The organism is Streptomyces sp. NPDC002793, from assembly GCF_040295485.1.
In the GTDB taxonomy this organism is placed as follows: Bacteria; Actinomycetota; Actinomycetes; order Streptomycetales; family Streptomycetaceae; genus Streptomyces.
In genome coordinates, this window is record NZ_JBEOVL010000053.1 from 1 (window position 1) to 45,759 (window position 45,759).

The following is a 45,759-nucleotide window of genomic DNA, read 5'->3' on the forward strand; positions in this document are numbered from 1 at the left end:
CGCGGACCCTCCGCTTGGAGGGTCCGCGTCACCGGCCGGGGCACCGGCTCACCTGTTCGCGCGCCTCACCTGGCCGATCGCCGGGTGTCCGGCCGAGCGGCGATGTCGTCATCCACGGTGAGGTAGCGGCCGGACAGCGCATCCGCTTCACCTGCGGCCAGGCGGACGAGCATCTCCGCCGAGCGGCGGGGATCGACGAGCCGCCCGCCCTCGCGCTGTTCCAACAGCCACGACCTGACCTCGTCGCTCCACCGCTCCCCGGTCACCCCGCCCTCGATCTGTCGCTGGGTGATGCCGAGGTCGACGAGGCCGGGGTGGTAACTGAACACCGTCACTCCCGTCCCCTCCAGTTCGGGCGCCAGGTTCTCACCCAGCTTGATCAACGCGGCCTTCGACACGGAGTATCCGGAGACGAGGGGCCACCGGTGCTTCCCCGCCGAGCTGACGATGTTGATGACGCGCCCGCGGTGCCGCTCGATCATGCCCGGCAGCACGGCACGGCAAGCGCGCGTGCTCCCCCGGAGGTTGACCTCCATGGCGTGCCACCACGCGTCGTCGTCCGTCTCCCACAGCGGACCGGCCGGGCCGGTCACCCCCGCGTTGTTCACCAGGACGTCGACCGCGTCGAACCGCTCACCGACCGCCGCCAGCAGCCGAGGCATCGACGCGCGATCCCCCAGGTCCGTCGGCAGGGCGAGGACCTCGGCCTGCCGTTCCCGCAGCTCGTGTGCGAGGCGGTCGAGCGTCTCCGCATCGCGCCCGGTGACCACGAGGTTCGCCCCGGCCTCGGCCGTCGCCGTCGCGAACAGCTGCCCCAGCGCTCCGGTGGCCCCCGTCAGCAGGACGGTCAGTCCCCTCAGGGGGAGCACCGGCTCCGGCACCGCCGGGGCCTCGATCACTCGCTCGACGGCGCTCACCACGGGCCTCGCCACTTCGGCCGGAACCGCGATCTGCGTGTGGAGGTACCGTGCCAGCGTGTCCGCAGTGGGGTGGTCGAAGACCACCGTGGCCGCGAGCGAACGCCCCACCAGCTTCTCGATGCGGTTCCTGAGTTCGAGAGCGGTCAGCGAGTCGAATCCGATCTCGAAGAAGTTGCGGTCCGCCTCGACGTCCTCCGTGGTGGTGAACCCGAGGACCGCCGCGACTTCCTCCGCCACCACCGACTGCAGCAGTTTCGCCCGTTCGTCCGCCTCCAGGGCGGCCAGCCGCTCCCCGAGCACCCTCGCGGCTTCCGCCGGACCCGAAGGTTTCGTCGCCCCCGACGACGGACGCAGGTGGTCGCGCAGCAGGGGCGTGAGGGGCGACGCCTCGGTGTCGGACAGGTTCCGGGTGTCCAGCCGCAGCGGCAGGAGAACGGGATTGTCCGCCCCGAGCGCCGTGTCGAAGGCCGTCAGGGCGTCGGCCGTGTCGAGGGGGGCGATGCCGAGACGGGCGAGCCGCCGCAGGTCACCGCTGTCGAGATGACCGCTCAGCTCACTGCGCTCGGCCCACAGCCCCCAGGCCAGGGACACTCCCACGTGTCCCGCCGCACGGCGTCGCTGCACCATGGCGTCGACGCACGCGTTGCTCGCCGCGTAGTTCGCCTGCCCGGCGTTGCCCCACCAGCCGGCGGCCGACGAGCACACGACGAACCAGTCCAGGTGAAGGTGCCGGGTGAGCTCGTCGAGGTGGTGCACGGCGTCCACCTTCGACATCAGCACTCGCTCCAGGCCCTCCCACGCCAGGTCACGGAAGGTGCCGTCCCGGGTCGTGCCGGCCGCGTGGATGACACCGCGCAGCGGACGGTCCGCCGGTATGCGTGACAGGACGCTCACGAGGTGGTCGCGGTCGCTGACGTCACCTGCCTCGATCGTGGCCGTGGCGCCGTGAGCACGCAGCTCGTCCGCCAGCTCCACCATGCCGGGAGCCCGCTCGCCCCGTCGGCTGAGGAGAACCACGTGGCCCACACCGTGTGTCCGGACCGCGTGCCGTGCGAGCGCCGAGCCCACCACCCCTCCTGCTCCCGTCACCAACAGGGACGCCGTCGCCCAGGCGGTGCCTGAGCCCGCCGGAGGAGCACCGGCCGTCGTCCGTCCGGAAGTGCCCCCCGCTGCCGTGACCAGCCGGAGGGCGTGCGCCTTCCCGGCCCGGACGGCGATCTGCGGTTCGCCGTCCGCCGGCAGAGCCGCGAGGCCGTCGACCGACGCGGGGTCCGCATCGACGTCGACCAGCAGCAGGCGTCCGGGGTGCTCGGTCTGTGCCGTGCGCAGCATGCCCAGGACCGCCGCCTGCGCGGGGTCACCGCCCCCGGACTGCCCGTCCGTCATGACCGCGCCCTGAGTGACGACGACCAGACGCTCCTGCGGATCCCGGTCCTCGGCCAGCCACGCCTGTACCTCCGTCAGGACGGCGGAGAGCGCGGCCCGCACGCGTGCGGGGGCCGGTGCGTCCCCGTCGAGGCACCGCAGGGAACGCGCGTCCCTGCCGTCCTGCGCCATACGGGCGGCAACCGCGTCGGCCCCGGCGTCCCCGGTCAGCACGAGGTACCGGTGTGCCGGACCGCCGGCGGTCGGTGCGGCTGCCGGTACCGGCGCCCACCGCACCTCGTAGAGGCACTGCTGCGGCGTGCTGCGCAGAGCTCCGAGTTCGTCCGGTCCCATCGTCCGCAGGGTCAGACCGTCGGCCGTCAGCACCGGTTCGCCGTCCGGGTCCCACGCGGTGAGCGCCACCGTGTCGTCACCGGTCCGTACGAGCCGGACGCGCAGCCGTGCGGCACCCCGGCGGTGGATCTCCACCCCGGTCCAGGAGAACGGAAGCCGCAGACCCTCGGCGTCCGGCAGGACCCCGGGCGCCGTCAGCGGATGGAGTGCCGCGTCGAGCAGGGCCGGATGCAGCAGATACGCCGCCGCTTCCCCCTCCACGTGCTCCGGCAGTTCGATCTCCGCGAAGACCTCCCCCTCCCTGCTCAGGACGGTCCCTGCGCCCCGGAAGGCGGGTCCGTAGCGCAGGCCGTGCCACTCGAGGTCGACGAATGCCTCCTCCAGGTCGAGGCGCTCCGTCCCGCCCGGCGGCCAGGCCGGCATCGCGTCGGCCTCAGGATCCGTCCCGGCCACCTGCCGGGTGACCCGTGCCGTCGCGTTGTCGGTCCACGGGGCGTCGTCCCCGGCCCCGGCGGCCCTGGAGTGCACGCTCACGTCGCGCAGTCCCTGACCGTCGGGCGGCGACACGAACAACTGGACGTCCAGGTCGTCCTCCAGGGGGATCACCATCGGTGCGCGCAGGACGAGTTCGGCGACCCTCGCGGCACCGACCTGCTGTCCGGCCGTGGCCAGCATCTCCAGGATCGCGGTGCTCGGGGCGACGACGGCATCGCCCACCTGGTGGTCCGGCAGCCACTTCGCTCCCGCGGTGGACAGCCGGCCGGTCAGGGCCACCGCGCCACCCGCGAGACGAATCGCCGTGTTCAGCAGCGGATGTCCCAGCTGACCGGGCAGGTCCGCGGTGTGGCCGGCGGCGGGGGCGGGGGCCGGGTCGAGCCAGTACCGCTCCCGCTGGAAGGCGTAGGTGGGCAGTTGCAGCGGCAGCCGGCCCTCGCCCGCCCCGCCGAGCACAGCGCTCCACTGCACGGGGGTGCCCTGCACGAACAGACGGGCCAGCGCCTCGAGCACCGCCCTGTCCTCCGTTCGGTCCTTGCGCAGCAGGGGGACCAGCGTGGCTCCGGACGGGTCCTGCAGGCATCCCGCGGCCAGGGCGGACAGCGTTCCGTCCGGTCCCAGCTCCACGAGCGTCCGTACTCCCTCTGCTTCCAGCGCGCGCACGCCGTCGTAGAACCTGACGGGTTCGCGCACGTGCGTCACCCAGTAGTCGGCCGAGGTGAAATCGCCGACTCCGGCCTGCGCACCGGTGAGTGCGGAGACCAGCGGGATCTGCGGCGGGCGGAAGTCGATCCGCGACACGACGGCGCGGAAGCCTTCGAGCATGGGCTCCATGAGCGGCGAGTGGAACGCGTGGCTCACGCGCAGCGCACGGGTCCTGCGGCCGCGCCGCTCCAGTTGTTCGACGATGTCCGCGACCTGCGCGCTGTCGCCCGACACGACGGTGGCGGCGGGCCCGTTGACCGCCGCGACACCGACGGCGTCATGGCCCGCCAGCAGGGCCCTGACCTCGTCCTCCTGAGCCTGGACCGCGACCATGGTGCCGCCGTCGGGCAGTTCCTGCATGAGACGGCCTCGCGCCGTGACCAGTGCGGCGGCATCGGGCAGTGACAGGACGCCGGCCACGTGCGCCGCCGCGATCTCGCCCACGGAGTGGCCGGCCAGGTACGCCGGACACACCCCCCAGGAAGTCATCAGCCGGAAGAGGGCGACCTGCAGGGCGAACAGACAGGGCTGCGCGTATTCGGTACGGTTCAGCACCGCGGCCGCCTCGGTGTCGTCGGCGTCGGCGAACACGAGGTCCGCGGGCCGGCGGTCCAGATGGGCCTCCAGCGCCGCGCTCACCTCGTCGAACGCCTCGGCGTACACGGGGAACGCCCGGTACAGCCCGCGGCCCATCGCCGGCCGCTGACTGCCCTGCCCGGAGAACAGGAACGCGGTCTTCCCCGCCTCGCGGGCGTCGTCGGCGAGTACGGCATGAGGGTGCGGTTCCATCCGCGCGGCGGCGGACAGTCCGCCGACGAGCTCCTCGTGATCGGCGCCGAGCAGGACGGCGCGGTGCCTGAAGGTCGCGCGCCCCGAGGCCAGTGTCGCGGCGACCGCGTGGTCGTCCGCTTCGGGCCTCCCGTCGACGAAATCGAGCAGACGGGCCGCCTGGGCCACGAGGGCGTTGCGCGTCGTGCCGCTGAGCACCCAGGGGAGGACGTTCGTCGCGGGCCGCTCCGGGGCGGGGTCCACCGGGGCGGGGTCCGCCGGGTGCTCCAGGATCACGTGGGCGTTGGTGCCGCTGATGCCGAACGAGGAGACGGCCGCTCGCCGCGGGCCGTGCTCCGTCGGCCACGTCCGCTGCTCGGTCAGCAGCCGGACCGCCCCGGAACTCCAGTCGACGTGCGGCGTGGGCTCACCCACGTGCAGCGTCCGCGGCATGACACCGTGGCGCATCGCCATGACCGTCTTGATGACGCCGCCCACCCCGGCGGCCGCCTGGCTGTGCCCGATGTTGGACTTCAGCGTGCCCAGCCACAGGGGTCGTTCACGGTCCTGTCCGTACGTCGACAGGAGCGCCTGGGCCTCGATCGGGTCACCCAGGGCGGTGCCCGTGCCGTGCGCCTCGACCACGTCGACGTCCTCGGGGGACAGCGCCGCGTTGGCGAGGGCCTGCCGGATGACGCGCTGCTGGGCGAGACCGCTCGGGGCGGTCAGACCGTTGGAGGAACCGTCCTGGTTCACCGCGGAACCACGCACGACGGCCATGATCCGGTGGCCGTTGCGCCGGGCTTCCGACAGCCTCTCGACGACGAGCACACCCACACCCTCGGCCCATCCGGTGCCGTTCGCGTCGGCCGAGAAGGCCTTGCAGCGTCCGTCCGGCGCGAGCCCCCGCTGCCGGCTGAAGTCGATGAACGTACTGGGGATGGACATCACGGTCACCCCGCCCACGAGAGCCAGTGAGCACTCCTCCCGCTGCAGCGCCTGGCTCGCCAGGTGCAACGCGACCAGGGAGGACGAGCACGCGGTGTCCACCGACATGGCCGGACCCTCCAGCCCCATGACGTACGAGACCCGGCCCGACGCCACGCTGCCCAGGCTGCCGTTGATCAGATAGCCCTCCATGCCGTCCGGGGTCTCGTGGAGGCGGGAGCCGTAGTCGTGGTACATGACGCCGGCGAACACGCCGGTCGGTGAGCCCTTGAGCGTCTGCGGGTTGATGCCCGCGTGCTCCAGCGCCTCCCAGGACGTCTCCAGCAGAAGTCGCTGCTGCGGGTCGGTGGCGAGCGCCTCACGCGGGGAGATGCCGAAGAACTTGGCGTCGAACATCGCGGCGTCGTGCAGGAAGCCACCGGACCGTGTGTGGCTGGTGCCCGGCAGGTCCGGATCGTCGGCGAACAGTGTCCCGAAGTCCCAGCCACGGTCCGTGGGGAACGGCGTCACGCCCTCGGAACCGCTCGCCACCAGGTTCCAGAGGTCGTCGGGGGAATCGACGCCTCCGGGGTAGTGGCACGCCATGCCCACGATGACGATCGGGTCGTCCTCCACGGCCGTGGTGGCCGCGTTCTGCGGCACCTGGGCCGCCGCCGGTTCCTCCCCCGTGTCGAGGGCCTGCACGAGGTGATCAGCCAGCGACGCGAGGGTGGGCCGGTCGAACAGCAAGGTGGGCGGCAGCCGGAGCCCCGTGGCGGCGTTCAGGATTCCGCGCAGCTCGAGGGACATCAGCGAGTCCACTCCCAGCTCCGAGAACGACGCTTCCCACTGGTCCTCACGAAGGTCCTGCCGTCCGAGGACCGCGGCGGTGCTCGTGCGAACGAGGTCCGTCAGGGTCTGACGCCGCTGCTCACCCGTGGGCGGCAGGGCCATGGGGGAAGGGGCGGCCGGGACGGGGGCCGGGCTCGTCGGCTGCGGCTGTGCCGCGTGCGCACGGGCCGGGACGCGCGCACCGGAGGCGCGTGCCGTGAGGAAGGGCGGAAGGGATTCCGTGGCGGCACCCGGCAGCCCGACCGCGCTCAGCCGGACCGGTGCGAGGACCGGTTCCCGCCGCGCGAGCGCACTGTCGAACGCCCGCAGTGCGTCGGCCGTGGACAGCGGCTCGATCCCCACACGGGCCATCCTGCGGATGTCCACGTCGCTCAGGTGCCCGGAGAGCTCGCTCTTCTCCTCCCACAGCCCCCAGGCGAGCGACAGCGCGCGGTGACCCGCACGGTGCCGGTCCTCGATCAGCGCGTCCACACACGCGTTCGCCGCCGCGTAGTTCGCCTGTCCGGCGGTCCCCCACCAGCCGGCGACGGACGAGCACGCCACGAACCAGTCCAGCTCCATTTCCCGGGTAGCCGCGTCGAGCACGTGCACCGCGTCCACCTTGGCGCCGAGCACGGCGTTCAACCGGTCGGGAGTCAGAGCGTCGACGAGGTTGTCCGCCAGCGTCCCCGCGGCGTGGATGACGCCCCGCAGCGGGTGCGTGGCGGGGATGTCCGCCAGGACCGCGGAGACCTGCCCGCGGTCGGCCGCGTCGCAGGCGGCGACGGTGACCGTGGCCCCCAGCTCCCGGAGCTCGTCGGCGAGTTCGGTCACACCCGGTCCCGCCGCGCCACGCCGGCTCACGAGGACGACATGGCCGACCCCTTGAGCGGCTACGACATGACGGGTGAGCGCCGAACCCACCACGCCTCCCGCCCCGGTCACCAGCACCGAGGCGTTCGCCCACCCTGTTCCGGCGTCACCGCCCGGGTCGGCGGCCGCCGGCGACGGTGCGCCGGCCGATGCCCCGACGTGCTCCAGTCGCGGGACGAGGAGCTCACCACCCCGCACCGCGAGCTGCGGTGCCGCGGCGGTCACGGCCGAGGAGAGCCCTTCGGGGTCCGGCGTCCCGTCCGTGTCGATGAGCCGTACCAGCCCGGGGTGCTCGGTCTGCACCGTCCGGACCAGTCCCCAGACGGCCGCGTGCATCGGATCGACCGACGCGTCGGGACCGGTCGAACACGCCTGCCGGGTGATCACCACCAGACACTCGCCCTCATGCCGTGGCCCGGCGAGCCACGACTGGATCCGCTCCAGCAGCGCGGCCAGTCCGGCGCGCACCCGCTCGGGTGTCGCCCCCGCGGAACCGCTGACGCGGTCGACCGTCGCGGCGGCACCGGCCAAGTGGTCGAGGGCCGCCTCGACGACAGGACCGTCGCCGACCACCAGGCATCGCCGCGCCGACGGAGCCTGCCCACCGTTCGCGGTCGCGGCCCCGAGCGGTTCCCACACCATCCGGTAGAGCGGCTCCTCGCGTCCGGCGGACAGCGCCAGCCGGAGTTTCGCCGCCGACACCGGCCGCAGCACCACACCGGCATCGAGGACGGGGCCGCCGTGCGTGTCCCAGGCAGTCAGGCGGACCGTGTCGGGTCCTTCCCTCCGCATCCGCACGCGCAGAGCCGAGGCTCCGCGGGCGTGGTGGCGTACGGCGGACCAGGAGAACGGCAGCCGCGCGCCCTGCGCGTCGGGCAACAGCTCACCTGCGGCGAGTGGGTGCAGCACCGCGTCCAGCAACGCGGGGTGCAGCAGGTACGTGCCGCTTTGCGCCGCGTCGGCGTCCGGCAGCCGCACCTCGGCGAACAGTTCGTCGTCGTTGCGCCAGACCGACCGCACGCCGCGGAAGGCCGGACCGTACATGAGGCCGCGTGCCGCGAGTTCGTCGTAGTGGTGCTCGACGTCCAGCGCCACGGCGCCCGCCGGAGGCCACGCGGTCAAGGACTCCGCGCCCTCCGGTGCGGCTGCCGGCTCACCGCCCAGCGTCCCCGAGGCGTGCGAGGTCCACTCGTCGGCACCGGCACACCGGGCGAGCAGGCGGAGCGCGGAGACACCGGGGGTGCCCGTCGCCTCGATCCTCACCTGTACGTCGGTCGCCTCACCGTCGGCGATGACCAGCGGAGCGTGCAGCAGCAGTTCCGTGACCTCGCCGTGGCCGGTCTGCTCGGCGGCCCGCCCCGCCGTCTCCAGCAGCGCCGTACCCGGCACCACGAGGGAACCGGCCACCCGGTGGTCGACGAGCCAGGGGAGGCGCCGGGTGCTGAGCCGGCCGGTGAGCACCGCTCCGTCGTCCAGCTGCACGGCCGCCGCCAGCAGAGGGTGCCCCATCGGGATCAGGCCGGCGGACGCGAGGTCCGCCTCCACGGCGAGCGGTTCCAGCCAGTAACGCTCGTGCTGGAACGCGTACGTCGGCAGTTCCACCACCCGGGCGTCCGTGCCCGAGAAGCAGGCGGTCCGGTCCATCTCCGTGCCCGACGCGTACAGCTGGCCGACGGCGAGGGCCAGTGCCGTCCGTTCGGGCCTGTCCTCGCGCAGTACCGGCAGGATCAGCCGGCCGGTGTCGGCCGGGCAGTCCTGTGCCATCGCGCTCAGCACGCCGTCCGGGCCGAGTTCCAGGAAGCGGGTGACGCCCTGTTCCCTGAGGTGGCGGACGCCGTCGGCGAAGCGCACCGTGGCCCGTGCCTGCGTGACCCAGTGCTCGGCGTCACCGAGTTCCTGCGCGGACGCGCCGCGCCCGGTGAGGTTCGACACGAGGGGGATGTCCGGGTCGCCGTAGGTGAGACCTTCCGCAACACTGCGGAAACGTTCCAGCATGGGCTCCACCAGGGGCGAGTGGAAGGCGTGGCCGACCTCCAGCCTGCGCGTCGTACGGCCGCGTCGCGCCCACTCGTCGGCGAGCGCCAGTACGGCTTCCTCGTCACCGGACAGGACGACCGAATCGGGGCCGTTGACGGCCGCGACGCTCACCCGGTCGGTCAGGTGCGGCAGCACCTCGTCCTCGCTCGCCTGGACGGCGACCATGGCACCGTCCGCGGGCAGTTGCTGCATCAGCCGGCCGTGCTCCGCGACCAGCAGCGCCGCGTCCGGCAGGGACAGCACGCCGGACACGTGTGCGGCGGTCAGTTCTCCGATCGAGTGGCCGGTGACGTAGTCCGGCCGGATCCCCCAGTCCTCCAGCAGCCGGTACAGCGCCACCTCGACGGCGAACAACGCCGCCTGGGTGTAGACCGTGCGGTCCAGCAGTTCCCTGTCCGTACCCCAGACGACTTCGCGCAGCGGACGGTCCAGATGCCGGTCCAGCTCGTCCGCCACGGCGTCGAACGCGGCGGCGAACACCGGGTACTCGGCGTGCAGTTCCCGGCCCATGCCCAGACGCTGGGCACCCTGACCGGTGAACATGAAGGCAAGCCCGCCCTCCGGCACGACGTGTCCCTCGCCCACGCCCGGGGCGCTGCGGCCGCCCGCCAGGGCCTCCAGCCCTGACAGCAGCTCCTCGTGGTCGCGGCCGACGACGACGGCGCGGTGCGGGAAGGCGGTACGCGCCGTGGCCAGTGAGTACGCGATGTCCGACGGCCGCAGTTCGGGCTGCGCCGCGACGAAGGAGCGCAACCGCTCCGCCTGGGCCGCCACGGCGGCCGGGGACTTCCCACTGACCACCCACGGAAGGGCCGTCCGCTCCGTCGTGGGGGGCTGCTCCGGCCGGTCGTCGGCCGGCTCTCCCGGGGGCGCCTGCTCGATGATGACGTGGGCGTTGGTTCCGCTGATGCCGAAGGAGGAGACAGCCGCGCGCCGGGCCCGCTCGCCCTCGGGCCAGGGCTGCGCCCGGGTGAGCAGCGCGACGGAGCCCGCGGTCCAGTCGATCTTCCGTGAGGGTTCCTGCACGTGCAGCGTTCGGGGCAGTACGCCGTGTCGCAGGGCCATGACCATCTTGATCACGCCGGCGACACCTGCCGCGGCCTGGGTGTGCCCGATGTTCGACTTCAGGGAGCCGAGCCACAGGGGATGGTCGGCGTCGTGTTCCTGTCCGTAGGTCGCCAGAAGCGCCTGCGCCTCGATCGGGTCGCCCAGCGTGGTACCGGTGCCGTGTGCCTCCACCGCGTCGACCCCGGCCGCCGACACGCCGGCGCCGGCCAGCGCCTGCCGGATCACCCGCTGTTGCGAGGGCCCGTTCGGCGCGGTCAGGCCGTTGGACGCGCCGTCCTGGTTGACCGCGGACCCCCGCAGCACCGCGAGGACGCGGTGCCCGTTGCGCCGGGCGTCGGAGAGCCTCTCCACCACCAGGACACCGACGCCCTCCGCCCATCCGGTGCCGTCAGCCGTCTCCGAGAACGCCTTGCAGCGGCCGTCGGCGGCAAGTGCACGCTGACGTCCGAACTCGGTGAACATCCCGGGCGTGCTCATCACCGTGACGCCCGCGGCCAACGCGAGGGAGCACTCGCCCTGACGCAGCGAGTGGGCGGCGAGGTGGAGCGCCACGAGGGACGACGAGCACGCCGTGTCCACCGTGAGGGCGGGCCCTTCGAGCCCGAGGCTGTACGCCACCCGGCCCGACACCACGCTGCTCGCCTGACCGGTCAGGAGATGTCCGGCCACGTGGTCCGGGCTTTCGTGCAGACGTGTCCCGTAGTCCCCCACCATGGCCCCGGCGAAGACTCCCGTCCGGCTGCCCCGAAGGGTGTCCGGCACGATGCCGGCCGCCTCCAGCGCCTCCCACGACGCCTCCAGCAGCAGTCGCTGCTGGGGGTCCATCGCGAGTGCCTCGCGCGGTGCGATGCCGAAGAACTCGGCGTCGAACCCGGCCGCGTCGTACAGGAAACCGCCCTTACGGGGATGTCCCCCACCGGCCGCACCCCCGACGAGGGGATCCAGCACGTCCCAGTGGCGGTCGGTGGGACAGTCGCCCAGGGCCTCCTCCTCGTCACACACCAGTCGCCACAGATCCTGCGGGGACCGGACGCCCCCGGGGAACCGGCAGCTCATGCCGACGATGGCGATGGGATCGTCCTCGACCGGTACCGTCGAGGCCCGTACCGCCTCGGCCACCGCAGTAAAAGCACCACCCGTGCCGCGCAGGGCGTCCATCTCCCCGGCCAGTCGCTCAGGGGTGGGGTGGTCGAAGACGACGCCGGACGGCAGCGCGAGTTCGGTGGCGGCATTGAGCCGGTTGCGCAGCTCCACGGCCATGACCGAGTCGAAACCCTGGTCCTTGAACGACCGGTTGACCTGGACGTCCGCCGGATCGGTGCGCAGGACCAGGGCGGTCTGCGCACGGACGAGGTCGAGCGCGGAGACCAGCGCGTCGGTCTCCTGTCGCTTCGGCTCGGCGTCCGCCTCCCACGGCGTGGTGACGGCCGGCGCGGGGCCGTTCGGGCGTGAGGGCCCGGCGGCTATCCAGTGCCGCCGCCGCTGGAACGCGTACGTCGGAAGCTCGTGCGCCGGCAACGGCTCGACGCCGTCGGGAAGGAACTCGGTCCAGCGGACGCGAGCGCCTCGCACGTACGTTTCCGCGAGGCAGGTGAGGAACCGCTCCAGCCCTCCTTCGTTGCGCCGCAGCGAACCGGTCGTGAAGACGCCCGCCACGGCTGCTTCGTCGGCGATGTCGGCGACGGCCGCTGTCAGAACGGGGTGCGGACTGCACTCGACGAAATTCGTGTGACCCGTGGCCAGCAGCTCCTGGACCGCTGTGCTGAAGCGCACCGGCTCGCGCAGATTGCGCACCCAGTACTCGGCGTCCAGGGCATCGCCGTCCAGCCAGGCGCACTCCACCGTCGACATCAGGGGCACTCGCCCGGCGACCGGTGTGATGCCGGCCAGGTCGTCGAGGAGTTCATCCCGCAGGGAGTCCACCTGCGGGCTGTGCGAGGCGTAGTCCACGGCGATGCGCCAGACCCTGACGCCGGTCCGTTCCCATTCGGCCTCCAGACCCTCGAGAACCCCCGGATCGCCGGAGAGCACGGTCGACCTCGGGCTGTTGACCACGGCCACCGAGACGCCAGGGTGGGACTGGATCTGTGCACGCACCTCGTCGACCGGCAGGCCGACCGAGGTCATGGCGCCCTGGCCCGCCAGCCGGTCGGCGATCAGCCTGCTGCGCAGCACCACCACCTTCGCCGCGTCCTCCATGGACAGCGCGCCGGCGACGACGGCAGCCGCGATCTCCCCCTGGGAGTGGCCGACCACGGCATCGGGCGACACACCTGCCGCCTCCCACATGGCCGCGAGGGACACCATGACGGCCCACGAGACGGGCTGGACGATGTCGACCCGCTCCAGTCCTTCCCCGTTGGCCAGCACTTCGGTCAACGACCAGTCCACGTGGGCGCCGAGTGCCCGGTCGCAGCGCGCTATGCAGTCGGCGAACACGGCGGAGGAGGCGAGGAGTTCCTTGCCCATGCCGGCCCACTGGGCGCCCTGGCCGGGGAAGACGAAGACCTGGCGGGTGTCACCCGAGGAGTCCGCGTGTCCCACGACGGCGTCCTCACCGGGGACTCCCCGCGCGATCCGGTCGAGGCTCGCCCGCAGCGCGTCCCGGTCAGGAGCCAGGACGACGGCCCGGTGGTCGAAGAGCGTGCGGGACGTGAGCAGCGTGGAGGCGGCGCCGACGGGGTCGGCATCGGGCCGCCGCGCCAGGAACTCGTGCAGTCGCCTGGCCTGGCCGCGCACAGCAGCCGCGCTCCTGGCGCTGAGCACGTAGGGCACCGGCGTCCCACCGGCGGCCGCCGGGGTGAGTGGCGTCTCCGCCGGAGCGGCCGGCACCGCCCGGGGCGCACCGGCCAGGACGACGTGGCAGTTGGCCCCGCCCATCCCGAAGGAGCTCACGCCGGCCAGCCGCTCGTGGGCCGGGAGGTCCCAGTCGGAGAGTTCGGTCTGGACGCGCAGTCCGAGTTCCGCCAAGGGGATGAGGGGATTCGGCTTCTCGAAGTTCAGGCTCGGCGGAAGCCGGCCGTACCGGACCGCCAGGACCGCCTTGAGCAACCCGGTGATGCCCGCGGCGCCTTCCAGATGGCCGACGTTCGTCTTGGCCGACCCCACGGCGAGCGGGGCGCCGTCCGCCCGCCCGGGAGCGGTCACCGCGCCCAGCGCGGCGGCTTCGATCGGATCGCCGACCTTGGTGCCGGTGCCGTGCAGTTCGACGTACTGCACCCTGCTCGGGTCGACGCCCGCCCGCTCGTACGCCGTCCGCAGGACGGACTCCTGCGCCGAGGCGTCGGGAGTGGTGAGGCCGTCGCTCGCCCCGTCGTTGTTCACCGCGCTGCCACGGATCACGCAGTACACCGTGTCGCCGTCGTCCAGTGCCTTGTGCAGGGGCTTGAGGACGACGAGACCGCCGCCCTCACCCCTGACGTAGCCGTTGGCCCGCTCGTCGAACGTGTGACAGCGTCCGTCGGGCGACAGCCCGCCGAACTTCGAGGCGGCCACCGTGCTGTCGGGGGCGACGTTCAGGTGCACACCACCGGCCAGCGCCAGTTCGGACTCGCCCGACCGCAAGCTCTCGCAGGCCAGGTGCACGGCGACAAGTGAGGAGGACTGCGCGGAGTCCACGACGAAGCTGGGACCCCGCAGACCCAACGCGTACGACACGCGGTTCGCGATGAGGCCGCGGCTCAGACCGACCACGGTGTGGTGGTCGATGCTCTCCAGCCCCTGCTGCTGGCTGAGCGTGGCGTAGTCGGCGCCGATCGCGCCGGCGAAGACGCCGACGTGCGCTCCGCGCAGGGAGCCGGGCAGAACACCGGCGTTCTCCAGTGCTTCCCAGCTGAGTTCGAGCATGAGCCGCTGCTGCGGGTCCATGGCCGCAGCCTCACGAGGGGAGACTCCGAAGAATTCGGCGTCGAAGTGGCCGACGTCCTCCAGGAAACCGCCCCAGCGCGAGTTGGTCCTGCCCAGACGGGTGGTGTCGGAATCGTAGAGCGCCGACGCGTCCCACCGCCCGTCCCTGACCTCGGTGACAGCCGTCGCACCGGCGCTGAGCAGACGCCAGAAGGCGTCCGGATCAGCCGCACCTGGCAGGCGGCACGACAGCCCGACGACCGCGATGTCGTCGCTGGGGCCGGGGGTTTCCGGAGAGACACTCATTGCACTGTTCCCATCTTGCGGCAGGTGACGAATTCCAGCTGAGGCGCATTGACCACACGGCGCGTGAGGGTCGCAGCGCGAAGGGGGTGAAAACGGGCGCGGAGAAGTCAACTGGGGGCCTGTACGAGGCGACGGAGAAGGGGACAAGGCCACACGAAGCTGTTTGCCTCCGGCCATGTCACCCAGAACACGGACCCGTATGTGCACTCTCATCCACACAGCCCCATCGCCGTGTGCGAGGAGTTCGGAGCGGTCAACGGATTATGAGGTATTACCGGGAGAGGAGATTTTCCGCCCTCGGTGCGCCTTACCGGCCGAGCGGCTTTCCAGTCTCACCACCAACGATCGGCCGGTAACTGCAGTCCCTCGTACGAGCGATGTGTGATCACGTTAGGCATGCCGCCGACCCGCCGACAAGGGGCTATCCCTACACCGCCCGGTGGTGTCGCCCACCCCCGGACTCGTTGTCGGGTGAGCTCCGTGAACTACACGCAACGGCGGAGTGGCGTCATCTATTCGCGCGGTTCACCGATCTGCGGGTTTCCACACACGTGAAAGGAACAGGCCATGTGATTGCCGAGAGGTGACGAAGCACCTAACCCTCCGTTGCACACTTCTCACATCGTCCGCGGGGTGGCGCTCCGGCTTCCCCTGACCGCTGGACTTATCGGCGCGGACGAGGGAACAATGGCGCAGTCGGTGCCACACCGACACACGACTTCCGGACTCCGCAGGCGCATCCGCCGAAAAGCAGGAATGCCCTCGCGTGGGTGTTCCGCCGTCACGTGCCCACCGTCGAGGAGTAACCATGGTGAACCACGCCGTCCACGTCGCGGGTGGGGCGATACAGCGGTTCCATCCGTCCCCCGGCGCGGAAGCGGCCCTGGTGTGCTTTCCGCACGCCGGTGGTGCGGCCAACTACTACCGGCCGTTCTCCGCCGCGCTGCGTCCTGACATCGACGTTCTGGCGGTCCAGTACCCCGGGCGACAGAACCGCTGGGCCGAGCCACTCGCCGGCACCGTCGATCAGCTGGTCGACGACAGCGTGGAGGCACTGGGTCCGTGGGCGGGCCGGCCACTGGCCCTGTTCGGGCACAGCATGGGAGCAGTGGTCGCGTACGAGGTCGCCAGACGGCTGACCGCGTCAGGCAGTCAGCCCGTCACTCTCGTCGTCTCCGGCAGTCGGGGACGGGATGACGGGCGGACGCGTGAGGTGCACCTGCGGGACGATGACGGCCTGATGGCCGAGATCAGGTGGCTGGGTGGGACGGACATGCGCGTGCTCGAGGATCCCGAGATGCGTTCCCTGCTCCTGCCGACTCTCCGCGCCGACTACCGGGCTGTGGAGACCTACCGGCACGCCGACGGGCCGCGGCTCTCCTGCCCCGTGCTCGCCCTGGCCGGTGACAGCGATCCGGTGGCCTCCCCGGCCGAGATGCGCGACTGGGCCGACCGGACGTCGGCCCAGTTCGACCTCATCAGTTTCAGCGGCGGCCACTTCTATCTGACGGACCACTCCGCGGCCGTGGCGTCCGTCGTGAGCGACCACGTCCGGGCACTGACCCGCTGAAGGCGGGGACGCGGTGCCTGGCGGCCTCCGCGAGAGGTACCCGTCCGGGTACCAGCGGCGACGGCGAAGGTGCGGAAGCCCCGTCTGCCGCCTTGAGCGAGGCGGGTCCGCGGCGCACCGCACACCCGCCCGGCGTTCAGTCCTCGTGGCTCAGTCCTCGTGGCCCAGCTGGAGATCCCGTTCGGTCCTTCCCCCGCCGGGGAGTTGGAGCACGGTGGCGACCGGCGGGTAGCCGGCGGCGATGACGGTGTACTCACCGGTCGACAGGTCCACGAACCTGAACGCCCCGTCGGAGCCGGTGGTGAGGGTGTCGACCACGTTGCCCGCCGCGTCCAGCAGGGTGACCCTGGCGTCCTCGACGACCCGCCCGCCGGGGGCACGCACGATCCCGCGCAGTACGGCTCCGCCCGCCAGCTCGATGTCCTGCCTGGTCTCCCGGGCCGCCTGCACGCTGACCGGGAGGGCGGCGGGGCGGAAGGCCGGGGCGCTGGCCGCCAGGGTGTACTCCCCCGCCACCAACTCGCTGATGACGTAGGAGCCTTCGCGCCCCGTGCGGGTCGTCGCGACGACTTCGCCCCGTACGTCGGTGAGCGTGACCGCCGCGTCACGGACGGGGGCGCCGTCAGGTGTGACGACCGCGCCTGCGAGCCGTCCCGCGCCGCCCAGGACCACGTCGAGCTCCACCGGCCGGTCGCTGACGGTCACGCTGACGGCCTGCGGCTGGTGTCCGCCCGCGGCGGCGATCAGGACGTAGGCACCGGCCGCGGGCGCCCTCAGCGCGTACCGCCCGTCGTCTCCGCTCGCCCCCCGTCCGACCTGGCGCCCCTGGCCGTCGATGAGGGTGAGCGCGGCACGTCCCACCGCCGTGCCGTCGGGGTGCTGGACGCATCCGCACACCGGGACCCCCGGGAGGGGGCCGGGCTGCGGCGGGCCGGGGTCGGTGCGGGCCATGGGGATCGTGGAGTGCGCGACGGTCGGTTCGGGGGCCGTCTGAGGGGTGTGGTGGGACACCAGCGGTTTCTCCTTGAGGAAGAAGGCGAGGAACAGGCCGAGCAGGAGCACCGGCACCAGGTAGAGGAAGATCCGCGGCATCGCGTCGGCGTACGCCTGGATGTAGGCGTCCCGCAGCGCGGGTTCCATGGAGTGGACCAGCTGCGGGGTGATCGACTCCGCGTCGGGCAGATCCGCGCCGGAGGGGAGCCGCACCCCGAGCGCGTCCGCGAGCCGCCCCGCGAACAGGGTGCCGAAGATCGCGGCGCCGACACTGCCGCCGATCTGGCGGAAGTAGTTGTGGGCGCTGGTCGCCGTGCCGAGGTCGGCGGGGCGTACGGAGTTCTGCACCGCCAGCACCAGGATGGACATGACGAGACCGATCCCGATGCCGAGTACGGCCTGCCAGATCCCGTACTCCAGCGCCGAGGTGTCGGTGTCGAGCAGGGAGAGCAGCCACATGCCGACGGCCGACACGGCTCCGCCCACCAGCGGGTAGACGCGGTAGCGGCCGGTGCGCGAGACCAGCTGTCCGGAGACGACGGAGGCGATGACGATGCCACCCATCATGGGCAGCATCAGCAGTCCGGACTCGGTGGCGGACACACCTTCGACCATCTGGAGATAGGTCGGCAGATAGCTGGCCGCGCCGAAGAGCGCGACCCCGACGACCGCGCCCACCAGCGAGGTGACGTTGAAGACGGAGTCGCGGAACAGCCGCAGCGGGATGATGGGTTCGGCGGCCCGGTGCTCGACGACCAGGAAGAGCAGGGTCGTTCCGGCAGCCCCGGCGGCGAGTCCCAGAATGGTCCGGGAGCCCCAGGCGTACTCCGTGCCGCCCCAGCTGGTGAGCAGCACCAGGCAGGTCGACGCGACGGCCAGCAGCAGCGCCCCCAGGACGTCGAGGCGGGGGCGGACCGCCGGCTTGGGCAGCTTCAGCACGATCGCGATGACGGCGAGCGTGACGAGGCCGAACGGCACGTTGATGTAGAAGCACCAGCGCCAGGAGGCGTGGTCGGTGAAGAAGCCGCCGAGGAGCGGTCCGGCCACCGAGGCGAGGCCGAACACGGCCCCGATGAGGCCCATGTAGCGGCCCCGCTCCCGGGCGGGGACGATGTCGGCGATGATCGCCTGGACGCCGATCATGAGTCCGCCGCCGCCGATGCCCTGGACGGCCCGGAAGGCGATGAGTTCGTCCATGGTGCGCGACCAGCCGGCCAGGGCGGAGCCGATCACGAAGACGACGATCGCGAACTGGAAGACGCTCTTGCGGCCGAAGAGGTCGCCGAGCTTCCCGTAGAGCGGCAGCCCGATCGTGGAGGCGAGCAGATACGCGGTGACCGCCCAGGACATCTTGTCCAGGCCGTGCAGCTCGCCGACGATCTTCGGCAGCGCGGTGGCGACGATCATCTGGTCCAGCGCCGCGAGCAGCAGGGTGAGCATCAGCCCGAGGAAGACCAGCCGGATCCTGCGGGGGCTGATCTCCCCCGGTGCGGTCGTTCCGGCGGCGGACGTCGGCGGGGGCGGCCCGTACTCCGCCACGGTGACCGGGTCCGCACGGGACCCCGGCGGCCCGCACTCCGTGCCGCCCGGCTCGTCCTCCACCAGAGTGATCCCACCCACCACGTGACGCTCCCCTCATCGCACTGCGCCGCCCATTTGTCGCATCAGCCAGCAAGGCTGGGCAAACGCGACCGGGCGTGCGTACGGCGCGCGCAGAGGGCTTATGCGCCGGTGGGAGGCGTTGCGGCGCACAACCGGCCACCCCGGAGAACCACTCGTTCCGGTGAGGCCGGCCGTGACGTCAACAGCGCGGAGAGCAGGGTTACTTCTCGACCTCGGTGGCGAGGTTCTGCAGCAACTCGTCGTAGATCCGGGCGAGTCCCTTGGGCGCGAAGGTCCGCTCGAAGAACCCGCCGATGCCGCCGGCACCGTTCCACACGGTCGTGACGACGGCCTTGGACCGGCCCTCGCCGGCCGGAGTGACGGTCCAGGTGGTGACCATCGTGGAGTTGCGGTCCTTCTCGATCAGCTGCCCGTCCGTGGGCTCGGTGACCTCCAGCAGACAGTCGCGGACCCGCTTGCTCGTGGCCTGGAGCTTCCAGTGGACGAGGGTGCCTTCACCGTCTCCGCCTTCGCGCACCTCGTACTCGCTGAAGTGCCCGGTCAGCACCTTGCCCCGGACCTCCTTGTAGTCGGCCAGAGCGTCGAACACCGTCTCCGCGTCCGCCGCGATGATCCGCTCCGTCGTGGCCTCGACCTGCGCCATGCCTGTTCCTCCAGCACTCGGTTGTTCGGGGTCGTGCTGAGCCAACCACCCCGGGGGCGGCCCCTCAAAATCGGGGCCGGAACTCCGCCGCACACGATCAAGGGAACACATGTTCTATTCTCTGCGGAGTGCTACCAAGGAGGCGCTCATGCGCTGGGACAATCTTTCAGAAAACACCACAAAGGCAGGGAACAGTGCGCTCTTCGCCGCGGACGCGGTGACGACGCGCACCTTCGACACCCCGGAATTCAAGGGAATCACGTTCCACGAGATCCGGGCCCGCTCGATCGTGAACCGGGTGCCCGGGGCCTCCCGCATGCCGTTCGAATGGACGGTGAACCCGTACCGGGGCTGCACCCACGCCTGTGTGTACTGCTTCGCCCGCAGGACCCACAGCTACCTGGACCTGGACACCGGTCTCGGTTTCGACTCCCAGATCGTCGTCAAGGTCAACGCCGCCGAACTGCTGTCCCGCCATCTGGCCTCCCGCCAGTGGCACGGCCAGCACATCGCGATGGGCACGAACGTCGACTGCTACCAACGTGCCGAAGGCCGGTACCGGCTGATGCCCGGCATCATCGCGGCCCTGCGCGACCGTGCGAACCCCTTCTCCGTCCTCACGAAGGGCACGCTGATCCTGCGCGATCTCGACCTGCTGCGACAGGCCGCCGAGGTCACCGAGGTCGGCGTCTCCGTCTCCGTCGGCTTCACCGACCCCGAGCTGTGGCGCACGGTCGAGCCGGGCACCCCCTCCCCCGAGCGCCGTCTGGACGTCGTCCGCGCCATGGCGGACAACGGGATCGGCTGCGGCGTGCTGATGGCCCCCGTCATCCCCTTCCTCGGCGACCACCCCGACCAGCTGCGCGCCACGGTCCGCGCCGTCGCCGCCGCCGGTGCGACCTCGGTCACCCCGCTCGTGCTGCACCTGCGGCCCGGCGCCCGTGAATGGTTCATGCAGTGGCTCGCACGTCACCATCCGCACCTGGTGCGGCGCTACGAGCGGATGTACGCGGACGGGGCGTACGCACCGACCTGGTACCAGCGGGGTATCACCCGCCGGGTGCACGAGCTGGCGGCCGAGTTCGGCATCGGCCCGGCCGACCGGGGCGGCGCCCGCCGCATCGACCGCGCGACGCCGGCGGGCCGGGCGGAGGGACAGGCACCCGGCCCCACCCAGCTGACACTGCTCTGACCGCACCGGCCTCCCGGACCCGAACGGGTCAACTCTCGACGCCTTGCGTCCTTCCGCACCCCGGGCTGGGAAGCATGCGGCGGGGGCTGTGCCCCCACAACCCCATCGCCGCATCAAGGGAGGCCCTATGACGAAGCGCGCAGGAATGGTCGTCGCCGTCGGCGCCACGGTCGCGGGCCTGGTGGCCGCTGCGCCGTCCACCGCGTCCACGCCGTCCGCGTCCACGTCGTCCGCGTCCACGTCGTCCACCGCGTCCGCCGGAACGGCTCCTGCCGTCGCGCCGCTCAAGTGGACCGGCTGCGGGACGAAGTCGTATCCGGCCCTGCAGTGCTCGACCGTCCGCACCCCGCTCGACCATGACGACCCGTCGGGCCGGCAGATCACCCTCGCCCTCTCCCGGATCCCACACACCGCGAAGACCTCGCAGGGCCCTCTCCTGGTCAACCCCGGCGGCCCCGGCGGCAGCGGGCTCTCCATGGCGGGCTTCGTGGCGGGCTCGCTGCCCGCGAAGCTGGCCGCGCAGTACGACGTGATCGGGTTCGACCCTCGCGGCGTCGGGAAGAGCACCCCCGCCCTGGACTGCGTACCGAAGTACTTCGAGCCCGTACGCCCCGACAGCGTGCCGGACTCCTACGAGGCGGAGAGGACCGCGCGTGACCGGGCGGCGTCCTTCGCCGCAGCGTGCGGCGAGAAACACGGCGACCTGTTGCCGTACATGGACACCGTCAGCTCCGCGAAGGACCTCGACGTCATCCGCCGGGCCGTCGCCGCGCCGCGGATCAACTACCTCGGCTACTCCTACGGCACCTACCTGGGCGCGGTCTACGCCAAGCTGTACCCCGAGCGCGTACGCCGCCTGGTGCTGGACTCGGTGGTCGACCCGGACGGTGTCTGGTACGAGGACAACCTCGGCCAGGACCACGCGTTCGACGCCCGCCACAAGGCCTTCGCCGCATGGGTCGCGAAGCACGACGCCACGTACGGGCTCGGCAGCGACCCCGCGGCGGTCGAGGCCGCGTGGTACCGCATGCGGGACGCTGTGAAGGAGCGCCCGGCGGCCGGCAGGGTCGGCCCCGGCGAGCTCGAGGACACCTTCATGCCCGGCGGTTACTACAACGGCTACTGGCCGCATCTCGCCGGGGCGTTCGCCGCGTACGTGAACGACGGGGACGAGAAGGCGCTCGCCACCGCGTACGAGAACTTCGCGGCCGTGGGCACCAGCGGCGACAACGGGTACTCCGTCTACACGGCCGTCCAGTGCCGCGACGCCGGCTGGCCCCGGAACTGGAACACCTGGCGCAACGACACCTGGCGGACGCACCGCAAGGCGCCCTTCATGACATGGAACAACACCTGGTACAACGCCCCGTGCGCCACCTGGCCGGTGGAGCCGCTGAAGCCCGTACGCGTCTCCAACGACAGGATCCCGCCCGCACTGATCCTCCAGGCCACCGACGACGCGGCGACGCCCTACGAGGGCGGCGTGACGATGGCCCGCAAGCTCAAGGGTTCATCGCTCGTCGTCGAACAGGGCGGCGGCAACCACGGGATCACCCTCAGCGGCAACGACTGCCTGGACGCGCACCTGGTGGACTACCTCACCGACGGCACCCTCCCCACCGGCGGCGGCAGCGGCGCGGACGCGTTCTGCGACGCCCTGCCAGAGCCGAAGGCCACCCCGGCCACGAAGGCGGCCACGGACACGAGGGGCAAAACCCTGCACGGCCTGCTGGGATTCCGAGGCTGACAGCCCCGGAAGAAACCCCGGGCCAGACGCCGGGGGCGTACGGCAGGATGGACCGCATGCCCCCGGCGTACGTGTGCGCATCATGACCCTGGACGACTACACGGCTGTGGCGGAGATCCGGGTGCGTGGCTGGCAGAGGGCGTACGCCGGGATGATCCCGCAGGCGTACCTGGACGCGATGGACATCGCTGCCGACGCCGACCGCCGGCGTACGCACCTCACGGCGGAGGGCGGCGCGGTCAACCTCGTCGCCGGGCCGCCGGACACCCCGGTGACGGGCTGGGCCTGCTGCGGCCCCTGCCGCGACGAGGACGCCGACTCCAGCACCGCCGTGCTGTACCCGCTCTACGTCCACCCGGCCCGTATCGGCACGGGTACCGGGCGCGCGCTCCTGGCCGAGGTGACGGCGCGTGCCCTGGCGGAAGGTTTCGCGCGCATCACGCTGTAGGTCCTCAAGGACAACGCCTGCGCCCGCCGCTTCTACGAGCGCGTGGGCTTCCGCCCGGACGGCACGGAGGAGAGCTTCGAGGCGCGCGGCGCGACGGTCCCTGAGGTCAGGTACGTGCGCGCACTGACCCCGCCACCCACGCCCCGGCCGCCCGCGTAGACCTTGCCCTGCCGTTACGACGAACCGGGCACAGGCACGTCGACCTTGAACAACGGCCGGTCGAACCCATCGGCGAACTCGAGGGTGCCGGGCTTCGCGTCGGGGACCATCAGGACGGTGGTGGCATGGACGAACTCGTCCGGGTGGGGGGCCGGTTCGTCGAGGAAGCTGTTCTTCTCCACCCCGAGCCCGGCGCAGTCCGTCCCGATGACCTGGTCGACGTTCTCCACCTCTCCGTCCTCCCCGACCAAACACGCTCGCGCCAGGCAGGACGCGTCGAACTCCGTGCTGCCCGAGTTCTCGACCTTGAATTCGAGACACACGTAACCGGTCTGGGGTCCGCGGTCGACGGTGACAGATATTCGCCCCGGTCCAGCACATCGGCCTGCTTCAGCACCATGAGTCAGACCTCGGCGGAGCTCGCCGGCGCACCGAGGGTCTCGTCGGCGGGAACTACGACGGAAAGCGTGTCCCCCTGTTCGAGCGTCTCCACGTCCTCGGGGGACGGACCTGCCGCGACCGATCCGGACGCCACTGCCTCCCAGCCCACCGCGCCGGAGACACCGGGGCAGGCCAGCAGACAGATCACCGTGGCGGCCCCGACCGCCGTCACCAACACGCGTCCGCGCGCCCTACGCCGTTTGTTCTGCATGACCGTCCCTTCGGGCATCCCTCCCACCTGCTTCCGACCGGATCGCGCCGACCGCAGATCGGCAGGGGCACGGGACGGAGAGCGCCTGCGCATCACGACGCGCTGGGGTCGACCGGGTCGACAGATCACGCACAGCTCACCCTTGACGCACCGTTGACAGTGCGTATCCGAACGCCAACCATACGTAGCGGGGACCAATGCAGCTGACTCGACCCGTGGGGGGGCACATGTCAGAGGGGCTGTACGGCTGGCTGATCGCTGCTGTGTCGGAGTTCGGCAAGGCGTCGAAGGCCAAACTGTCCGGCGGTGGCAGCCCCGAGGCATCGATACGCGGCCCGCTCGAATCCCTGCTCAAGACCGTCGGAGAAAGGCAGCAGCAGCACGAGGTCAGCTGGCACGACGAGTACTCGCTTCCGGACCTGGGCGTCCGGCCCGACTACGCCGTGCGGGCCGGCGGTGAACTGACGGGCTACATCGAGCTCAAGAGGCCCGACCTCTCCGTGGACCCCGGGTCGTTCAACAAGACCAACCGAGAGCAGTGGGAGAAGCTGCGCAACCTTCCCAACGTGCTCTATTCCAACGGCACCGAGTGGCGGCTGTTCCGCGATGGCCAGCAGGTCGGAGAGACGGTCTGGTTCAACGGCGCCCTGAAGAGCGCGGGCATGGCCTTGGCCCCGGCCGACCCCGCCGCCTTCGACGCGCTGCTCAAGGTGTTCCTCAACTGGAAACCCCCGGCGATCTCCAACGTCTCCAGATTGGTGCAGCATGTCGCCCCTCTGTGCAGACTTCTCCGGTCGGCCGTACTGGAGCAGTTGGCCGCCGAACGAAAGTCGTCCGCCGCGGAGGACGACCTGCGGGCCCGGCCGTTCACCGGCCTCAAGAACGAATGGCGCAGACTGCTGTTCCCCACGGCCGACGACGCCACGTTCGCGGACGGTTACGCCCAGGCTGTGACCTTCGCGCTCCTGCTCGCACGCTCCGACGACATCCTCGTGCGGGATGCCGCGCTCCATGACATCGGCCGCAGACTGGACGCCGACCACGCCCTCATGGGCCGGGCGCTCCAACTGCTCACGGACCACGTCAACGACCGCTTCCGAGTGACGCTGGAACTGCTGCAGCGCACGATCACAGGCGTGAACTGGCCCGCCATCCGGGCCGGCAACCGGGACGCGTACCTCCACCTGTACGAACACTTCCTGACCGTGTACGACCCGGCTCTGCGTCAGAAGAGCGGCTCTTACTACACACCGCACCAAGTCGTGGAGGAGATGGTCCGGCTCACCGAAGACGTGTTGCGCACCCGTCTCGGACAGCAGGCAGGCTTCGGTGAGGACGACGTACGCATCGTGGACCCCGCCATGGGGACGGGCACGTATCTGCACACGGTCATCGAGCGGGTGGCCGAGCAGGCCGCCGACCGCTACGGCCCCGCGATGACCCCCGACGCCATAGCCCGGCTCGCCACGCGTCTCTACGGTTTCGAGTTACAGATGGGCCCCTACGCCGTGGCCGAGCTCCGCGCTTCGGACCTGCTCAAGCGCCACCGCACTCCGGTGCCCGAAGGCGGGCTCAACCTCTTCGTGACCGACACCCTCGACAACCCCTTCGTCGAGGAGGAACAGTTGTACACGTACGACGCCCTGTCCGCCTCACGGCGGCGGGCCAACCGCATCAAGGCAAACACACCGGTGACCGTCGTGATCGGGAACCCGCCGTACGACGACAAGGCGGAGAACCGTGGCGGCTGGGTCGAGAAGCGCGGCGACGGCCAGGAGGCACCGCTCCTGGACGACTTCCGGCAGCCGGGCAACGGCCGGTACGAGCACGTGCTCAAGAACATGTACGTCTACTTCTGGCGGTGGGCCGCCTGGAAAGTGTTCGACGCCCACGAGACGGATCGCCACGGAGTCGTCTGCTTCATCAGCCCGTCGGGCTGGACCACGGGGCCCGGCGGGCGCGGGATGCGGGAATACCTGCGCCGCACGTGCGACGAAGGCTGGATCATCAACCTCTCGCCGGAAGGGCAGCGGGCGGATGTCGCCACACGGGTGTTCCCGGGGGTCGCTCAGCCTCTGGCCATCTGCGTCTTCGTACGCAGGGCCACGTCGGACAGTGCCGGGCGTCGCGCGGCTCGGGTGCACTACCGTTCCGTGACGGGCAGACGCGACGAGAAGTTCGAGCAGTTACGCGGGATCCAGCTGGATGGCGAAGGCTGGCGGGACACCCATCCAGACGGGGTGCGGCCCTTCACTCCCGCGACACAGTCGGGATGGGACGAGTATCCGGCTCTGGACAGCGTGTTCCTGTGGGGTAGTCCGGGCGTCAAGGCGAACCGGTCCTGGGTCAGCAGCCCGTCGCCCGAAACCTTGCGGCGCCGGTGGGCCCGTCTCGTACGCGAGGCGGATCTCCCCAGCAAAACGGAGCTCTTCAAGATCACGCCGGACCGTACGCTGACAGGCGATCAAGAGCCGCTGGCAGGCCACGCGCACCGACCGCTCCCCATCGCGAAGGAATCCCATCTGCGACCGAACATGATCCGGACAGCGCTGCGCAGCTTCGACAGACAGTGGCTCATCGCGGACAACCGTGTGCTCGATCGCCCACGCCCGGACCTCTGGGCCTCGCTCCAGCCCGAACAGCTCTTCCTCAACGAGCAGTCGTCCCATGAGATCGGCTCAGGCCCGGCCGTCGTGGCCACCCACCTCATCCCAGACACGCACCACTTCAACGGCCGTGGCGGCCGTGTCCTGCCGATCCTCCACCCCGACGGTTCACCCAACATCGCGCAAGGCCTCCTGGCTCACTTGTCAGACGTGATCGGCGGGGAGCCGATACCCCCTGCCGACCTGGCCGCCTACACCGTCGCCGTCACCGGTCACAGCTCCTTCACCGAGCGCTTCGCCGAGGAGCTGCTCACTCCCGGAGTACGCCTGCCACTGACCCGCGAACCGGGGCTGTGGCGCAAAGCCGTGCTCCTCGGCAGGGAAGTCCTATGGGCCTCGACCTACGGCGAGCGTTTCGTCTCTCCCGACACCGGCCGCCCACCCGGGGCAGTCGAGTTCCCCGCCGGGGACGAGCGGCAGGTTCGCTATCTCACCCACATCGGCAGCGGCGTTCCGGAGCGCATGACGTACGAGGCCGAGACACAGACCCTGTACGTCGGCGCGGGCGCCTTCGCGCCTGTGCCAGAAGCAGTCTGGGCCTATCACGTAGGCGGCATGAAGGTCGTGAACAAGTGGTTCGGTTACCGCAAGGCGAAGCCCACCAGCAAGCGGACGAGCCCGTTGGACGACATCCACGTGGACAACTGGCCGGCGGAATGGACCAAGGAACTGATCGAACTGCTCTCCGTGCTCCGCCGCCTCACCGACCTCGGCCGCGCGCAGTCCGAACTCCTCACAGACATCCTCGCCGGCCCTGTAGCCACACACTCCGAACTGACCGCAGCCGGGGTGCTGCTCAATTCGGAGACCGCCCGCAAGCCGCGACACCGCCCGACGGGCGGATTGTTCGGGGCTGACGATCTCACGTAGCTGGGGCAGGCTCAGGCAGTGCGCCGCGCCGCCCCTCGCCTGGCCTCCTCGAACGAGACGACTCCCTGAGCAAGCCGCCGAACGGCGAGGGTGAGCTGCGGCGCCGCCCTCTCGTGCTCTTCCACCATGCGGGCCACCTCGCTCAGGCGCAGTTCCGACGACTCGTACAGGCGGCGGTAGTGAACGGCGGCCCCGAGAGCGGTGGCGCCCAGCCAGCCGTCCCGCCGCTCGGTCAACTTCAGCCAGCTCAGCAACGGCTCATCACGCTGAACCTGCCCGGGATCGATCCCTCGCGCGACGGCAGCCTCCGCATCGGCCGTGCTGCTGCCCGGATCGCGCTGGGGAGCGGCGACCAACTCCGCGAGCAGCCCCCATTGCGCTTCGGCGAGGTCTACGTGGGGTAGAGGGGCGGAAAATTGCATGCCCACATGCCTAGCACATGGCCTCGATTCCTCGGCTCTGTGCCAGGTTTTTACGGAGGATTACCTGCGGCACGGGCGTAAAGTGGCTCAGTTCACCAATGACGCCGTAAGCCCGAGAAGCCGACCATCGGACCAGCCCTGCGAATCAGGCCCACCCGTCTCCGCCGATCGATTACCGTATCCATGCGGACATACGGACAATCCGCCTGATCAGGCCACCATGGCGCTCGACGGATCGGCCGACTGCAAGGACCAAGGACCAGGGACCAACGTGCACACGACTCCCCTCAGCCCCGAGGACCCCGCGGAGCTCGGCGGCTTCGAGCTGCTCGGGCGGATCGGCCACGGAGGTATGGGGCAGGTCTTCCTCGGCGAATCGCAGGGCGGCGAGCCGGCGGCCGTGAAAGTGATCAAGCCGGCCGTGGTGGACTCCGAGTCGCGGCAGCGTTTCGCGCAGGAGATCGAGATCCTCAAGACGGTGTGGGGGCCGCGTATCGCTGCCTTCCTCGGTGCGGACCCAGAAGCTGAGCAGCCCTGGCTGGCGACCGAGTACGTGGACGGTCCGGATCTCGGCAAGCACGTCACGGCTCACGGCCCCCTGCCGTCGCTCCTCGTCGCCTCACTCGGTGCGACGCTCGCCGAGGCGCTGGCCTCGGTGCACACCCAGGGGCTGCTGCACCGCGACCTCAAGCCGGCGAACATCCTGCTCGGCCCCAACGGACCCAAGGTCATCGACTTCGGGCTCGCCGTCTTCGCCGAGTCGAACGTGTCACTCACCGCGCCCAACCAGGTGGTGGGCACCCCTGTCTGCATGGCCCCGGAGCAGGCGGCCGGCGTCAAGCCGCTCACCGGCGCGGTCGACGTGTACGCGCTCGGTGCCCTGCTCCTGTACGCGGCGACCGAGCACTACCCGTACCAGGGGGCGACTCCGCTCATGGTCTTCCACCAGACGACAGACCCTAAGACCCTCCCCGACCTCAGCGGCCTCCCCGCCGAGCTCACCCCGCTGCTCACGGCGATGCTCGCCCAGGACCCCACGGAGCGACCGGCACTTCCCGAGGTGGTCAGCCGTTGCAGGGCGGTCATCGAGGCCCAGGGCATGAAGGTGGCGCAGGCCCGCCGCAAGTTGACCGCGTACACGGCGAGTACCGCACCGCACAACGTCGCCCCCGAGCCCCTGCCCGCGCCCACCGTGCCGCCGACGGTGCCGTTCGCGGAGCTGCACACGATCACCGCTGCCGAGCCCGCACCACAACTGCCGGAGCCCACGGTGGAATCGCCCGCTCCCACCGCACAGGAACCACAGCCACAGCCGGTGTCCCCGGCCCCGAGCACACGCCGCCGCGCGCCCGCTCCCCGCACCCTGCGCCACTCCGCCCAGGCCCGCCGGACCGCCGAGCAGCTTCGCAAGGCCTATGCCGCGAAGACCCCGTTCTGACCGACGGACGCGGGGAGCACCGCACCCTGGCATCACAGCCACACCACCATCACCATCCAGGAGGCCGCGGGTGACCGCCGACCAGAGCACCACCACCACGTCGAGCGACAAGGACGCCCAGTACCCGCCGGGCGCCCAGATCCTCGTACGCGACGAGGTGTGGCTCGTGCGGACCACCACCCGCACCGAACACGACGGCGCCCGGATCGAGGCCGTGGGCGCCTCGGAGTTCGTACGCGACCGGGAGGCGGTCTTCTTCACCGAGCTGGACCGTGTGGAGCTGATCGACCCGCGTGAGACCGAGCTCGTACGCGACGACTCACCGAACTTCCGCCGCTCGCGCCTCTTCCTGGAAGCGGTACTCCGCAAGACGGCTCTGCCCCAGTCGGAGCGCGGTCTGGCGCTGGCGGACCAGTTCCTGATGGACGCGCTCCCCTACCAGCAGCGCCCGGCCGAGCTCGCGCTGTCCGGCCGCAACCTGCGTCCCCGCCTCCTGATCGCGGACGTCGTCGGTCTCGGAAAGACGCTGGAGATCGGGCTGACCCTCGCGGAGTTGATCCGCAGGGGCCGCGGTGAGCGCATCCTCGTCGTCACCCCGCAGCACGTCCTCGAACAGTTCCAGCACGAGCTGTGGACCCGGTTCGCGATTCCGCTGATCCGCCTGGACTCGGTGGGCATCGAGCGCATCCAGCGTGAGATCCCGGCCGGCCGGAACCCGTTCACGTACTTCAAGCGCGTGATCGTCTCCGTCGACACCCTGAAGAACACCGACCAGTACAAGCACCACCTGGAGCGGATCAACTGGGACGCGGTCGTCATCGACGAATCGCACAACCTCATCAACAAGGGCTCCCTGCGCAACCAGCTCGCCCAGATCCTCGCCCCGCGCACCGACGCCCTGATCCTGGCCTCCGCGACCCCGCACAACGGCAACGCCCGCTCGTTCGCGGAGCTGATCTCCCTCCTCGACCCTGCGGCGATCAGGGACGCGGAGAACTACCGCGCCGAGGACATCAAGCACCTCTTCATCCGGCGTACGAAGGTCAGCCCCGAGGTCCGCGACCAGATGAAGGGACAGTGGGCGGACCGCGGCCCCTCACAGTCCGTACGCTGCTCCGCCACCCCGGCGGAGGAGAAGATCTTCGAGGAGCTGGCCGAGGTCTGGCTGCCGACGGACGGCCGCCCGTCGGTGAGCGATGTCCCCCTCTTCCCCTACACGCTCCTCAAATCGTTCCTCTCCTCGCACGCGGCATTGAAGGCGACCGTCGCCGCGCGCATCAAGACGTTGGAGAAGAAGAACGCCCCCCAGGGCACGGCGGCCGAGATGGCGGCGCTGTATCGGCTCCGCGAACTCGCGGCCGGTATGACGGAGGCCGACTCGGCGAAGTTCGCCGCACTCGTCGAGCAGTTGAAGGCGATCAGGGTCGGCCCGAAGTCGGACGCGCGCGTCGTCGTCTTCTCCGAGCGCGTGCAGACCCTGGAGTGGCTGCGCACCGTGGTGCCGGCCGCGCTCGGCTTCCGTACCGGCAAGGCCGCCGAAGCAGCCGCCCGCGTCATGCACGGCGGGCTCTCCGACGAGCAGCAGATGCAGTGCGTGGAGGACTTCGGTCTCGCCGACACCCCCGTACGCATGCTGTTCACCGGTGACGTGGCCTCCGAGGGTGTCAACCTGCACCGCCAGTGCCACCAGCTGATCCATTACGACGTGCCGTGGTCGCTGATCCGCATCGAGCAGCGCAACGGCCGTATCGACCGTTACGGCCAGGCACACCAGCCGCAGTTCCGCGCACTGATCCTCACCAGTGAGGTGGAGGGCGCGAAGGACGACACCCTCGTCGCCGAGCGCCTGCTGGACCGTGAGGACGAGGCCCATCGGGCGCTGGGCACGGCGGAGGCGGTGTCCGGGCTTTACCGCGCGGAGGCCGAGGAGAAGTCGCTCATCCAGGACCTGCTGCGCGGGCGCACGGTCGACGAGTCACTGGCCGCCCACAACGCCTCCTCGGCCGACGACGACGCGGGCATGGACGACTTCCTGGCGGACTTCTTCGGTTCGGTGGGGGACGAGACTCACGCGGACTCGGACCGTACGGATCCCACGCAGGCCGGGCACGGCGGCGGAAGCGTGCCGCAGGCGCGTGTGCCCCGGCTGTTCACCTCCACCCGTGAGTTCTTCGACGAGGCGTTGCGCGAGGTGTTCCCCGACGCGCAGGACCGGCTGGATCTGTCCATGGACCAGGAGTCGGGCCTGATCTCGTTCCGGCCGCCCGCCGATCTCGTCCACCGTATGAAGGCTCTCCCGCTGGACTACGTGCGCGAGCAGCGTCTGCGCGAACGCCTCCTGGTGACGCTCAACCGCCGCCTGGCCGAGCACTCCCTTCAGCGGGCCCGGGAGTCCTCGACGTCGAGCTGGCCGGAGATCTCGCTGCTCACGGAGCTGCACCCGGTGGTGGAGTGGCTGACCGACAAGGTTCTGGTACGCCTCAACCGCCAGGAGGCGCCGGTCGTCACGGCGGCGGTCGACCGGGCGACGTACCTCGTCCAGGGCATCTACTCCAACGCGCTCGGCCGGCCGACCGTCGTCAAGTGGATGGCCGTCACCGGTGACGGCTCGGTCGACGACGACATGGTGGCCGTCCTGCACCGCGCCGGAGTGGGCCCGTCGATGGCCAACCCGATGCAGGCGCACGACACCGCACGCCTGCGCGAGGCGGTCCCGGACGTCCTGCACGCCGCGGAGACGTTCCTGGAGGAGCACCGCGAAGCCTGGGACGAGCCGCTGCGCGAGCCCATCGAGAAGTACAAGCTGCGACTGGGTGAGTGGAAGCAGCCGACCCTCGCGGAGGGCGGCGCGTCACTCGCGGGCGACCACGCGAAGGAGCGGCTCGCCTCGCTGGCCGATTCGCTCCTCACCACCGGCCGCCCGATGCTGCGGGTGCTGGCCGTCCTGGCGCCGACGGCGTCATGAACCCCGCCGTCACGCCGGCCTCCGCACGCCGGTCATCGCCCCTTCTTCCCTCCGCCTCCCGTTCCCGCGAAGGTTCTGACTCATGACGTACGACTCCCTGATGAACCGCGGTGAGTACTTCTCCGCCCACTATCTGGCCGAGGTACTGCCCAAGGACCTCAAGTCCGGGCTGCTCGCGGAGTGGAAGCAGCGCGAGGACGAGGCGGCGGAGGCGCTGAAGGCCGCCGCAGAGGCATCCGGCGCCGAGGCTGAGCCGGCCGCCGACGCGCTACCGGTCACGCCCCGCGCCGGGCTGCGCGCCCTGCGCCGCCCGTACTTCCGGGCCCGTTCGTACTTCGCCCTCGGCGAGGAACACGACGCCACGGAGTCCTCAACGACGGCCTCGGCGAGTGACGACGACGCCGTCACATACGCGTCCCCGGAGTGGCGGGAGCGCGTACGCGCACTGAACGCGGACGTCCTGCGCGCCCTCGGTTTCGACGCCAAGCCGCGCACCATCACCGTGGAGCGGGCGGAGCAGTCGTACGAGGTGCGGGTCGCCCACTTCGAGAAGGGCCTCGTCGCCCTGGACTGCGGCTGGTCCGCCGAACCGGACGCCGCCCTCGACCCGAACGGTCCCGGCCGTCTGCTGGAACAGCTGGTCCTGGACGGCCAGCACCGGGTGACGACGGGCTCCAAGCTCGCCTCGTTCCTCTTCGCCTGCGAGGACGCCCCTCGCTATGTCCTGCTGCTGGTCGGCGGTGTCGTCGTCCTCGCGGACCGTGCGGCCTGGGGCGAGGGCCGGTACCTGGCAGTGTCCCTGGACGCCGCCCTGGAACGCAACGACACCAAGGCCGGTGGCGAGCTCGACACCGTGGCGGCCCTGTTCGGCGCCGACTCGCTCCGTACACCGGAGGAGGGCGGCGAGAACCCGCTCGCCGGACTGGTCGACAAGTCGACGAAGCATGCGGTCGGCGTGTCCAGCGAACTCCGCGACGGCCTGCGCATCAGCGTCGAGCTCATCGCCAACGAGGTCCTGGAGCGCCTGCGCGATCAGGGCGTCCGCCCGGAGGACGTCAAGGAACTCCCGGAGCTCGGCCGCCAGCTGACCCGCGAGTCGCTGCGCTTCCTCTACCGCATCCTTTTCCTGCTGTACGCGGAGGCGCGCCCCGAGCTCGGCATCCTGCCCTCCGACTACCCCGAGTACCAGCAGGGCTACGGCCTGGCCCGCCTCGGCGACCTGGTCGCGGAACAGGACCTGGTGGACGAGAAGTCCCGCCGCGGCTTCTACCTGTACGAGTCCCTGGACCTGCTCTTCCGCAAGGTGCAGGAGGGCTACCGCCCGCGCCGCACCCACGGGGCACCTTCGTCCCCTGCGGAGAAGGCGTCCGAGGACCTGGGCCTGCGCTTCGAGCCGCTGCACTCCAAGCTGTTCGAGCAGGAGTCCATCAAGCTGATCGGCGAGCGGGCCGTCCCGGACCCCCGCCACGACGCAGACGAGCCCGGCTCGGAGCGCTTCCTGGACACCCGCCTGCGCAACGCCACCCTGTACCGCGTGCTGCGCCTGCTGATGCTCACGCGTGGCAAGCGCAAGGAGCGCGGCGGCTTCATCTCGTACGCTCAGCTCGGCATCAACCAGTTGGGCGCGGTGTACGAGGGCCTGATGTCGTACTCCGGTTTCGTCGCGGGCGAGGAGCTGTACGAGGTCGCGAAGAACGGCGACCCGAAGGACGGCTCCTGGCTGGTCCCGTCCTCACGGGCCGACGAGTACGCCGACTCCGTGTACGTACGCGAGCGCGACGAGTACACCGGCGAGGAGCGGCGCATCCGGCACGCGCCGGGCTCGTTCGTGTACCGCCTCTCGGGACGCGACCGCCAGACCTCGGCGTCGTACTACACCCCGGAGTCCCTGACCAAGGTCACCGTCCAGCTGGCGCTCCAGCACCGCCTGGACCAGGACGACACGGTGACTCCGGCACGGGAGATGCTGGACTGGAAGATCTGCGAGCCGGCGCTGGGTTCGGGGGCGTTCCTCAACGAGGCGATCAACCAGGTGGCGGCGGAGTATCTGCGGCGCCGTCAGGACGAGTTGGGCGTCGCGATCGACACGGAGAAGTACGCCCAGGAGCTCCAGAAGGCCAAGGCGTACATCGCCCTGCACAACTCCTACGGCGTCGACCTCAACGAGACGGCCGTGGAGCTGGCCGAGGTGTCGCTGTGGCTGAACACGATGCACCCCGGCATGGAGGCCCCCTGGTTCGGCCTCCACCTGCGGCGCGGCAACTCCCTGATCGGCGGGCGGCGTGAGGTGTACGGCCCGGAGCGCCTGAAGAAGGGCGGCTGGCTGGGCACCACCCCGGAACGCTTCCCGCTGGCGGACGCGGTGACCGGTGCGGAGCTCCCGGAGGGGGCGGTGCACCACTTCCTGCTCCCGGCGAAGGAGTGGGGCGCGGTCGCGGCCGAGAAGGAGGCCAAGGCGCTGGCGCCCGAGGCGGCGAAGGCGCTGGGCGCGTGGCGGAAGGCGATCACGAAGTCCCCGAGCGCGAAGCAGACGGCACGGTTGCAGGGGCTCGCGCGGCGGGCGGAGTACCTGTGGGGCCTGGTGGTGCGCCGCCTGGAGATCTCGGAGCGGGACATCTCGCGCCGGATCGACGTGTGGGGCGCGGAGGAGGGCTGGCTGCGGTCGCCCGAGGTCGCGGTGCAAAGGGAGAAGGTGCTGGCGGACCTGGAGGCGGTGGACACCCCGTACTGGCGGCTGAAGACGCTGATGGACACGTGGTGCGCGCTGTGGTTCTGGCCGGTGCAGGAGGCGGCGCTGCTGGACGGCTCGGCCGAGCAGTACGCACGGCCGGCCGAGGTCGCGGGCGTGACGGCGGACCACGAGTCCGGGGTGCTCATGTCCTGGGAGACGGACGACCTGTTCGGCGAGACCACGGACTCGCGTGAGCTGACCCGGGAGTCAGTGGAGCGGCGACGCGGTACGGGTCGCCGGAAGGAGCAGATCCGGGAGCAGAGGCGGCCGGTGATACCACTGGCGGCACTGGAGGACTGGCTGGACTTCGCGGAGTCGCTGCTGGGCACGCAGGGGGTCCCGTCGGACTCACTCGTGGCGTCGTTCGCGACGCTGGACGAGCTGGAACCGTACGAGGACGCGCTGCCCGAGCTGATGGGCATGGATCGGGCGCACTGGCTGGAGAACCGGTTCCCGTGGGTGGCGGTTGCGGGGGATGTGGCGGCGCGGCAGGGGTTCTTCCACTGGGAGCTGGAGTACGCGCAGGTGTTCGCGCGCGGTGGGTACGACTTGCAGGTGGGGAATCCGCCTTGGGTGCGGCCGAAGTGGCAGGAGGATCTGGTTCTGGCGGAGCTGGAGCCTTGGTTCGTGCTGGCGGAAAAGCCTAGCGCGAAAGATTGGCGTCTACGCAAAGACGATGTGCTGGGCACGTACACGGGCGGCCAAGGTTCCCTGCTCGATGAACTAGCCACGCATGCAGGGGCAGTCGCCGTGCTTGGAAGCACCTCCGTGTATCCGCTCCTTGTCGGTACCCAAGGCGATCTCTATCGGGCCTTCATGGCGCGTGTGTGGCAGAACATCGCATCGCAGGGCACGGCAGGGCTGATTCACCCGGATACCCACTTGGCGGGGGCACGCGAAGGGCTTATCCGGGCTGCGACGTATCGACACCTTCGGATCCACGCCCATTTTGTAAACTCTGCGAACTGGGCATTTGAAGACCTAGACCGCGCCCAGCAATTCGGCATGCATATCTACGGTGCGCCGCGAGAGCCAAGCTTTCTGCACGTTAGCGAGCTTCGCGACGCTCAGGTCCTGCCCGATTCGTTGGCCCATGACGGACAAGGTTCGACACCTGGCATCAAGCACAACGGTTCATGGGACATCCGACCCCACCGCGAGCGAGTAGTGCATGTGAATACTGCACTACTCGCTAGTTGGCAGGCACTGACGGGTTCAGTTGGGGGCGCAGCGCAAACTCCACTGCTGCATCCAGTACTCGTCGGCGAGCAAGGGGCAATCGAGGCTTTGGCTGCCTACGGCACCAGCCTGGGCGACTATCAACCGATGCTCTCAAGTGGGTACCATGAAACGAACGCCAAGAAGGACGGTCTAATCCGCTGGGGCAATCAAACCGTCCCCGAGCTAGCGGATGTTGTCCTTCAGGGCCCCCACTTCGCCTTGGCGCTTCCCTTCTCGAAGGCGCCGAGGATCCCCTGCCGAAGCAACAGGGACTGGGACTCGTTTTCAGCGACCGAACTCGACGAAGAATACGTCCCGACAACAAACTACGTCCGGGCCACCGACCAAGCCACCTATCTAAAAGCTCAGGAATCATGGCTTGGCAAACCATATAGCTCTTACTTTCGGCTGGCCTGGCGCGTCATGATCCCGTTGCATACCAGCCGTAGCCTGCAGGCCACTCTAATCCCGCCGGGTCCGGCTCATCTTTTCACAGTCAGCTCCACAGCCCTGGCAGGGAATCATTTGACCGCTCTCAACGCTGGATTCTGGGCAGCGCTACCACTCGACTACCTATTGCGAATCACCGGCCGTTCGCACCTCCTAACCAGCGATGCCCGTAAGATGCCCGCCCCCGACCCCCAGCACCCCCTCGCTGCCGCTCTTCTGCTCCGGACTCTCCGTCTCAACGCCCTAACCTCGCACTTCGCCCCCCTCTGGGCAGAACTATTCGATCCCCACTGGGCAGGCTACGAGGACTGGGCAAACCCTAATTGGCCCCGCCTGGAGCCCCTCGCATTTAATCTCCAGAAAACCTGGGAGTACACCACCCCTCTGCGCACTGAGTACGAGCGACGCGCCGCTCTCGTAGAACTTGATGCGCTGGTATCTCTGTGGCTCGGAATCTCCGCAGACCAGCTCATCGCGATCTTCAAGTCCCGCTACCCACAGCTGTACGACTACGAGTCGGCAACGTACTTCGACGCGAATGGCCGTAAGATCGCAGCCGACTTCAACACTTACGGCCATGGTCAGACAAAGCAGGACTACCTCGACCTCCTCGACCACCTGGCCTCCCCCGCCACCACCCCGCCCCCTGCCGGTTACACCGCCCCCTTCTACAAGGCAGACCGCGAAACCGAGATGCGCGCCGCCCACGCGCACTTCCAGGCCCGCCTGGACGCCGAGATCGCCGCCGGCCGCTGGTCCCCGCCCGAGCCGGCCCTCACCCCGGAAAGCACGCCCGTCTCGGAATGACATGACCGCTGCCCCACTCACCCGATAGGTTCGCGACCATGCCCGGCCGTCTGCTCGAACTCCACGTGGAGAACTTCCGCAGCCTCCGCGACGTGACCGTCCCCCTCGGCCCCCTCACCGTCCTGGTGGGGCCGAACGGGGTCGGCAAGTCCAACCTGCTGAAGGTCTTCGACCTGCTCTCGGACATCATCCGCACCGACCTCCAGCCCGCCCTGGACGCACGCGGCGGCTTCGACGAGGTCGCGTTCTGGGGTGGTCCCAAGCCGCCCACGTCCATGTCGATCCGGCTCAAGGCGACCTGGACGACTCACGCGAGCGTCAACGCACCCGACGAGTACGAGCTCACCGTCCGCCGCCGCAAGCTCCGCAGCAGCGAGGACGCCTACAGCCTGTCCCGGATCGAGAGCTTCCAGTTCAAGCGCACGCAAGGACGCGGTCGTCGTATCACCGTCTCCGGCGAGGAAGCCAAGGTCGTCGACAAGCGGGCCGGGAAGGAGTCCGACAGCGGAAGCTTCGGCATCCAGCGGCTGAGCAGTGGGCTGTCCACCCTGCCGCGCCTGGCCAGTTCGGACGGCGGCGAAGAGGTCTCCAAGGTCGCCCAGCAGCTCTCCACGTTCCGGGTGTTCGACGTCGACGTACCCGCCGCGCGACTTCCTGCCCGCCTTCGCCGCAGCCGCTTCTTTGATCTCTCACCCGATGCGGACAACCTCGCGGAGTTCCTCTACTACCTCAGCTCCGCAGAGGAGACCTGGCAGGACCTGGTAGCTGACGCGCGGACCGTGCTGCCCCAGCTGGACGACATCGAGTTCGCCAGGCTCGGCGGCTCCGCCGACCAAGTGACCGTCATCCTCCGCGAGCGGGGCCTGCGCCGGCCTACCCCCCTCGCCGACGCCTCGTACGGAACCGTCCGCCTGCTCGGCCTCCTCGCCATGCTCTACGACCCGGACCCGCCGGCCCTCACCTGCGTCGAGGAGATCGACCACGGACTGCACCCCCAGGCCCTGGAACTGATCGTGGAACGACTCCGCGAGGCCTCCACACGCAGCCAGTTCCTCGTCGCCACCCACTCCCCCGCCTTGGTGGACCGACTGGAACCCGAGGAGTTCATCGTCTGCGACCGCGACGAGGACGGGGCCTCGATCATCCCGGCCCTCACCACGGACGAGGTGCACGCCATCGTCGAGGAGTCCGGTGACCAGCCGCTCGGTGAACTGTGGTTCTCCGGCGTACTCGGAGGCGACCTCACCGGCGGTGAACTGTGAGCCGTAGGGCACCGCTCATCCCCCGCCAGGGCCGAGGCGTCATCGTGCTCGCGGGCGAGGACGCCAACGACTGCGACATCCTGGCGTCGATCATCCGCCAGCACCACCCGAACCTGGGCTCGGCGAAGATCGTGCGCATCAACGACCCGGTGCGCTTGAAGAAGAAGACCGGACGCGAACTCGCCACGGCGGTGAGCACGCTGGTCGGCAAGGCCAAGGGCAAGGCGCTCCAGCAGCGCGGCCCGCTGGTCGGTTTCGCCATCCACGAAGACCTGGACGGCTTCACGGACAACCGCTACCGCACCGTACGCAAGACACTGTCCGAAGAGCTCTCGCGCCAGAGCCCGTGCGATGCGGCACTCGCTCTGGCGGCCTGGGAGTCGGAGGCGTGGTTACTCCTCTTCCCTGGCGCGTTTCCACACGTCCGTCCGCGCTGGAAGGTGCCGGCGCAGCTGCGTGGCAACGACACGGGGATGCTCAAGGACCCCAAGGAGACCTTGAAGACCAAGATCGGCTCGCCCACCTTCCGCGAGAGCGACGGCGCGTTAATCGCGAAGGCGGCGTACGAGCGAGGGCTGCTCGCCAAGCCACAGGGCAAGAACCGCTCGTACGACGACTTCGTGGCCGAGCTGACCACGTGGGGCTGAGGGGCCGGGCGGGCTGACGGGCGCCGCCCAGCCCGCCTCACACCTCGCTGACGAACCCGACGAACGCGGTCCAGGCCTTCGGAGCGAGGGCCAGGGGAGGACGAGTCACGTCCTTCGAGTCGCGGACATGGACAGTGCTGGGGCAGGTTGCTATTTCAAGGCACTCCCCGCCCTCACCGCTGCTGTAGCTGGACTTGTGCCAGGCCAGAGTCACTTCAGCGCACTCCCCAGCATCCTCTTCACTGCTACAGCGGTTCCTGGGCAAGCGGTGCGCGACTCCGAGCATGGTCATTTCTCTGCTCTCCAAGCAACGTCTCGACAAAATCCATCGACTCACGCGGAGTCAGCGCCTGAGCTCGCAAGAGCCCATAGGCCTCTTCGAGCTCGCGGACTGAGCTCCGGTCGGTGTAGAGACGGCTGTCCTTATGCGCCTCCACATAGGCAATCCTCCGTCCGTCACGCGTCTCGATCAAGGTGAACGGCCCTGACAGCGCCGCGTGCTCCTCGCACTCAATGGGCATGACCTGGACCACCACATTGCGTCGTCGGCCGCACAACAAAATGTGCTCCCACTGCCCGCGCCTCACACTCTGGCCACCGAGAGGGCGGCGCAAAACGGACTCCTCGATGACGAAGCTGATTGTCGGCATCGTAGGCTTCGCGAAGATGTCCCGCCGAGCAAGCCTGGCGGCAATCCTTTGGCTGACGGTCTCCTCCCCCAGCAGCGGACGCCGCATGGTGAACACCTCTCGGGCGTACCCTTCCGTCTGCAACAGCCCGGGTACGGCCTGGTTCGCGTACACATGCAGCTCCACAGCGTCCGCTTCCAGCCGTGCCGCATCGCGGAAGAACGCCGGATACCGCGCCCGCGCCACCTCCGCCTTCATCGCTACCAGCAGCCCGCCCGCCCCCAGCACCTCGTCCGCCCGGTCGATCATCTCCGGCTTCGGGATGCGCCGCCCCAGCTCCACCGAGGCGATCTGGTCCTCGCCGTATCCCAGTAGCGACCCCAACTCGGCCCGTGTGAGCCCCTTCCGCTCCCGCAGCAGCCTCAGCTGCATCCCGAAGCACCGCAGGAATCCCACGGCTCCGTCGTCCCGTTCCGTCTCCGTCATCTCTCACCCCACCACGTACACCGCACACCCTCTGTCCGTCACAAAAATACGCACAGCGCTCACGCTGCGTGCCCGAATCTGACCCGCTCCCCCGAAAGAGCCCCTGCCTGTCAGGGGCGTACGCAAGCCCCCGCAGCCTGTACAACCGGCCCCCGTACAAGCGTTGCTGCTGGTGGACGGGATGTCGCTCCCGCCAACCTCACTCCCATGACCACCTCCCCCACCGCCTCGCGCAAGAGCGAGCCACCGCACACCGGCCACGAATTCGTCATGCGCTTCACGTCCACCCCGCGCGGTGCCCGCCTCGCCAGGCTCCTGGTCGGCGAGCGGCTGGACGCGTGGGGCATCCCCTACCGTTCCCCCGCCCACGACACGCTCTCGCTCATCACCGGCGAGCTGAGCACCAACGCCGTGCAGCACGGCCACGTCCCAGGACGCGACTTCCGCGTACGCCTGACCGTGACAACGGAGGTAATCCGCATCGAGGTGACGGACACCCGCACTGAGCGCCGCCTCGCTGGCACCCGTCGGCCCACCACCCCACCCCCGGACTCCGAGACCGGCCGCGGGCTCCTCCTCGTCAAGCACCTGGCCACCCGCTGGGGTGTCACTCCACGCGTCGGCGCCCCTGGCAAGACGGTCTGGGCCGAGCTGTTCATGCGCAGGGCGGTTGCACGTTCACGGATCACGTAGATTGGCTGCCCTCAGGGGGAGTCGGTACGGCCGCAGGACAGGCAAAAGACCGGTGATCATCAGCGTTTCCATGCGCGTTGATCACACGAGAGTGCACGCCGCTCCGGTCGGACATCAGCCGTAGGCTGCTGTGGGCGAACAAGGGGAAGACGATGATCGACTACCGCAAGGCACCAGCCGTTCCGGTGTGGACGCTCGCGACGGGTGACGTCCGGGTGCCCGCAGTGGTCGGAGACGGGCCGATGACGGCTGAGCGCCTGGGCGAACTGCGGAGTGTGCTGGCCGCCCTGGCCGACGAGCCGATCGCCACGCTTGAGGTGCATCCGTTGCCCGCCGACCTCGACCGCAGCCGAGGTATCCCGCTCGACGCCGTGAGCCCCCTGGCACAGCACCTGTCGCAGCTCGTCACGCAGACAGCGCGGAACTCCTCAGCGGCTGCTGCCGCGACCTCCGCCGGCGAGAACCTGTACACCATGGTAGTTCCGGCGAAGGTCGCCGCTCAGCTCGGTCAGGGCACCCTTCGCTCGATGATGTCGAAGGCGGTGGCCGGTGGCATCCGCGGCCCGCTCGTAGACCCCATGGGCCGCATCGCCGGCGGCGCGACCTTCGTGCCGGTCGGGAAGGCAGCAGCGGCGGGTGCGGCCGGTGGGGCCGGTGCGACGGCCGGCGTCGCAGCCGCCGGCAGCGCGGCGCTCACCGTGGCCGCGCCGCTCGTGCTCATGGCCGTGGCGGTGGGGGTGAGCGCGCACGCCGACCGCCAGCGCCAGCAGGCCATCGAACACATCACGGAGCTGCTGGAGCAGCTGCACGAAGAGAAGCTCGATGACGAGCACAGTGAACTCGACGGCTGTCGCGATGCCATCGACAAAGCCACCGCCATCCTGCTCGACCAGGGCAAGCTCGGCGTCTCGCTGGGACTGGATTCGGCGGTGCACGCCATCAACACGGCGCTGGGCAGGGCTGATCGCCGCCTTGCCCGGTGGCGGAGCGCACTCGACAAGCTGCCCGACGGCGAGGCCGTCGAGATCGCCGTGCTGACCAAGTCGTTCCCCGGTGTCGGTGACCAGGGAGGCACGTTCCGCGCCCACCTCGAACTCGCGGCCCTGGCCCTGGCGCTGAAGCGGCGGGTCATCGTCCTGCAAGCCGTCGAGCATGCCCAGAACGACCCTGGCAACCTGTTCGAGAGCTTCACCCGCGCACTCAGGCGCGACCAGCAGCGCCTCGACGAGCTCGAGTCGGGCATCGCCGGTGTCCTGGTGCGCCTGTCGGCGCTGGAGCTGGCCCGCCCGAACGGTCTGCGGCCCGTCTTCACGCCCGGTGAAGTCGATCGACTGATGCGCGCGACGCACCGGATTCACCAGCTCGGCGATGGCATCACGGTCAACAGCCGCGCGACAGACGTGGCGATCGAGATCGCCCGCGACAGGGACGGCTCGGTGGTCGTGTTCCCCGCGCTTCCCGCCTGAGGGCTCTCGAGAAGATTACTCCGCGAGTTATTGCTCGGGGCGTGGTGTCGGGGTGTGGCCGGCGATGGCGTGGAGTTGCTCGGCGGAGGTCGCTGCGAGCGGACCGGCGGGGATGACGTGGTCGAGTGCGGCGAGGGCAGGGGCGGCATCTCGGAGAGTGGTGCTGATCGCGGGCTGGCCGGCCTGGGTGAAGTCTCCGGCCTGGTCGTTGAAGTAGCGGAACTGGGGCATCACGGCCGGGGTGCCGGGCCCCTCGGGTGTGCGCGAGGGGCCTTGCAAGGAGTAGCCCTCCGCCTCGGGAAGGGTGACCACCGTGTCGCGCCCGATGCACTGCCCCTGGAGCGACAGCTCCCTGTCCGGCGCCCGTAACACCAGGTCTGCCCGTCCCTCCCGATCTCGCAGGGCATGGCGGTCAATCGTATGGTGGTTCGAGCTGATGATCAGTCAATCGGGGGGTTGCATCGTGGGGTATACGATTCCTGAGGGTGTCGACACGATGCTCGATGTGGTCGGTGTGGGCTGGCCGAACGTCGACGAGGACGCCTACCGCGACATGGCGGACGCGCTGCGGGAGTTCGGTGATGACGCGGACGACGATGCGTACGCCGCCTACCAGCACATCCAGAAGCTGCTGGCGAGCGGGCAGAGCGAGTCGTTGGCCGCTCTGGACGCGCACTGGTCGAAGGTGCAGGGCAAGCACAAGGATCTGGCGAAGGCCGCGCGGCTCGTCGCGGGTGCCCTGGACCGGGTCGCGGACATCATCGTGGCCCGCAAGATTGCCGCCGTGGCCGAGCTGGCCGATCTGTGTGCGACGGTGGGTATCACGCTGGCGTTCGCCCCGGTGACGGCCGGCCTGTCGGCGCTCCTGGCCGGCGCGAAGATCGCGGCGACCCGTATCGCCTTCAAGCGGATCCTCAAGGAGATGGCTGAGGCCGCCGTATCGGAGATCGTCGCGACGCTCACCGAGCCGGCGGTCGCCGCGATCGAGAACATCGTGGCGGATCTGGCCGTCCAGACCGCGCTGAACGTCGCGGGCGTGCAGGACGGCTACGACACCGGGCAGGCGGCTCAGGCGGGCAAGGACGCGCTGCAGATCAACTCGGTGGGCGGGTCCGGGGGTCCGGGCCCGGGCGGTGGCCCGGTAATCGACCACGACGCGCACAGCAAGGCTGGGATGCACCTGGCCGGTGTGCAGATCACGATGCGCGAGAAGACGGGCGGCAAGCTCGGCAAGGCCAAGGGACACCACGGCCGGGCCAAGGGCAAGGACTCCCTGACCGCCGTACTCGACACCACGATCGAAGGGGTGGTTGACAAGCTCGGAAAGGCGCTGAGCGACATGGGCGACCACGTGGGCAAGACGGTTCCCGAACGCATCGCCAAGAGTTCCAAGACGCACAAGGACACCGACCACGACATCCGTGACGGCCTGAACAAGATCACCCCGGGCGACGGCAAGGGTGACGACAGAGGTGAACGGCGCGTGGACGACGGAGGCGGACGCCGCAGAACCCCGCCTTCGATGCAAGACGCCCAGGAGAACCCGCGAGGCAATGCGGTCTCCCTGTCCAAACGACGCTGTGAGACGGATCCCGTCGATGTCGCCAGTGGGCAGATGGTGCTGCCGCAGACGGATCTGGAGCTGCCCGGGGTTCTGCCCCTCGCTATCCGACGCACCCACATATCCGACTATCGATACGGCCACTTCTTCGGCGCGAGTTGGGCATCGACCCTGGACGAGCGTTTGGAACCTCTCGGTAACGGCGCCGCCTGGGCGCGCGAGGACGGTTCGGTGCTTCTCTACTCCGCGCTGCCCGAGGAAGGCGCCGGCACGCACCCCGTCGAGGGGGAGCAACTGCCGCTCACGCACGGGGGCACCACAGCGATGGGCGACATCACGTACGTGGTGACGGACCCACGCACAGGTGTGATCCGCAGATTCCTGGGCAGCCCTTACCGCGGCGGCGTGTACTGGCTGCTGGAGATCGAGGACCGCAACGGCAACACCATCCGGATTCACCGTGACGACCACGGCCTGCCCTCCGCCGTGCTGCACGACGGCGGCTATCGGGTGCTCGTCACCTCTGGCCACAGCTCGGGCGCGTCACCGGACTGTCGCTCCAAAGTCCACAGGGCCCTGTCCCAGTCGTGGCCTTCGGCTTCGACAGCGACGCATGCCTGGAAACGGTCACCAACTCTTCCGGGCGCGCCCTGCGGTTCACCTACGACCAGGACAAACGGATCACCTCCTGGACCGATCGCAACGGGTCCGCCTACCAGTACGTGTATGACAGCGCCGGTCGGGTCGACCGGACCATCGGACCCGAGGGCTTCCTCTCGTCCTCCTTCACCTACGAGGTGGAGGGCGCAACGAACCAGCGGATCACCCGCTACACCGATTCCACCGGCTCGGAAACCGTCTTCCATCTCAACGAGCATCTGCAGGTCATCCGCGAGACCGATCCCCTCGGGCACACGACGTATTCCGAGTTCGATGCCTTCGGCCGCCCGTTGTCGCGCACGGACGCTCTGGGCGGTACCACCCGCTACGAACGGGACGAGGAGGGCAACCTCGTCGGGCTTGTCGCCCCCGACGGTGCCCGCACCACTGCGACGTACAACGACAGGAACCAGCCCGTCGCGATCACCGAACGTGGGGGCGTCACACGGCGATACGCATACGACGATCGTGGAAACTGCGTTGCCGCGGTGGATGCGATCGGCGCAAGGACCGACTACGAGTTCGACGCCCATGGTGGTCTGATCACGGTGCGTGATGCGGCAGGCGGCCTGACCCGGATCACGAATGACGCCGCAGGTCTGCCCGTCGGGATGACGACCGACAGCGGTGCCAGCATGCTCTGCACGCGCGATCCCTTCGGCCGGGTCACCGAGGTCACTGACGCCATGGGTGCCACCCTCCGCCAAGGCTGGACGGTCGAGAGCAAACTCACGTGGCGGGAACTGCCCGACGGCACACGCGAACAGTGGGCGTGGGACGGGGAGGGCAACCTCATCGAACACGTTGACCGCATGGGCCGTGTCAACACCTCCGTGCCTACACATTTCGACCGGGTCGCGACCCGCCGGGACGCCGACGGAAATGGCTATCGCTTCACCCATGACACGGAACTGCGCCTCACCACTGTCACCAACGCGCACGGCCTGGAGTGGCACTACACCTACGACGCGGCGGGCCGACTCGTCGCGGAGACAGACTTCGACGGCCGCACCGTCTCCTACACGCACGACGCGGTCGGCCGCCTCATACGGCGCACCAATGCCGCGGGGCAGAGTCTGGCGTACGAAAGGGATGTTCTTGGCAGAGTCACCCGGATTCGCCATGAGGACGGTGCGGTCTCCGCCTTCACCTATGCGGCCACCGGTCACCTAGTAGGGCTTGGTCAGGTCGATGTTGGCGCGGGTATGTCGCGGTGACAGGTGGGGCAGGCGCCGGCCCATGTCGCGAGGATGGTCTGTAGCT

The 45,759-nt window shown here is 69.9% G+C and carries 22 protein-coding genes and 1 pseudogene; 14 read left to right on the top strand and 9 right to left on the bottom strand.

All coding sequences use genetic code 11. The annotated features are described in order from the left end of the window. Positions 1-65: 65 nt before the first annotated feature. Positions 66-14,495 carry an SDR family NAD(P)-dependent oxidoreductase gene (locus ABT001_RS31735; protein WP_351284730.1) on the bottom strand — a complete coding sequence of 4,810 codons (14,430 nt, stop codon included), beginning with the start codon at positions 14,493-14,495 and terminating at the stop codon, positions 66-68. Positions 14,496-15,303: 808 nt separating this feature from the next. Between ABT001_RS31735 and ABT001_RS31740 the strand changes: the two genes are divergently transcribed. Further along, entirely contained in the window at positions 15,304-16,065 is a 762-nt protein-coding gene (locus tag ABT001_RS31740) for a thioesterase II family protein (protein WP_351284732.1), read from the top strand. A gap of 150 nt (positions 16,066-16,215) precedes the next feature. On the opposite strand, the gene ABT001_RS31745 is transcribed toward ABT001_RS31740, so the two are convergent. Then, the gene (locus tag ABT001_RS31745; protein WP_351284734.1) at positions 16,216-18,681 is read right to left on the bottom strand and encodes an MFS transporter; all 2,466 of its coding nucleotides are present in this window, start codon (positions 18,679-18,681) and stop codon (positions 16,216-16,218) included. Between the two features lie 199 nt (positions 18,682-18,880). Continuing rightward, positions 18,881-19,324 carry an SRPBCC family protein gene (locus ABT001_RS31750; RefSeq protein ID WP_351284736.1) on the bottom strand — a complete coding sequence of 148 codons (444 nt, stop codon included), beginning with the start codon at positions 19,322-19,324 and terminating at the stop codon, positions 18,881-18,883. A 148-nt stretch (positions 19,325-19,472) separates the two neighbouring features. Here ABT001_RS31750 and ABT001_RS31755 point away from each other — a divergent pair, with 148 nt between their 5' ends. The 3 genes from ABT001_RS31755 (at position 19,473) to ABT001_RS31765 (ending at position 22,711) form a co-directional block, all read left to right on the top strand. Further along, the gene (locus ABT001_RS31755; RefSeq protein ID WP_351284738.1) at positions 19,473-20,516 is read left to right on the top strand and encodes an Rv2578c family radical SAM protein; all 1,044 of its coding nucleotides are present in this window, start codon (positions 19,473-19,475) and stop codon (positions 20,514-20,516) included. Between the two features lie 127 nt (positions 20,517-20,643). Beyond that, positions 20,644-22,263 (top strand): alpha/beta hydrolase, encoded by a 1,620-nt coding sequence (locus tag ABT001_RS31760; protein WP_351284739.1) that lies wholly within the window; start codon positions 20,644-20,646, stop codon positions 22,261-22,263. An 82-nt stretch (positions 22,264-22,345) separates the two neighbouring features. Continuing rightward, complete coding sequence (locus tag ABT001_RS31765) at positions 22,346-22,711, top strand: GNAT family N-acetyltransferase (RefSeq protein WP_351284741.1); 366 nt, start codon at positions 22,346-22,348, stop codon at positions 22,709-22,711. A 173-nt stretch (positions 22,712-22,884) separates the two neighbouring features. Here the strand turns inward: ABT001_RS31765 and ABT001_RS31770 are convergent, their stop codons facing one another. Further along, the gene (locus ABT001_RS31770; RefSeq protein WP_351284742.1) at positions 22,885-23,193 is read right to left on the bottom strand and encodes a hypothetical protein; all 309 of its coding nucleotides are present in this window, start codon (positions 23,191-23,193) and stop codon (positions 22,885-22,887) included. An 80-nt stretch (positions 23,194-23,273) separates the two neighbouring features. Continuing rightward, entirely contained in the window at positions 23,274-23,540 is a 267-nt protein-coding gene (locus tag ABT001_RS31775) for a hypothetical protein (protein ID WP_351284744.1), read from the bottom strand. A gap of 209 nt (positions 23,541-23,749) precedes the next feature. On the opposite strand from ABT001_RS31775, the gene ABT001_RS31780 reads away from it, so the two are divergent. Beyond that, positions 23,750-27,058 carry a type ISP restriction/modification enzyme gene (locus tag ABT001_RS31780; protein ID WP_351284746.1) on the top strand — a complete coding sequence of 1,103 codons (3,309 nt, stop codon included), beginning with the start codon at positions 23,750-23,752 and terminating at the stop codon, positions 27,056-27,058. A gap of 11 nt (positions 27,059-27,069) precedes the next feature. Here ABT001_RS31780 and ABT001_RS31785 read toward each other — a convergent pair whose 3' ends face one another. Beyond that, positions 27,070-27,480 carry a hypothetical protein gene (locus ABT001_RS31785; protein ID WP_351284748.1) on the bottom strand — a complete coding sequence of 137 codons (411 nt, stop codon included), beginning with the start codon at positions 27,478-27,480 and terminating at the stop codon, positions 27,070-27,072. A 271-nt stretch (positions 27,481-27,751) separates the two neighbouring features. On the opposite strand from ABT001_RS31785, the gene ABT001_RS31790 reads away from it, so the two are divergent. The 5 genes from ABT001_RS31790 (at position 27,752) to ABT001_RS31810 (ending at position 39,001) form a co-directional block, all read left to right on the top strand. After that, positions 27,752-28,918, top strand: coding sequence for a serine/threonine-protein kinase (locus ABT001_RS31790; RefSeq protein WP_351284749.1), 1,167 nt, complete (start codon positions 27,752-27,754; stop codon positions 28,916-28,918). A 70-nt stretch (positions 28,919-28,988) separates the two neighbouring features. Then, on the top strand, positions 28,989-31,883 hold the full coding sequence (locus ABT001_RS31795) for a DEAD/DEAH box helicase (RefSeq protein ID WP_351284750.1): 2,895 nt from the start codon (positions 28,989-28,991) through the stop codon (positions 31,881-31,883). 82 nt (positions 31,884-31,965) lie between these two features. Further along, the gene (locus ABT001_RS31800) at positions 31,966-37,092 is read left to right on the top strand and encodes a class I SAM-dependent DNA methyltransferase (protein ID WP_351284752.1); all 5,127 of its coding nucleotides are present in this window, start codon (positions 31,966-31,968) and stop codon (positions 37,090-37,092) included. Positions 37,093-37,130: 38 nt separating this feature from the next. After that, complete coding sequence (locus ABT001_RS31805; protein WP_351284754.1) at positions 37,131-38,354, top strand: AAA family ATPase; 1,224 nt, start codon at positions 37,131-37,133, stop codon at positions 38,352-38,354. Next, entirely contained in the window at positions 38,351-39,001 is a 651-nt protein-coding gene (locus ABT001_RS31810; protein ID WP_351284756.1) for a hypothetical protein, read from the top strand. Before ABT001_RS31805 ends, ABT001_RS31810 begins: the two co-directional genes overlap by 4 nt. A 37-nt stretch (positions 39,002-39,038) precedes the next feature. Here the strand turns inward: ABT001_RS31810 and ABT001_RS31815 are convergent, their stop codons facing one another. Both ABT001_RS31815 and ABT001_RS31820 read right to left on the bottom strand, forming a co-directional pair. Further along, positions 39,039-39,287, bottom strand: a complete 249-nt coding sequence (locus tag ABT001_RS31815) for a DUF397 domain-containing protein (protein ID WP_351284760.1) — start codon at positions 39,285-39,287, stop codon at positions 39,039-39,041. Then, positions 39,247-40,116, bottom strand: coding sequence for a helix-turn-helix domain-containing protein (locus ABT001_RS31820; RefSeq protein WP_351284757.1), 870 nt, complete (start codon positions 40,114-40,116; stop codon positions 39,247-39,249). Before ABT001_RS31820 ends, ABT001_RS31815 begins: the two co-directional genes overlap by 41 nt. A 207-nt stretch (positions 40,117-40,323) precedes the next feature. Between ABT001_RS31820 and ABT001_RS31825 the strand changes: the two genes are divergently transcribed. Both ABT001_RS31825 and ABT001_RS31830 read left to right on the top strand, forming a co-directional pair. Continuing rightward, positions 40,324-40,809, top strand: a complete 486-nt coding sequence (locus ABT001_RS31825; RefSeq protein WP_351284758.1) for an ATP-binding protein — start codon at positions 40,324-40,326, stop codon at positions 40,807-40,809. Positions 40,810-40,961: 152 nt separating this feature from the next. Further along, on the top strand, positions 40,962-42,275 hold the full coding sequence (locus ABT001_RS31830; RefSeq protein WP_351284759.1) for a hypothetical protein: 1,314 nt from the start codon (positions 40,962-40,964) through the stop codon (positions 42,273-42,275). Positions 42,276-42,302: 27 nt separating this feature from the next. Here ABT001_RS31830 and ABT001_RS31835 read toward each other — a convergent pair whose 3' ends face one another. Then, on the bottom strand, positions 42,303-42,647 hold the full coding sequence (locus tag ABT001_RS31835) for an ISAzo13-like element transposase-related protein (protein ID WP_502967554.1): 345 nt from the start codon (positions 42,645-42,647) through the stop codon (positions 42,303-42,305). A gap of 124 nt (positions 42,648-42,771) precedes the next feature. Here ABT001_RS31835 and ABT001_RS36155 point away from each other — a divergent pair. Both ABT001_RS36155 and ABT001_RS36160 read left to right on the top strand, forming a co-directional pair. Next, a pseudogene (locus ABT001_RS36155) lies at positions 42,772-44,067 on the top strand (DUF6531 domain-containing protein); the annotation flags it as partial. 356 nt (positions 44,068-44,423) lie between these two features. Continuing rightward, a complete protein-coding gene (locus ABT001_RS36160; protein WP_502967555.1) occupies positions 44,424-45,713 on the top strand; it encodes a hypothetical protein in 1,290 nt (429 codons plus the stop codon). Positions 45,714-45,759: the final 46 nt, after the last annotated feature.

Bases quoted from the DNA above. Each gene is read 5' to 3' on its own strand.
- ABT001_RS31755 (WP_351284738.1), top strand. From the start codon at position 19,473: ATGCGCTGGGACAATCTTTCAGAAAACACCACAAAGGCAGGGAACAGT.
- ABT001_RS31750 (WP_351284736.1), bottom strand. From the start codon at position 19,324: ATGGCGCAGGTCGAGGCCACGACGGAGCGGATCATCGCGGCGGACGCG.
- ABT001_RS31760 (WP_351284739.1), top strand. From the start codon at position 20,644: ATGACGAAGCGCGCAGGAATGGTCGTCGCCGTCGGCGCCACGGTCGCG.
- ABT001_RS31735 (WP_351284730.1), bottom strand. From the start codon at position 14,495: ATGAGTGTCTCTCCGGAAACCCCCGGCCCCAGCGACGACATCGCGGTC.
- ABT001_RS31800 (WP_351284752.1), top strand. From the start codon at position 31,966: ATGACGTACGACTCCCTGATGAACCGCGGTGAGTACTTCTCCGCCCAC.
- ABT001_RS31775 (WP_351284744.1), bottom strand. From the start codon at position 23,540: ATGCCCGAAGGGACGGTCATGCAGAACAAACGGCGTAGGGCGCGCGGA.
- ABT001_RS31820 (WP_351284757.1), bottom strand. From the start codon at position 40,116: ATGACGGAGACGGAACGGGACGACGGAGCCGTGGGATTCCTGCGGTGC.
- ABT001_RS31740 (WP_351284732.1), top strand. From the start codon at position 15,304: ATGGTGAACCACGCCGTCCACGTCGCGGGTGGGGCGATACAGCGGTTC.
- ABT001_RS31780 (WP_351284746.1), top strand. From the start codon at position 23,750: ATGTCAGAGGGGCTGTACGGCTGGCTGATCGCTGCTGTGTCGGAGTTC.
- ABT001_RS31830 (WP_351284759.1), top strand. From the start codon at position 40,962: ATGATCGACTACCGCAAGGCACCAGCCGTTCCGGTGTGGACGCTCGCG.
- ABT001_RS31765 (WP_351284741.1), top strand. From the start codon at position 22,346: ATGACCCTGGACGACTACACGGCTGTGGCGGAGATCCGGGTGCGTGGC.
- ABT001_RS31805 (WP_351284754.1), top strand. From the start codon at position 37,131: ATGCCCGGCCGTCTGCTCGAACTCCACGTGGAGAACTTCCGCAGCCTC.
- ABT001_RS31785 (WP_351284748.1), bottom strand. From the start codon at position 27,480: ATGCAATTTTCCGCCCCTCTACCCCACGTAGACCTCGCCGAAGCGCAA.
- ABT001_RS31815 (WP_351284760.1), bottom strand. From the start codon at position 39,287: ATGCTCGGAGTCGCGCACCGCTTGCCCAGGAACCGCTGTAGCAGTGAA.
- ABT001_RS31825 (WP_351284758.1), top strand. From the start codon at position 40,324: ATGACCACCTCCCCCACCGCCTCGCGCAAGAGCGAGCCACCGCACACC.